This is a genomic window from Pseudomonas sp. lyk4-TYG-107, from assembly GCF_030209055.1.
GTDB classification, from domain to species: Bacteria; Pseudomonadota; Gammaproteobacteria; order Pseudomonadales; family Pseudomonadaceae; genus Aquipseudomonas; species Aquipseudomonas putida_A.
Genome location: NZ_JARVST010000033.1, coordinates 53876 through 109257 on the forward strand (window position 1 = coordinate 53876; position 55382 = coordinate 109257).

Genomic DNA, 55382 nt, shown 5'->3' on the forward strand with positions numbered 1-55382 from the left:
GCTTAGCTGGACGCTTGCGCGGTGGTACGCTTCTGCTCACATCAATCAGCATAAGGAAGTGAGCAATGGAATTTAAGAATATCGTTATCACGGTGGTAGACATCATCGCTTGGATAGGGATCATCATTGCCACGATATTTGGGTATTACGCCTCCCGTGGGAACTACGAATATATCGGTGCGTTCGCCGGGTTCGCTGCTGGGTGCGTTGCATCTGGTATCTGGTTCGCACTGTCTGCAATTCACCAGAACATCCAGACAATCCGTGACATCGCTGTAAAGCAGCAGAGGTCATAACCGTTGAGGTGCCACCACCCCATACCACCTTGATAGTGGCTCATTGGCATTGCCTCTCAGCGTTCTTCGAGGTACGTTGGCCACTCACTCTGTCTAAGGAAAGGCCACATGATTTACTGCTTGCTATCACTCGACTTGTCTAATGCTGATGATCAGCAGCGCAAAGACTTTAACAAAGACCTTGCCGAGAACCTTGAGTGGAAAAAATTGACCGGCGTGGACACCGTTTGGGCGCGAACCTTTACCTATAACGTCTTGACGAAGACCGTGATAAATGACATCACCGGTATTATTGATAGTCAGCTGATTACCGCTGCTAAAGATCAGGGTATCGAGTCGCTGAGCTACGTTGTTCAAGTCGGTAATAACGAGGTGGTTGCCTCCAAAATCGTGAAACCGAGAGTGGGGTATAGCTATTCAAGCACTCCCTACAACCCTTACTAAATCCCTGAAAACATAGATAAAACCTCAGAGACTGGTGGTCAGATTTTGCCCGCGCTGGCCCCCAGCCTATGGCGCAGCCCTGCATTTTCGGGCCTTCCCGTAATCCATGGATAAGCCCGATACGGTGAGAACGCCCCAATCCGAGGTTTCTTCGCCAAAACGGCAGTTTTGAGCTGGAATCACCGTTTTCTGCAAAATCACTCCCCCTAGCCCCAGCCTACCCAGAGCTACGCTACGATTCCTGCGCCACCCCTCAAGGATGATTGCCATGTCACACAATACAAGTGCCAACATCGCCACGGCTGATGCGCTCACGCTCTTGCTGAGCAACCAGCACGCTCTCGCCGCCGCGCTGGAAGAAATCAGCCAATGGGTTGCCAGCCAAGGAGGGAACGGTGCCGCTGACAACGCCTTAGCAGCGCTCGAAGGGTTGGATTTGCACGCCAAGGCCCTGACCGAAGCAATCAACACGGTACGAAATGGTTGATGTATTCAAATGAGTACACCCTTGCGACCACTTGTCGGTGAATACGAATACTGTATTCATTAGGGTTGCTATTGGATAATGGGTACATCCATACTCCTAGCCTCTAGAGGCAAATGAATACGGGGGTGTGCATTATGGCAAGCATCGGGTACATCAGGGTTTCATCGGTCGATCAGAACACTGGTCGCCAGCTAGACGGCGTTGCACTGGATGAAGTGTTCACTGACAGGGTGTCAGGCGCTACAACAGACCGGCCTGAATTGCAGGCGATGCTACGCCACATCCGTAAAGGCGATGTTCTCCACGTACACAGCATCGACCGTCTGGCTCGCTCACTCGAAGACCTGCTCTCACTGGTCAAGGGGATGATTGCCAAGGGCGTGGCGGTCTCGTTTCATAAGGAACAACTTCACTTCACTGGTGAAGCCAATCCCATGCAAGAGCTGATGCTCGGCCTATTGGGTAGTGTTGCTCAGTTCGAGCGTGCATTGATCCGTGAGCGTCAGGCAGAAGGCATTCAGAAGGCCAAGGCGGCAGGTGTCTACAAGGGGCGGGTGAAGACGGTAGATGACGAAGCCATACGCAAGGCAATGGCGGAAGAGGGTGCATCGTTCCGTAAGGTCGCAAAGGCCCTTGGTGTAAGCCTGAGCAGCGTGCAACGTGCCATGAAGAGCTAGTCTTGCTGAGACAGTCCATCGGCCCGCCTTGAGCGGGCTTTGTTGTTTCTAAAGTCCGTGCATAACCCGTACCGTTGCAAGCCTCTGGCAGCGTCTGAGAGCGCTACAGGACGTCAGGTTATTTCTACTTTTTCAGCGTTTGGATAAGCCCCTGTCGCACACCGCTTAACGGCGCTGGCAAGACCGAGCCGACGTTATTTTTCAGACGCAAACGCAGAAGCTGAGCAAGGGTGCTCAGTGAATTTTGGCGGGGGGGAGTGGTAGCGAAAAAATGATGGTCTGCGCTATAGGCGCTGTCTCATTCTTTGTGCTAGATTCAAACTGCTTGTGGCATTAGGCCACGAGGTGGATCACAAGTTGTCAAGCCACCCATGATTATTTATCAGCGGGATACACATGGCGAACAACAGCACGCGGAATCTCTTCATTGAGAACCTCCAGATGTAATCGTGATACTGACACTATACGTCAACTCTAGCAATACGCGGCCTAGTCTGAAAAGATGGATAATGTTTAGAGCATTAAGTTTAGCCGGTGGGGCGGTGTAGGGATTGCCGCCATCCTAGTCCCACCGGTTGGCTTATCAAGGTGAGAGCATGGACGAGTTGCCGTGGTACAAGCCTAGAAAATATCTCCATTTTGATCGTCCTGTTGGCCAGAAAGCCGCACTAGATTACGTTTCATCTCCCCGGAAAGTTGCAACTCATTCTTTTTATCCTTTTATCACGTACACCTCAGTGATTCTGAAGTATCGGTTAGATGATGATCGTGGTGTGTTTGTGAAGAATCCAAAGCCTAGACCAATTAGTTATTCCGCTCACTTGGATTCGCATATATATGCTTATTATTGCTTTCTTCTGAATCAGTTATATGAGAAAGAGTTGGTTCGGCGTGGTCTGCATACATCAATTTTGGCTTTTCGCTCAGTTGACGGGAAAAATAATATTCATTTTGCACATGATGCGTTCTGCGAAATCAAGGCAAAGGGGGAGTGCTGTGTACTCGCCTTTGATGTTGAAAAATTCTTTGATCGCCTTGATCACTCCCGGTTGAAGGGGGCTTGGGCGAAGCTTCTAGGAGTCGATAAACTTCCGGCTGATCATTTTGCAGTTTATAAGGCCATTACCAAAACCTCTAGCGTCGATAAAGTCGCCCTTTATAAAAAGCTTGGTGTGTCCATCCATAATCCACGCGTTGAGGATAAGCGCCTCTGTACGGCTAAGCAATTCCGTGACGAGGTGAGAGGTGGAGGGCTTCTCGCTAAAAATCCCGATTCGCGGGGCATTCCGCAAGGATCTCCAATAAGTGCCCTCTTATCTAATATCTATATGTTGGAATTTGATCTCGCGTTACTTTCCAAGTTGTCCCTGACAGAGTCTGTGTTCTATCGCTATTGTGATGACATACTCGTCATATGTGATTTGGAAAAGGAGAATGATATTTATGAGTTTGTGAATAAAGAGATAAAAAAACTTGGGTTGAACTTGCAAGAGAAGAAGACGGAGATTCGACAATTCACACTTGATGCTGCTGGTAATCTTCGTGCTGATAAGCCGGTGCATTATCTTGGTTTTTCGTTTGATGGCCAGCGTGAGCACATTCGCTCATCTTCTATAACTCGATATTATAAGAAGCTTCGCAAACGTATCTGGGTAAGTAAAAAGGCCATGGATCGCTGTAATGAACTTCGAGCTGGAAGAGGAGAGGTTCCGCGAGAGCTTTTTCTCCGAACTATCTACCGGGGTTATAGCTACCTTGGTCGTAGGAATTTCATTTCCTATGGGTTTAGGGCCGCGAATATTATGGACTCCCAATCCATTAGGAAGCAGTTGCGATCCCACTGGAAAAAACTCAACAAGTTGTTAGCTGATGCTAGGTCCAGTAGTCAATAAATACTTATCTCAAGTCCGAATAATGGGCAGCTTCGATATCGCGGCAAACTTCTGTTTCGGTGATGATCCATTCGAGTACACGTCGAACGTCACCGTTCCAGTTTCGTGGCCTACAAGCTCCTTGATTAGCCTGTCTGCGATGTCTGCTCGCACCAACTGAGTGATTACCGTTGCACGGATCGAATGGAACACGCGGGTTCGATCAAAGCCCATGGCTGTCTTCAATCTACCAAATGCTTTGCTCAGAGCATCCGAACGAATCCCGTATTTGTTGTTGCAGTCGGTAGGCACCAGATAGCCATCAGTGGAAGCTTCGGCGAGTCGATCCACGAGTGCCGTTAGCTTGGGATGCACTGGCACCTGTCGAATCCCCGCGACGGTTTTCGAATCCACGATATCGAACATCTTCACCCCGTCCACGGTAATCAGATGCTCTTTGCGAAGCTGACACAGTTCCTCGATTCGAGCGCCGGTATATCCACCCAGTAGGATCAAGTCTGGTAGCGCGCCGAGATTCTGTTCTTTCGCTGCTTTGTACAGGGTGCCGACTTCCTCAACGGTGAACGCCTTCCGTTTCGCGTCAAGTTTGGCCTTGCCCTTGAGCGTGGGTAAGGTGTGTTTTTCGAATGGGTTCACGTGCCCTTTGAAGGTCTGTCGCCACTGTGGCTCATGCTGCATCGCCCATTGCCAGAACTGACTACCAGCAAGCAGATACTGTTGCTTGGTCTTGCTGCTGAGTTTCATGCCCTGTAACCATGCAACCACCGAATCGAAATCGAGCTTGGCGCCGGTCGTTTGCAGATGCTCCGACAGATTCAACAGCTTCGACTCTTGTTGATTCACCGTCTTGGGTGCAACGTGATGCTCAAGCCTGTGGGTGCGGAATGAAGCAAGCCGGGCTTTCGTAATTGGCGAGCGAGCCTTGTAGCTGGCCGGATCTTTCACCAGTGTTTCCAGTTCTTGGCTCTGTTGCGCAGATAGCCGGTGTGAGCTGGAAATCTGATGCTCGATAAACTGCTTACCTAGAGCGGCTAAGTCATCTTCCAGTTTGATCATTCCCATGGGTTCACTTCGGCGACGTTCGATCAAACTCGTCAGCACAGCAACTAGCTTGGTATCTTCCATCGCTTTCCTGAGATCCTCAGGGTCTGGAGTCGGCATTGTCGTCCCGTCTTCGCCGATCCTTGCCCGTTTGGCTTGTTGCGTCCACTGATCAACCTGATCAATTGCCGCTGAGACGTCCTCCTGCCAACTCTCTGGGAGTGCTCGTCCTTCACGTGCAGCCTTGATCTGGGCTTTCCATGCGGCAAGGATTGGCAGGCGGCGATCAAGGGCTTCCTTATGCACCCCAGTCCTCAGCGATTGAGACAGTATCCGGCGACCTCCGAACGAGTCCCGAACATCCCTAGGGACGTCCAGCCTGACATGGTAGGTGCCGCCCTGAAGTTCGAGATTGTTGGCCTTCGGCATGGTGACTTGCTCCACTAATTCTACGTAAAGAGTCTACGTAAAATCGCCGGGAAAGCCAGTGAATACGGCGTTTGTTGGGGTTCGTGGTTGCAAATGGTGAGTCCCTATCTCTCCGCCATATATAGAAAAAGCCCCGTAGCTGAGAAGCTGCGGGGCTTTTTTGTTTCTGCTCGCTTGAGTAATCAGCAAATCCTGTCGCCGGAACCCGAGGTTGAAAACTCGATAATCGGATGTGACTCGATCGATGCCGGTTCGTACGTAACTCTCGGAGTCTACCTACAGCTCTATTTCCAATCACTCCTTATCCTGACCTATGTGCCCAATATTGACCGGATTCGGATAAAAAGACGCCGTTTTCAAGCTTGGAGGGTGGCGTTGTCCGCTTGTTCAAGGGGGCGCTTCATGGATCAGCGATATGAATCGCGATTGTCAATTTTTCCTGCGCGGTATCATGGTGTAATACTATGAACAACAAACAACTCGGTACGCTCGCAGCTATATTTTCACGACCCACACCCGCCACGTTGGAATGGGCGCGCATCGAGTCTCTGTTCAATGCGGTCGGGGCCAGAACCGTGGAAGGCAATGGTTCGCGAGTTCGGTTTGAATTAAGAGGTGTGGTTGCTACGTTCCACCGACCTCACCCGGATAAAGAAGCAAAGCCCTATCAGGTTCGTGATGCTCGGGCTTTCCTTGAACAAGCAGGAGTCACTCCATGAACGTGATGAATTACAACGGGTATGCAGCCCGAATTGAATACAGTGATGAAGATGGTCTTTTTGTTGGTCATATCGCTGGGATCAAGGACGTAGTAGGTTTTCATGGCGAATCTGTGAAAGAGCTTCGGTCAGCATTCGAAGAGGCTGTTACTGACTATCTGGAGACTTGCGCAAAACTGGGTCGTGCCCCGCAAAGGCCTTATTCGGGCAATCTCAGTCTGCGTTTGGCGCCAGCTCTTCATGCGACTGTTGCCGTAAAAGCGCAATTGGCTCAAAAAAGCATTAATCAGTGGGTTGCGGATGTTCTTGACCGAGAGGCCCATGCCTAGCTTGATTCTGAAGTGGAACTACAAGATCTTATGTACGTCGTTCCCGAGCAGAGCAAATAGCCCCGTAGCTGAGAAGCTACGGGGCTTTTTTGTATCTGCGAGTTTTACCGAGCACCCGCCTCAGCCACTCACGGCTGCGGATGCCCGAGCTTCTGTTTGATCAGGTCATACACTTCCTTGTGCGTCGAGTTGCGCAGGGTATTGTCCTTGCAAGCCGAGGCCAGGAAGGTTTTCACTTCGTCCTTGGCGTGCGGATAGAGGCTGGCGACGTAGTCGGCTTCGTGTGTTTGGGTGCAGTTGAAGTGCTTGTCGTCTTTCGCTTTGTCTCTAGCCATGGTGCGGCTCCTTTTTAGTTTGAACGTCATTTGGCGAAACAGGGCTGGATGGCCCCGTACGCTGAACAGCGTAGGGGCGCAAAAGTGCTTTGCCAGTGCTTCAGACGAAAAAGGAAGAGGCTGTAGGACGCGGCGCCATCAGATTTCCTTCACCGGCGTCTCCCCCTGCACACCCTTGATCAACTCGATCACGTGTAAACAATCGGCCTTGTTCACATACGACTCGCCACTGGCAATCGTCTCGTGGTTCCCCGCCCGCAGTCTCCAGCGCCATTGGCCTTTGCCGGTGCTCGGGGTGCCTCGGGATTGCCTGTAGATCTCGAAATACATTCAGTTCGCTCCTTGCGATGGTGTTTGCGACAACCTGTGTGGCGCATCGTCGCAAGCCTAGCGGAGCGAGTTTTTTTCGCTATCGGGTATTTGTTTCCAATCGTTGGCAGATGTTTCTGAAGAGTGCGGGCTAGAGCGCACGCATCGGCGTCTGGATTGGCCAGAATGTCGCCCTTTGCACCTTGCAAGGCTATCGACGCTACTGCTTAATACGGGACGGCTCATGGCGTTGAAAATGCTTCGACGACCGACAAACACTATAAAAAGAGCACTCCATTGACTGAGCATGGAACGGCACAGGCCACACGGGTCACGTTATCGCTGGTTGTCCCGGTTTTTAACGAGGAGGACAGTCTCGACGCGTTCATTCTGCGCATCGATGAAGTCTTCCAGCACCAAGCCTCAATTGCTTTGGAGCTGGTGTTCATCAATGACGGCAGCACTGATGCCACACTTGAGCGGCTGCTGGATCGTCAGCGGCACGACTCGCGGCTGCGCATCGTCGATCTGAGCCGTAACTTCGGCAAAGAGGCGGCGTTGTCTGCGGGATTGCAAATCGCCAACGGGCAGATTGTGGTGCCTATCGATGCCGATCTGCAGGACCCACCCGAAGTCATTCTGCAAATGATCGAGCGATGGCGCGAGGGCTATGAAGTGGTGCTCGGTCATCGCGTCAGCCGCCGCAGCGACACCTGGGCCAAGCAGACGTCGGCGCATTGGTTTTACCGCCTGCACAACAAGATCGCCGAGCAACCGCTGCCGGAAAACGTCGGCGATTTCCGCCTGATGGACCGTTGTGTAGTCGATGCCTTGCTGACTTTGCCCGAGTCCCGGCGCTTCATGAAGGGCCTGTTCGCCTGGGTCGGTTTTCGGACTACCCACGTTGATTACGAGCGGCCCGAGCGCGTGGCGGGGCAGAGCAAATTCAACGGCTGGCGGCTGTGGAATTTTGCCCTGGAAGGCATCACCAGTTTCAGTACCGAACCGTTGCGGATCTGGACTTACATCGGCGCCGCGGTGTCGCTGGTGTCCTTTGCCTTTGCCATTTTTATCGTGTTGCGCACGCTGATCCACGGCGTCGACATGCCCGGTTATGCCTCGCTGATGGTGGCCGTGACGTTCCTCGGTGGCCTGCAATTGATTGGCATCGGCGTACTCGGCGAGTACCTCGGCCGCACTTATATCGAATCCAAACGCCGGCCGGTTTTTCTGGTGCGTCGCGTCTACGACCCCAAGGACTGAAACATGGATCTCAAGGAAACCGATATCCTCGGCGACAGCATCGGTGAGCATTGGTATTACTGCTCCAAAGCGGCGGCGACTCGTCGTCTGCTCGGTGATGTACCGATCACGCGGATTCTCGACGTGGGCGCCGGCTCGGGTTTCTTCTCCCATCACCTGCTGACTCAAACCGATGCGCGCGAAGCGTGGTGCGTCGACATCAGTTACCCCGCCGATTCCGATGCGACCACCGCCGGCAAACCGGTGCATTACCGCCGCGATATCGACGCCATCGACGCCGATCTGGTGCTGCTCATGGATGTGCTGGAGCATGTCGACGATGACCTTGGTCTGCTCAAGGCTTACGTTGACAAGGTGCCGTCCGGCAGCCGTTTCCTGATGACCGTGCCGGCGTTCCAGTTCCTGTGGAGCGGTCACGACGACTTCCTCGAACACAAGCGCCGCTACACCCTGCCGCAGTTTGAAACCCTGGCCCGTGATGCCGGTTTGAGCGTGCAGCGCGGTGCCTACTATTTCGGCGCGGTGTTTCCGATCGCGGCGGCGTTGCGTTTGCTGCCCAAAGGGCCGCAGGCCGCAGCGCCGCAGTCTCAGCTCAAACGCCATCATCCCTTGGTCAACGGCGTGCTCAAGACGTTGTGCAGCCTCGAACTGCCGCTGATGAGCCACAACCGTCTGGCCGGGCTGAGCGTGTTCGTGCTGGCGCAAAAACCGTGACTTCAGTTGAAAGGAAAACGCTGATCCAGCGCGGTCTGCGCTTTGCCGTGACCGGTCTGTTCGTCACCGCGCTGCATGCGCTGGTGGCTGTACTGTTCATCAATTTCGTTGCGCCGCAACCGCCGCTGGCCAACGGAGTGGCGTTTGCCGTGGCGACGGTGGTGTCTTACGTGATCAACACCACCTGGAGTTTCTCCGCCCGACTGCACGGCAGAACATTGCTGCGATTTTTATCGGTATCGGCGTGCGGTTTTCTCTTGGCGATGTTTGTCGCCTGGGCCGCGCAGGTGGCCGGGTTGAATTATCTGTTGGGCATTGTCGCGGTGGCGCTGACGATTCCGGCATTCACGTTTGTCTTGCACAACTTCTGGACGTATCGATGAAGCTCTCCGCAACACATCGGGCGACTGCGCTGCTGCCCGTGCTCTTGGGAATTCTGGCGTTTTTCATTGTGGTCGGCCCACGTGCCTTGAACCCGATGAACATTGCATGGCTGGGCGACGGCGACCCCGCCACGCACTATCAGGGTTGGGTTTTTTTTCGTCATTCGCCCTGGACGTTTCCACTGGGGCTTAACCCGAGCTATGGGCTGGAGTTGGGTAACGGGATAATTTTCTCGGATTCCAATCCGTTGTTCGCCTTTATCTTCAAACCGTTCTCAGCCCTGTTGCCTGAACCCTTCCAGTATTTCGGGTTGTGGCTACTGACGTGTTTCATTCTGCAGAGCTGGTTTGCCTGGAAGCTGATTGGCCTGTTCAGTCGCGACGTGGCGTTGCGTTTGCTTGGTGCAGGAATGTTTTTGTTCATTCCGGCGATGATCGTCCGCATGAGCGTACATCTGTCCCTGGCTGGGCATTTTCTGTTGCTGGCAGGGTTATATCTGGCATTGCGCCCCTTTACGCCGAAACGCCGCCTCGCCTGGGGCGCGCTGCTGGCGGCGGCTGCGCTGGTGCACGCTTATTTGCTGGCGATGGTTGCGTTAATCTGGCTTGCCGACCTTGCCGCCAAAACCCTTCAGCGGCGCCAGACGCCGGGTAAGGCCTTGATCGAGTTGATCGGTCTGTTTCTGCTGGTCAGTGTCTGCTGCTGGCAGGCGGGTTATTTCAGCATAGGCGACAGCGGTCTGGCGTTGATGGGGTATGGCCTGTTCCGGGCGAATGCGCTGACCTTTTTCGATGCGGGTGTCTGGTCCTATACCTTGCAGGACATGCCGGGTGTACTGGGCGACGGCGACGGGTTCGCATTTCTGGGCCTGGGCGTGATCTGCCTGGGGATCTTTGCCTTGGTGCCTGTGCTGCAAGGGACGACTGACCTGGGAGCCAAGGCTCGCCGTTACCCGTTGGTTTTGCTCGCGCTGGCAGGGCTGGCGATATTCGCCGTTTCCAACAATATCGGCGTAGGGCCATTCGAATTCAGGATTCCGCTGCCGGATGCGGTGGTTGCCGTGGCCACGATTTTTCGTGGCTCGGGGCGAATGATCTGGCCGATCATGTACATGGCCATTTTTGCGATCCTCTATGTGGTGATTCGCGGGCACTCTTCGCGCGTGGCGTTGATGCTGCTGAGTGTGGCGCTGGTGGTTCAGGTGGCAGACACGCGCGCCGGTTGGGCGGTGTCGCGCGGTTTATTCATGGCCACGCCGTCGCCCACATGGAAGACGCCATTGGTCGACCCGTTCTGGGAGCAGGCGGCGAAGCGTTATCAGGCAGTGCGCTGGCTGCGACCGGAGAATTATCCGGAACAGTGGATGACCCTGGCCGACTACTCGGGTCGCCATCACTTGCCGACCAACGCGGTCTACCTTGGGCGCGTCAGTACGGTTGCCACTGAAGCCGCTCAAGCGGTGTCGGATCGAATGGTCAGTTCTGGAAACTATGCAGCCGATACCCTGTACGTGCTCAGTAACCGTACTGTGCTGGAAGCAGCTCTGACCGTGAATCGCGACACCGATGTGCTCGCCAGAATTGACGGGTTGAACGTGTTGGCGCCGGGCTGGAAGCGTTGCGCCGACTGCCTGCCGATATCGGCCCCGGACCCATTGACGCTGATCCCGCCACTCAAGTCGGGCGAGAGAGTCGTGTTCAATCCCAGCAGTCTGGCGACGTTTTTCCTCGGTAAAGGGTGGGCGAACAATGAACCGTGGGGCACCTGGTCCGAGGGGAATGAGTCGCAAATTGCCCTGCGGCCGACTGCTCGGGTGCACTCGTTCTTGCTGGAAACCACTGCGCTGCTGGCCCCTTCACACACCGAGCAAGCAGTGGAAATTTTCGTCAACGATGTACGCGTGCTGTCCACCCGGCTGGTCAAGCCTGAAGCGAATCGCCTGAATGTCGAGTTGCCGGTCGAAGTGCAGCAGCGTGTCGAGCAACAAGGTGTGCTGAATATTCGTTTCAAATACGCCAACGCTATCAGTCCGGGGGAGTTGGGCATGGGCAAGGACATGCGCAAGCTGGCGATCGGGATACAGGCGTTGACGGTGAATTGAGCCGGTGTTGTTCCTTTCGCCCATAGACGCTGTCCATGGGCCTTTCTAAACTGCCCGCAGACCGGGGAGTAGGGGCAATGGATGAATCGAAATGAATTACGCAAGGCCGACATCAATCTGATGGTGGTGTTCGAGACCTTGATGCTCGAACGCAACGTGACCCGTGCGGCGGAGAAGCTGTTTCTCGGCCAGCCGACCATCAGTTCGGCGCTCAATCGCTTGCGCGCGATGTTCAACGATCCGCTGTTCATTCGCGTCGGCCATCGCATGGAGCCGACTGCCCGGGCCGAAGAGCTGTTCAAGTACCTGTCGCCGGCCCTCGACTCGCTGTCGGTGGCGCTGAGCCTGACTCACGATTTCGACCCGGCCGTGAGCAACATGACGTTCCGGATCGGCCTGTCCGATGACGTCGAATTCGGCCTGCTGCCACCGTTGCTGCGGGCGCTGCGTCAGGAAGCACCCAGCGTAGTGTTCGTGGTGCAACACGTCGACTACTGGCGCATCCCCGACCTGCTGGCCGCCGGCGACATCACCGTCGGCATCAGTCAGACCCGGGGCCTGCCGGCAAATGCCAAGCGCAAACTGCTGCGGCATATCCAGCCAAGCATTCTGCGCGCCGACGCCTCGGATTCGCCGCTGACCCTCGATGAATACTGTTCGCGCCCACACGTACTGGTGTCGCACACCGCCAACATCAGCGGCTATGCCGATGAGTGGCTGGCGGAAATCGGCCGCACCCGGCATGTGGTGTTGTCGGTGCCGCAATACAGTGCGCTGCCGGCATTGCTGGCCGGCACCGACCTGATCGCCAGCCTGCCGGACTACACCGCCGAAGCCATGGCTGCCTCCGGGCTGTTGTTCAAGGAACCGTTTCCGTTCAAGACGCCGATGCTGGATCTGTCGATGGTCTGGCTCAGCCACGTCGACAGCGACCCGGCCGAGCGCTGGCTGCGGTCGCGGCTTGAGGCGTTCATGAGTGAGCGGCCACTGACCGCCCCCTGAATCCCACCACAAATCTCCCCTGTAGGAGTGAGCCTGCTCGCGATGAGGGTGTGTCAGTCGCATTGATGTTGTCTGACACGACTCCATCGCGAGCAGGCTCACTCCTACAAGGGTTTGCGTTCGTCTGGTCTGGCTGCTTTGCTCAATGGCAGTAACCTTGGCGGAGGCCTGTCCCGATGAGCATTTCCCGATCGTTGCTGCGTGGGCGCGGCAGTCTCGACAGTGGCAAGGTCGGCATGGTCGAGTTGTTTTTCGATCTGGTGTTCGTGTTTGCCGTGACTCAGCTCTCGCATTCGTTGCTCGCGCATTTGTCGATCCTGGGCGCGGTGCAGGTGGCGCTGTTGATGGTCGCGGTGTGGTGGGTGTGGATTTTCACTTCGTGGATCACTAACTGGCTCGACCCGGAAAAATTGCCGATCCGTCTCGGCCTGTTCGGGCTGATGGTCGCCGGTCTGTTGCTGTCGTCCTCGATCCCCAGGGCTTTCACCGCGCGCGGGCTGATGTTTGCCTCGGCGTTCGTGTTCATGCAGGTCGGGCGCACGTTGTTTGCGATCTGGGCGGTGCGTGGCGAGTCGCTGAGCATGACCCGCAACTTCCAGCGAATTCTGGCGTGGTTGATGTGCTCCGGCGTGTTCTGGATCGTCGGAGCCTTTCTTGACGGGCAACAACGTCTGCTGTGTTGGGCGCTGGCGCTGCTGATCGAGCTGATCTCGCCTTCGCTGTATTTCTGGGTGCCGGGGCTGGGGCGTTCGTCATTGAGTGACTGGAACGTCGAAGGCAATCACATGGCCGAGCGCTGCGCGCTGTTCGTGATCATCGCCCTGGGCGAATCGTTGCTGGTCACCGGTGCGACGTTCGCTGAACTGACGCTGAGCGCCACCGGAGTCATGGCGTTTCTGGTGGCGGTGCTGGGCAGCATCGGCATGTGGTGGGTGTACTTCGACAGCGGCGCCGAGCGCGCGCATCACCGCATCGCGCATTCGAGCGATCCCGGGCGCCAGGCGCGCATCGCCTACACCTACCTGCATGTGCTGATTGTTGCCGGGGTGATTGTCAGTGCGGTGGCCGACGAACTGGTGCTGGTGCATCCGGATCACGCCAGTGACGCCGGGATCCTGGTGATCGTGGGCGGGCCATGGCTGTTTCTGTTGGGCAATGCGCTGTTCAAGTGGGTCATGTCCGACCGACCGCTGCCGCCGTTGTCGCATCTGGCGGGGCTGGTGTTGCTCATGCTGGCGCTGGCATTGGCGTTGAATCACTGGTTTTCGGCGCTGGTGCTCGGGGCTCTGACCACGGCGATCGTGGTGCTGGTGGCGCTGTGGGAAAGCCTGGCATTGCGTCAGGCGTCGGCCTCGATAACCTCGGAAAAAGCCACAGGAGAGTAGGGCAGCGCTGTGGTATATGTACGACCTTTCTGCCGACTGACTGGAGCACCCCATGCCACACCTGCACATGGAATACACCGCCAACCTGCCGCAGTTGAACGCTGATGTGGCGTTGATCCGGCTCAACAACGCCCTGGTGGGTTCCGGTCAGTTCGCTGCGGAGTTTGATATCAAAAGCCGGGCGGTGAAGGTCGAGACCTTCAAGGTCGGTACCGGCATGGGTGAGCGTGCTTTCATCCATGTGAAGCTGGCGCTGCTCAGCGGTCGTTCGCCGCAGATCAAGAAGCAGCTCTCGGACAGCCTGCTGGCGGTGTTGCAGGATCTGTGCGAGTGGCCGGCCGGAGTTGAAGTGCAGTTGTGTGTGGAGTTGCTCGATATCGACCGCGATTCCTACACCAAGACCGCCATCGGCATGTAGGACTCAGGCCGCTTCCAGCTCACTGCACACCTTGATCACCTGCTCGCGCAGCCAGACGTTGGCGCTGTCCTGATCGGCGTTCTGGCTCCATTGCATGTCGAGGGTAAACCCCGGCAGGCCGTTCGGCGCCTCGCAGTGATTGAACACCGCGTCGTTGGTCAGCAGGCGCTGGATGCGCCGGGGCAGGGTGAGGATGAAGTCGGTGCCGGTGATCATCTTCAATGCCGCGCTGTAGCTGTTGGAACGCGCGACGATCTGCCGTTTCTGCGCCTGACGCGCCAGCCAGCCATCGACCATGTTGGTGGTGGAAGTCCACGGTGTCGGGAACACATGGCGCCGCTCGGTGAAGGCCTGCAGGCTCAGGCGCGGTTCCAGCGGCGTGGCGCGTTTGTCGAAGACACAGACCAGATCGTCCTCCAGCAGCATCCGCGATTTAAGGTCGGTGTGGCTGCGGTGGAAGTTGGGGCCGAAACAGATCACCAGGTCGAGGCTGCCGTCGCGCAGTTCGTCGGCGGGCACATCGGTCTCGAACTTGTGCATGTTGACCACCACCGGCAAATCGTCGAAGTCGAAACGCTTCAACAGCCGTGGCAGCACCAATTGCTCGAAGTATTCCGGGGCGCAGATATTGAAGGTCACCGCTTGCCGGGTCGGATCGAAGGCCGGGGCACCGGCGTGGCACAGGTTGATGCTTTCGAGGATCTTCTGCACATGGCCGTACATGGTGCCGGCCTTGTAGGTGGGACGCATGCCCGTGCGGGTGTTGATGAACAACTCGTCTTCGAAACTGGTGCGCAATTTTTTCAGGCAATAGCTGACAGTGGACTGGCTGACGCACAGCGTCTCCGAGACATCCGTGACGCTGCTTTGCTCATACACGGCGATAAACACCATGAGGTCCTGCATGTCGAGCTTTCGAAGCAAGTTACTGTTCAGCATCCGTTCCGTCCCGCTGTGCTCCTTGCGCTGAATCCGCGCAAACGTGTGCGCATGATCGTAGCGGAACGATGGTGCCAGGACAAAGCCCTGTAGGACGTTTCAATGTCGCCAGTGGGACAGAAACTTTTAGCAACACGACGTCGGCAAATAAACCGCAAAAAGATGGCAACAGGCCTCTAGCCCGGCGGCGGCATTCGACTTCAACGGATGTGTCGGGCGTACAGCCGAGGGTCGAAGCGCAGCACTATCAGCAGCATCACCACCATCACTGCGGTCAGCGACCACCAGGCCCATTCGAAGCTGCCGAGACGGTCGCGGATGATTCCGGCCAGCAGCGGCGAAAGCCCGGCGATCAAGTAGCCGATGCCTTGCACGAACGCGGTCAGGCTGCCGGCGCGCTGCGGGTTGTCGAGGTGATCGAGGGAGACAATAAGGCTCATCGGAAACAAGCCGCCAATCCCCAGCCCCAACAGGCACGGCCACAGCAGGCTGAGGTGTTGCGGGCTGAGGATCAATCCGCAGAAGCCGCCGATGATCAGCAACAGCAACGCTGCGAGGACGGCACGGCGATCACGGCTGCGGTTGGCGATGGCCGGCGTCAGCAGCCCGGAAATCACCTCCATGGCGGTCAGAAAACCCAGCAGCAGCCCGGCCTGCTGTTCGCTCCAGCCTTGCTCCACGTAGTACGGCGCCAGCCAGGCGAGTACGCAGGTGTAGGACGCCGTGCCGAGGCCGAAGAAGATGGCGAGCAGCCAGGCGCGGGAATTACGCGTGAAGGACTCTTTTCCTACAGGCGTGATCTGGAGGGATGACGGGATCGACTGTGTCCACCAGACCAGCAACGCGAGCAAGGACAGTGCCGCCCAGATCGCCAAGCCGATGCGCCAGCTGCCGGTCTGCCCCAGCACCAGCGGCGAAAATGAGGCGGCCAACGCGGCGCCGCCCATGATCGATGTGACATACAAGCCCATGCACAGCGCCACATGTTCGGGGAAGCGCGACTTGATCAGCACCGGCATCAGCGCCTGAATCAGGGCGATACCCATCCCGGCCAGCACCGCGCTGCCAATCAACTGCGGTGCCGAATCGAGCACCAGCCGCGACAGCGTCGCCAGGCCGATGATCAACAACGACAGGATCACGGTGGGTTGCTCGCCCAGGCGCCGGCTGATGCCGATACCGAAAAACATCGCCAGCCCCATTGCCATCACCGGCAGCATGGTCAGCAGCGATGCCACGCTGAAACTTAGCGGGATATCGCCACGAATTGCCGACAGCAACGGCCCGACGGCGGCCATGGATGGGCGCAGATTGAGTGCGACGAGAATGATCCCGAACATCAGCCAGGCAGCGGGGCGAGCGGGGGCGCGGACGTGTTCCATCGGCAGACTCTGGATTGCGGAGGCTGTCGATTAGGCGGCGCGCAGCACTTATCGGCAAATCAGATTTCCCGAGCATTATTTAAAAATTAAATATGGCTCTCCTACATGGGGAGGTTCGGATTCCTCTTGCTGACCACGCTGTAAGACTATTCTTTCTTTCTGGCAGGACATTTCGTTACAGCTCTGGCCCAGCGCAGGCGCGTAAAACGCCGGCGGCGATATATACTGCGCGCCATTCTTCAAGGGAGAGCCGTGTGGCCATCGATATTCACTGGATTCGCGACAACGAAAGCCTCGCGCAGTTTTGCGCCGAGTGGCAGCAACTGCCGTTCGTTGCCCTCGACACCGAATTCATGCGGGTCGACACCTTCTACCCGATTGCCGGTTTACTGCAGGTCGGCGACGGCAAACGCGCCTACCTGATCGATCCGCTGACCATCGACGCCTGGCAACCGCTGGCGGCGTTGCTGGAAAACCCGGCGGTGCTCAAAGTCCTGCACGCCTGCAGCGAAGACCTCGAAGTGTTGCTGCGCCTGACCGGCAGCCTGCCGGCGCCGTTGTTCGACACGCAACTGGCAGCGGCCTACCTGAACCTTGGGTTCTCGATGGGCTATTCGCGGCTGGTGCAGGAAGTGCTGGGCATTGAGTTGCCGAAGGGCGAAACCCGTTCCGACTGGTTGCAGCGTCCACTTTCCGACACACAAATCAGCTATGCCGCTGAAGACGCCGTGCATCTGGCGGAAGTTTTCGTACAGCTGCGGCCGAAGCTGTCCGACGACAAATTCGCCTGGGTGCTGGAGGACGGCGCCGAACTGGTCGCCAACCTGCGCCGCGAGACCGACCCGTACGAGGTCTACCGCGAAGCCAAACTGGCGTGGAAACTGTCCCGTGCGCAACTGGCGGTGCTGCGTGAACTGTGCGCCTGGCGTGAAAAAGAAGCGCGTGCCCGTGATCTGCCGCGCAACCGCATCGTCCGTGAGCACTCGCTGTGGCCGCTGGCCCGCACGCAGCCGGACAACCTCGCCGCGCTGGGCAAGATCGAAGACATGCACCCGCGTACCGTGCGTCAGGACGGCCAATTTCTGCTTGATCTGATCAAGCGCTCTGGCAGTGTGGGGCCTGATCAATGGCCGCCGGCGGTGCCGGAGCCATTGCCGGTCGAAGCGGCTGCGCTGATCAAGCAACTGCGCGCCCTCGGCCAGGTCGAAGCCGAACGCCTGGGCATCGCCCCGGAACTGATGCTGCGCAAGAAAACCCTCGAAGCGCTGGTCAAAAGCGGCTTCCCCGAGGGCCCTTATCAATTGCCTGAGTCGCTGCGTGGCTGGCGCCGCGAACTCATGGGCCAGAAGCTGCTCGACAGCCTGGCCACCGCCGGAGAACAGCCTTGAAACGTATTTGCTCCATTTACCAAAGCTCCAAGCGAAGCGGAATGTACCTTTATGTGCTCAAGAGCGATGCTCTGGAGCGTGTGCCGGAGCCCCTGATGCTGGCGTTCGGCAAGCCGAAACATGCCTTCGATCTGGTGCTGTCGCCTGAGCGCAAGCTGGCCACCGAGGACATCGTCGTGGTCCTGGAAAACCTCGACAAGCAGGGCTATCACCTGCAGATGCCACCGGCCGAGGACGAGTACATCGAACACCTGCCCGAAGAATTGCTGCGACGCAACGACCCGGTCTGATCTGCGAGGCCCTGTTCTGGGCCTCTTGCCACCCTGGAACTGATTTTACGGCGACGACCGCCACGAAGGAGCGCGACTCCTTCGGCGGTTGCCTGCACGGTTTGCGAAAGGTTTGAAGATGCGCGTTCTGATTGCTGAACACGACCACGCGGTGTACGCCCGGCTGCTGCGTCAGGCGGCCCCCGAGCTTGAAGTACTGACCAGTGGCGACTCCGCCGAACTGGCCCGGCAGGCGGCCGATTGCCCGGTGTGGCTGGGGCAGCCGGATCTGCTGGCGACCCTGCTGCGTCAGGGCCATGAGCCGCAATGGCTGCAATCGACCTGGGCCGGCATCACGCCGCTGCTCGCTGACGGCTTGCGCCGCGATTATCGCCTGACCCGCGCGGTGGGAATCTTCGGTCAGGTGATGGCCGAATACGTGCTGACCTACATGCTTGGCCACGAGCGTGAAGTGCTGGCGCGCCTGGTCAGCCAGGTCGAGCGCAAGTGGGACAACCGCACCGGCCAGAGTCTGGTCGGGCGCAAGGTGTTGATCGTTGGCACCGGCGATATCGGCCAGAGCGTGGCGCAGTTTCTGCTGCCGTTTGGCGTCGAGCTGTACGGCATCGCCAGCAGCGCGCGCGAGCAGGCGCCGTTCGTCGAAGTCGGCTCGATGGCGGATCTGCCGCGACTGGTCGGCGCGGTCGATTACGTGGTCAATCTGCTGCCGAATACCGAGCACACCCACGACATTTACGACGCGGCGCTGTTCAAGCAATTCAAGCCGACCGGGTTGTTCATCAACGTTGGGCGCGGCGTGGCGGTGGTTGATGCGGATCTGGTGGAAGCCCTGAAGGAAGGGCATCTGGCCGGTGCGGTGATCGACGTCTGCCGTCAGGAGCCATTGCCGCAACGCCATCCGTTCTGGACCGCCTGGGGCCTGCTGCTGACCGGGCACAGCTCGGCACCGACGTCGCCGGCGTTGATGGTGAAGTTGTTTGTCGAGAACCTGAAGGCGTATCAGGCGGGAGAAGCGTTGCGCGGGGAAGTGGATTTCAACCGCGGTTACTGAATGTTCGCCGAATAAACTGTGGGAGCGAGCCTGCTCGCGAAGGGGGAGTGTCAGCCAACATCATCGTTGTCTGACATACCGCTTTCGCGAGCAGGCTCGCTCCCACATTTATTTTTGTGCTGGCTTACAGGGTGAAGTCGCCTTCCGCCACCAGCTCGCTCAGCGGACGACGCGGGCTCGGCATTTCACGAGCTTGCAGGTATTCGGCCAAGGTCGCCTTGTCACCCAGCTTGCCGATAGCGACCGCCGCATGCAGCGCATAACCTTGCGGAATGTTCAGCTCCTTGCGGGTCAGCTCCTGATCGAAACCGGCCATGCCGTGGGTGTGCCAGCCGCTGATGCTCGCTTGCAGCGCCAGGTGGCCCCAGGCCGAACCGGTGTCGAAGGTGTGCCACAGCGCCGGGGACTCTTCGCTGGCGCCGGGTGCGGTGAAGGTGGTTTTCGAAATCACGATTACCAGCGCCGAAGCGTGCTGCGCCCAGCTACGGTTGAATTCATTGAGCAGACCCAGGAAACGCTCCCAGTTCGGTGTATCCCGGCGCGCATACAGAAAGCGCCACGGTTGCGAGTTGTAGGCCGACGGCGCCCAGCGTGCGGCTTCGAAAAAGCTCAGCAGGGTTTCTTCCGGGATCGCTTCGCCGGTGAAGGCGCGGGGCGACCAGCGATCGGTGAACTGCGGGTGAATGGCGTAATCGGCAACGCGAGGGTTGGCACTCATCGAAAGATTCCTTGCTGTGTTTGAGTCATGAATTCGTGGCAAAACCCTACTGGGCGGCGATTCGGCTGACAAGCGGGATTTACCGACAGTCGCCAGCGCTTGGCCCGCAAGGCCTTGGGCACTAGACTGGCGGCCTTTTCACCACCTGATGCTGATGCTTGAGCCATGGCCGCCAAAGTCGAACCGTTCTGGAAACGCAAAACCCTCGAGCAACTGGATCACGAGGAATGGGAATCGCTGTGCGACGGCTGCGGTCTGTGCTGCCTGCAGAAACTCGAAGATGAAGAAGACAACAGCGTCTATTACACGCGCATCGCCTGCAAGCTGCTGGACCTGAAAACCTGCCAGTGCAGCGACTACCCGAATCGCATCACGTTTGTCCCGGACTGCATTCAGCTCACTCCGGGCCAGGCCGAAGAATTCAAATGGCTGCCGCCGACCTGCGGTTATCGTCTGGTCAGCGAAGGCAAGGATCTGCCGTTGTGGCACCACCTGGTGTGCGGCGATCGTGACGCCGTGCACCACGAGCGAATATCCCAGTCCGGGCGCATGCTCGCCGAGGGCAGCGTGCCAGAGGACGACTGGGAAGATCACCTGATATTCCGGGCTGGTTAAGCACCAAGGGTTCCAGGATTCAACAAGGAGTGTGTATGGCTTGGGGATTGCTGCGGGCATCGCTGATTGGCCTGCTGGCGCTAAGCGCACCAGTGTGGGCGGCAAAGAAAGTCGATCTGGATTACCACGTACGCCTGTTGCCGCAAAGCGATCAGGCCGAAGTGCGCCTGACCCTGGCCAAAGGCGAAGCGGTGCGCAGTCTTGACTTCGACCTCGGCGACGGCAGCCACTACAGCGACTTCAAGGCCGACGGCCAGTGGCTGCTGACCCCGGGCAAGTTGGCCCGTGGCGTGTGGCGGCCCGCGAGCGAAAAGGCCAGCCTGACTTACCGCGTACGCATCAGCCACGGTCGCAAGAACGGCACGTTCGACACGCGCATGACCCCGAGTTGGGCGTTGATGCGCGGCGACGAATTGGTGCCCCCTGCAACGCTCGATCAACAGGACGGCACCGAACTGGTCGCGCGCCTGCAATTCGAATTGCCTGAAGGCTGGAAAAGCGTCGAAACCGCCTGGCCACGCATCGGCAAGAACAAATTCCGCATCGACAACCCCTCACTCCTGTTCGACCGCCCGACCGGCTGGATGCTCGCCGGTCACCTTGGCAGCCGCCGCACCCGCCTGGGCGAAACCGAAGTCACCGTGGCCTCACCGCAAGGGCAGGGCATGCGTCGCATGGATGTGCTGACGCTGCTGACGTTCGTCTGGCCGCAGGTGCAAGCGGTCTATCCCCGACATCCGAAAAAACTGCTGATCGTCGGTGCCAACGACCCGATGTGGCGCGGCAGCCTCGGTGCGCATGAATCGATTTACCTGAACACGCGTTTGCCGCTGGTCAGCGAGAGCGGCAGCAGTGCGCTGGTGCGCGAGCTGGCGCAGGTGTTCGGGCGGATCAATGACGAGCAGCGCAGCGACTGGATCAGCGAAGGCTTTGCCGAGTACTACGCGATCGAACTGGTGCGGCGTGCCGGGGGCATGAGCGATGAACGCTATCAGGCGTTGCAGACGAAATTGACCAAGGACAGTCAGAAAGTCACGACCCTGCGCGGCGAACAGATCAGCCCGGCGCAGCTTGCAAAAGCGGTGATTGTCTTGCAGGAACTGGATCGCGAGATTCGCTTGAAGACGCGCAACAAGCGTTCGCTGGATGATGTGTTGCGCGGGGCGATGCATCTGGGGACGGTGAGTACGAAGGAGTTTGTGCAACTGGCCGAGAGTGTTCTGGGCGAGTCTTCCAAAGTCCTCGATAGCGCATTACTTCAGTAATACCGCCTTCGCGAGCAAGCCCGCTCCCACTTTTGATCGCATTCCAGCTTTCAATGTGGGAGCGGGCTTGCTCGCGAAGAGGCCAGAAGCCTCACCGAAAATTCAGGCTCAAACCCCTGCCTTCGGCGACTTCACCGAGTCATTGCCGGTCACCGTCGCGGTGCTGGTCGCCGCCTCGGCGTTGGCCTTGAGCTGGCTCAGTTCTTCACCGGCGCGCTCGATCTTCGCCCGGACGTTGTTCATGTCCTGACGGCTTTTCTCCAGCAAGCTTTTCACCGAGCTGTGCCCAGTGATGCCACGGGCCATCGCCACGCCGCCAATCGCCACCTGAATCAGACCGAACACGCCGCCACGGCGCAGGCCTTTGCCGACCATGATCACGCCACCGGCCAGCGAGCCGATGCGCTCCCAGCCCTGGACGTTCTGCTCGGTCGGGCTCTGGAACGGGGTGGAATCGATACGTTGGACGCGTTTAAGTTCGGTCATGATCTGTCTCCCAGGCAATGTGCAATAGATAGATAAGCTGACTGCCGCAGCGGCCGGCTCGTTCCATCGGATGTGCGACGTTTCAGCGGAATTTCGGCCCGGAGCGGGTATTCAGGCCCTTGGCCATGCGGTCGTAGAGCACGACGTTGACCGTGGCTGCGAGGTTCATGCAGCCGGTGGTCGGGATGTACACGACGTCTTCGCACCAGTCGCGGATCTCTTTATCCAGCGAGCCGTCTTCCGGGCCGAAGATGTACAGCGCACGATCTGGATGGGTGTATTCCGGCAGCGGGCGGGCGCCCTCGACCAGTTCCACGGCGACCGGGACGCAGTTGAGCGGGAGGATCTTTTTCAGGTCGTCGATGCCGATCAGCGGGATGTCGTAGTGCACGCGCTTGGTGTCGGTGACGAAATCGGCGGCGCGTTCATAACGCTTGCCGGTGTAGAACACCGACGCCACGCCGTAACAGCCTGCGGCGCGCATCACCGAACCGACATTCTCCGGTGACTTGGGGTTGTACAAACCAATGCAGCTGTAACGTTTGTCTGCCACGAGCGGGGTGCCTTCGGGAAAAAGAGGGCGATTATACGGGGATTGGGGGAGGGCGGGCAGATTCGAGATCTGTTGTGTCTGGCCGGCCGCCTTCGCGAGCAGGCTCGCTCCCACATTGATTTTGTGTACACCACCGATCAAATGTGGGAGCGAGCCTGCTCGCGAAAGGGCCGGTTCAGGCGCTGAAGATCTTCAGTCTTCTTTTTTCATCAACCCGGCGAGGGCAGCAAACGGATTATGCGTGGCCTTGGCGATTTTTGGCGTGCTCAGCGAGCCGTCGCCGAAATATTGCTGGTCGGTGTAGCGCGAGTGTTCGTTGTCGTGGCAGTACAGGCACAACAGCTCCCAGTTCGAGCCGTCCTGCGGGTTGTTGTCGTGGTTGTGGTCGCGGTGGTGCACGGTCAGTTCGCTCAGGCGCTTGCCGGAAAACTCGCGGGCGCAGCGGCCGCAGACGTGCGGGTACATCTTCAGGGCCTTGTCGCGGTAGCCCATTTCCTTGTCGCGCTGGTTGTCGGCAAGGATGCGATCGAGCTTCGACGTGTTGGTCGGGGTGGACGAACTCATGGGTTCACCTTTGTAAAAAGACTAATGACGGTTATGTGCAGAGTTTAGCTCAGCCCTTGAGCTTCTCGGCAATCCAGATCGTGTGGCGCGTGCCCTTGTTGCCGTGGGCGAAGACCTGGACTTCTTCGGCCTTGAATCCGGCCTTCTTCAATTTGTCGGAAAACTGCCAGTCAGCGCTGGCCGACCACACCGCCAGCACGCCCTTGGGCCGCAGGGCCTTGGCGCAGGCGTTCAGACCGGCGGCCGAGTACAGCCAGCTGTTAGCCTTCTGGGTCAGGCCTTCGGGGCCGTTGTCGACGTCGAGCATGATCGCGTCGAAGCCGTTCGGCTCGCTTTGCAGGACCTTGGCCACGTCGTCCTGACGGATCACTGTGCGCGTGTCGAGCAATGGTCGTCCAGACTTTTCACCGAGCGGCCCGCGATTCCACTCGACCACGCCGGGCACCAGTTCGGCGACCACCACTTCGGCACCCTTGCCCAGATGCTTGAGCGCCGAGGCGAGGGTGAAACCCATGCCCAGACCGCCGATCAGCACCCGTGAATTCGGCCGGCCGGCGACCTTGCGGCAAGGGATTTCGGCCAGCGCATCTTCCGAACCGTGCATGCGCGTGTTCATCAATTGCCCGCCGTCGCCACCCTGGATCTTGATGACGAAATCCTCGCCATACTCGAACAGGCACAGGGCGCCACCGTTGTCAGGGATCGGCGTGGTGTCGAGCAGAACGAAACGTTTCATGGAAATCTCTACAAGGGGGAAGGCAAGCAGGCCCGTTGGGAGTAGCCTGAGCGCAGACTAAAGGCCAAACGGAGCCCTTGATGAAGCGCACCATTCTAACGGTCATTGCCCTGGCCGCGCTCTCGATTACTGCAGTGCAGGCGCAGCAGACCATTCCGGTCAGCCCGACGCCGCAACCCGGCTCGCCGGGAACCGCCACACCGACGCCGTATCCGCAAATCACCCCGATCAGCGCACCGAAGGCCGGCGCCGGCAGTGGCAGCCCGCCGCTGGTGCCGATCGAAATGCCCAGCCCGCCGAGCAAGGATCAACCGGTGCCGGGCATCGAACCGGGCAGCACCAAGACCAAATCTCCCGGCGGTTAAACCTGTTGCGCCGCCAGTTGGCCGTCGGCCATGCGCAGACGTTTGGAGAGGGACACGGCGAGGGCGCGGATGATCTTGGCGGCGATCTTCGGCGCGTCGTTGAGCATTTTTTCCAGCGAGTCCTTGCCCAGGTTGAGCAGTTGGCAATTGCTCGCCGCGATGCAGGTGGCCGAGCGGCGTTCGCCATCGAGCACCGCCATTTCCCCGAACGCCCGACCGCTGCGCAGGGTGGCCATGGTGATGACCTGGCCGTCGGGGCCAGTCTTTTGCACGGCGACCTGGCCGGTGTGGAGGATGCACATGAAACTGCCGGCATCACCCTCACGGAAAATCGCTTCGCCCTCCGCCACGGTGCTGATGCTGAAGTAGCCCGAGGCCGCGGCGAAGTCCGCCAGTTGCAATTGATCGAACAGGCCACAATCCATCAGCCAGTCGCGAATTTCGTTGTTCAGTAAGGTCGGTTCTGACATGTCGTTGCGGTCTTTATTGTTTTCACGGTTTTCAGGCACTACACGGACCCCTGTGGGAGCGGGCTTGCTCGCGAATGCGGTGGTTCAGTCAATATCAGTGTCGACTGACCCACCGCATTCGCGAGCAAGCCCGCTCCCACAATGGGATCTGTGGTGTATCGACCACCGGGGTCTGGAGTTAAGACCCAAGTGACCGACGGAGTTCCTCAGGCCAGGCCCAAAACCTTGAACACAAATGCATATTCGAGCGCTACGTCACGTAATCCCTGATAACGCCCGCTCATGCCGCCATGCCCGGCGTCGAGTTCGGTCTTGAGCAGCAGCAGGTTGTCGTCGGTCTTGGTCGCGCGCAGTTTCGCCACCCACTTGGCCGCTTCCCAGTACTGCACGCGGCTGTCGTTGTAGCCGGCGATGACCAGGGTTGCCGGGTAATCCTGCGCGGTGACATTTTCGTACGGCGCGTACGCCTTGATCCGCTCGTAGACCTCCGGCTCGTCAGGGTTGCCCCACTCGTCGTACTCGGTGACGGTCAACGGCAAGTCCGGGTCGAGCATGGTATTGAGCACGTCGACGAACGGCACTTCGGCAATCGCCACGCCGAACAGGTCCGGGCGCTGATTGAGCACCGCGCCAATCAACAAGCCGCCAGCGCTGCCGCCACTGATCGCCAGTTTCTCGGCGGTGGTGATGCCGTTGAGGATCAGGAATTCGGCGCAGGCAATGAAGTCGCTGAAGGTGTTGTGCTTGTGTTCCTGCTTGCCGGCGCGATACCAGGCTTCGCCCAGCTCACCGCCGCCACGCACGTGAGCGATGGCAAAGGCCATGCCGCGATCCAGCAGGCTCAGGCGGGCATGGGAGAACCACGGATCGAGGCTGGAACCGTAAGCGCCATAACCATATAGGTACAGCGGCACCGGTTTGCCGACCATCTCGCGTTTCATCACCAGACTGATCGGCACTTGCGTGCCGTCCGGCGCGGTGGCCCACAGGCGTTGGCTGACGTAGGCGTCGGCGTCGAACGGGCCGAGCACCGGGGTTTCTTTCAGGACGGTTTGCTCGCCGCTGGCCAGCAGCAATTGGCGCACCTGCGCCGGACGATTCAGCGCCTCGTAACGCAAACGGATGCGGTCGCTTTCGAACTCCAGGCTGTTCTGCACATAGAGGCTGTAGGCCGCGTCCGGCAATTGCACGCGATACGGCGTCTGGCCTTGCGGATGAACTTCGATGATCGGCAGACCGCCTTCGCGCAGGCTCAGGGTCATGGCCGCGGTGTTCAGTGTCACGCCGTCGAGCATCACCGTGTCGCTGTGCGGGATCAGGTTCTGCCAGTCGGCTTCGCTCGGTACCACACCGGTGTCCGGCGCCTGATACAGGGCGAAATTGATGCCGTCACGGTTGGTGCGGATGAACCAGGTCCATACGCCATCCAGTGCGCCGTGGTCGACGTCGTATTCGTGATCCTCGACCCGTGGCGCCAGGCAAGTGAAGGGCAGGTGCGGCTGATGCGCGTCCAGCGCCCAGACTTCGCTGGTGGTCTTGCTGCCCAGGGTCAGCAGCAATTGCTGCTCGGAACTGGAGCGATAGCAATGCAGGAAGAAACGCCCGTCCGGCTCGTGGAATACCTCTTCGGCGGCGGTGCCATCGAGGCGATAGCGAAACAGCTTGTGCGGGCGATGGGTATCGTCGAGCTCGCCGAAGAACAGGGTCAGGCTGTCGTTGGCCCAGGTCATGCTGCCGTCGCAGTCCTGGAATTCCAGTTCACTGACCTTATCATTGGCCAGTTCCTTGACGAACAGCGTGTAGATCTCGTCGCCCGAGGCGTCGACGCTGTAGGCCAGACGCTGGTGATCCGGGCTGATGCTGAACGCGCCGAGCGAGAAGAAGCCGCCATTGGCCAGCACGTTCGGGTCGAGCAGCAGTTGCTCGCGGCTTTCGTCGAGGATCAGGCTGTCGTCGGCCGGACGCGGGCAACGGTAATGCCGGGCGTACTCGTCACCCGCCGTGGTGCGCGTGTAATACAGATACGGGCCCCAGGGCGAGGGCAGGGACAGGTCGGTTTCGAGGATCCGGCCCTTGATCTCTTCGAACAGGCTCTCGCGCAGGCCGGCCTGATCGGCGGTTTGCGCTTCCTGATAGGCATTTTCGGCCTTGAGGTAGTCGAGCACCGCGTCGGTGTCGCGTTCCTGCAGCCAGGCATACGGGTCGGCACCGGCAGCCTTGCGGGCGATCGGGGCGCGGATGACGTGGGCGGATTCGGGCATGGAAGGCTCTCGGACAGTATTCGGAATAATGGTGTTCGCGGTTGTTGAAACCGCCTCAGCCCCTGTGAGAGCGAGCCTGCTCGCGAAAGCGTTCTGTCAGATGACATTTGTTTCACTGACCCGGCGCTTTCGCGAGCAGGCTCGCTCCCACAGGGTATGCTGCGGGCCGTCTGGCATTGGGACAAGCCTGACGGGCGAAAAGTCGTTACTATAAGCGCCTCTTTGCCTGCCTTGCCATGGACACCATGACCGAGAACGACTATCTGATCGCCTGGGGCCTCTACGCCTTTGCCGCTGTGGGCTGCCTGTTGGTATGGATGCGCCTGACCCGCTGGATGTGGCGCTGGCTGCGCGAGCCGCTGCGGGTGCTGATGGCAGTGTTGCTGTTCAGCCCGACCATCATTGACCCGGTGAAAGCCAAGGTTGCGCCGTCGATCGCCATTACCGCGCTGGACCTGGCCTTCAAGGTCGGCAACAACGCCTGGCGGGCGATTTCCGATCTGTTCATGTACGGCATGATTGCGTTCGGCATCTACCTGATTTTCGTGCTGATCCGCTTCCCGATCGAACGCGCCTCACGCGCCCGACGCGAGCAGGCCGAGGCCGCCAAAGCGGCGGCGCGTGCCGATGATCGCGACGACGATCAGCCGTTCGGCGCTGCCGGTGATGACCGTTACGGTCGCCCGCCACTGCCGAACAATCCGCAGCGCATGCGCGTCGAGCCGCGCCTGTAATCACGAGAGTCAGCACATGTGTGAACTACTGGGCATGAGTGCCAACGTGCCGACCGATATCGTGTTCAGCTTCACCGGCCTGATGCAGCGCGGCGGGCGTACCGGCCCGCACCGCGACGGCTGGGGCATCGCCTTCTATGAAGGCCGCGGCTTGCGTCTGTTTCAGGATCCGGCCGCGAGCAGCGAATCGGAGGTCGCCAACCTGGTCCAGCGCTATCCGATCAAGAGCGAGGTGGTCATCGGCCACATTCGTCAGGCCAACGTCGGCAAGGTCTGCCTGTCCAACACCCACCCGTTCGTCCGCGAACTGTGGGGGCGCAACTGGTGTTTCGCGCACAACGGCCAGCTCGCCGATTTCACCCCGATCAAGAGTTTCTACCGCCCGGTGGGCGATACCGACAGCGAAGCGGCGTTCTGCGATTTGCTCAACCGCGTGCGTGCAGCATTCCCGGAACCGGTCGATATAGAAGTGCTGCTGCCGGATCTGGTCGCTGCATGTGCCGAATACCGCAGCAAAGGCGTGTTCAACTGCCTGCTCAGCGACGGCGACTGGCTGTTCTGCTATTGCTCGACCAAACTGGCACAGATCACCCGGCGCGCACCGTTCGGCCCGGCGCGGCTCAAGGATGTCGATGTGATCGTCGATTTCCAGGCGGAAACCACGCCCAACGACGTGGTCACGGTGATCGCCACCGAGCCTTTGACCGAAAACGAAACCTGGACCCGTTACCAACCGGGCCAATGGAGCCTGTGGCGACGCGGCGAATGCGTCAGCCAGGGCACGACCGAATAAAGGATCTTTCCTCGATGTTGCTCAGTTATCTACGGCTGGTGTTGTTTGCGGCGGGCCTGTTGATCGGTGTCCAGGTGCCGGGTTTCATCAACGATTACGCCAAACGCGTCGAAGCCCATCTGATCGAAGCGCAGACCGGTCTGCGCGGTTTTCAGGGCACCGCCGAGCAGTTCTTCAAGGGCGACTTGCAGGCGCTGGTCGCGCATTACCGCGCCAGTGACGACCCGGTGTTTCGCAGCGATGCCGACAGCCTGAGCACTTTGCTCAACCGGCAGTTGGCGCTGGATAAACAGTTCCAGGCGATGCAGGGGCCGTGGTACATCCGCTTCCTGCAAGTGGTGCTGGCCGCCGACCCGGACATTCGCAAGGAAACCTGGAATGGCTACAGCTACCAGATCCTGCTGACCCCGGAAGCGATGATCTGGGGCATGAGCGGCGCGTTGCTGCTGTCGTTCGGCATCGAGTGCCTGATTCGTCTGATTGACTGGGTGGTGCTCGGCGGCCGGCGTTTGCGCCAGAGTCGGCCGATCGAAGACCGCGACGTGCGCGGCTTGTAAGGCTGGCCAAACCCCGTGGCGAGGGGATTTATCCCCGATGGGGCGCGAAGCGGCCCTCAATGGTGTGTCAGATCAACCTGATTGCTAAGGTTTCAGGACTGCTGCGCAGCCCATCGGGGATAAATCCCCTCACCACAGGTGTGATTACTGAGTGAGGGTGATGTACTTTTCACCGACCTTGCGCGCATACCCCGCCAGCACCTGCTGACACAACGTCACCATCTCCTCGACCCACTCCACGCCAACTCGCCACGACACCACCACCTGCAGATTCGGCGGTCGCTGGTCGATGTCGAGCAAGGTCAGTTCACCCCGCGCCAGTTCCTCGGCCACCAGCACCGGTGGCAGCACGCCAATCCCAAAACCATCACGCAACAGCCGGGTAATCGCCGACACCGAATTCACGCAGTTCAGCCGCGGCGCCAACACACCGTTGGCCTGCATCAAAGCCAGCAGATCCTGATGCGGTCGGGAGTTTTTCGAGTAGGTGATGATCCGTTCCTGCGCCAGTTCGCCGAGGTCAGCGTACTCGCGGTTGTAGATCGAATTGCTCGCAACGATCCAGCCCAGCGGATGGCTGGCCAGCTCGAGGCTGCGCACGCTTTCGTGGCGCACCAGATCGGTTTGCAGAACGATGTCGAGAAAGCCTTTTTGCAGCTGGTCGCAGAGGTTAAGCGAAGTATCCGCCACCAGCTCGATTTCTACCCGTGGATACAGATCGGTCATCTGCGCCACCAAGGGGCTGAGCCAGGTGTGGATCACCGTGTCCATCACGCCGATGCGCACCCGTCCGACCTTGCTCGAACGGGTCTCGATCGATTGCTTGAGCGCCGACATCGTATCGAGCATCTGCTCGGCATAGTCCAGCACTTTCAGGCCTTCGGGTGTCAGGCTGACACCGCGTGAATCGCGCAGAAACAGCTTCACCCCCAGCTCGCCTTCGAGCACCGCGATACGGCTGGAAATCGACGCCTGGGTGGTGAACAGCTTGTCGGCGGTCAGGCGAAAACTCTTCAGCCGGGCGACCCAGACAAAGGTCTCGAGAAACTTCAGGTTCATGGCAACGGCTCGGGTGACAAATTTTTCTTATGCCTAAGGCGGGTTTTTATTCGTTGGACGCAGCAGGGCCGGGCGACGAAAAATCGGCGCATCCGGTTCCCACGATAGGCGTCGTCGGAACTTCGAACAAGACCAATAAAAGCCTGCGGAGACTTGCCATGCGTGCGCCCGACACCCTCGACCTCCCCAAGAGCACGGCCCGCCCCGGCCCGTTCGACTGGTATCGCAATATCAATCAGCAAGAGCGTCGCACCTTCTGGAGCTGCAAGATCGGCTATGGCCTGGATGGCATGGACACGCAGATGCTCAGCTTCGTGGTACCGACCCTGATCGCCATGTGGGGCATCACCACCGGACAGGCCGGGCTGATTCATACCAGCACCCTGATCGCTTCGGCCATTGGTGGCTGGGTGGCGGGGATTCTTTCCGACCGCATCGGCCGCGTGCGCACCCTGCAACTGACGGTGCTGTGGTTCGCCTTCTTCACGTTCCTCTGCGGTTTTGCGCAGAACTACGAACAGCTGCTGATCGCCCGCACCCTGATGGGCTTCGGTTTCGGTGGCGAATGGACGGCCGGCGCGGTATTGATCGGTGAAGTGATCCGCGCCAAGGATCGCGGCAAGGCGGTGGGCATGGTGCAGAGCGGTTGGGCCTTGGGCTGGGGGCTGACGGCGATTCTGTATGCGCTGCTGTTCTCGGTGTTGCCGCCGGAAGACGCGTGGCGTGCGCTGTTCATTCTCGGCATCGTCCCGGCGATTTTCGTGATCTTCGTGCGGCGGCTGGTGAAAGACCCGGAGATCTATCGCGAAGCCAAGGCTGCACAAACTCCGCAGAATCCGGCGAAGTTCTACGAGATCTTCGCCCCGGGCATGCTGTTCACCACGTTCCGTGCGTCACTACTGACTACCGGCGCGCTCGGCGGTTACTACGCGATCACCTCGTGGCTGCCGACCTTCCTGAAGAACGAGCGCGGCTTGAGTGTGCTCGGCACTGGCGGGTATCTGGCGATGGTGATTGTCGGCTCCTACGTCGGCTATGTGATCAGTGCTTATCTGACTGATCTGTTGGGACGTAAAAAGAACTTCATCCTGTTCGCGGTCGGCTCGTTCACCATCGTTCTGCTGTACACGCAAATGCCGGTCAGCAACGGCGTGATGCTGTGGCTGGGCTTTCCGCTGGGCTTCTTCGCCTCGGGGATTTTCAGCGGCATGGGTGCGTTTCTCACCGAGCTGTTTCCGACGCGGATTCGCGGCTCGGGGCAGGGCTTCTGCTACAACATCGGTCGGGCGCTGGCGGCATTGTTTCCGCTGTTGATTGGTTTGCTCAGCCAGAAAGTCCCGTTGAGTGTGGGTATCGGTGCGTTCGCTGCGGTGTCCTACGGCGTGGTGATCCTCGCCGCATTGAGCCTGCCGGAGACCCGAGGCAAGCAACTGGATGCGCAGTAACTGATAACCTGCCGAGCAAGCGTCCTACAGATAAAAAGACCAGAAGCTACAGGAGTGTTCACCGTGAGCCGCCTGCTATTGAATTGCGACATCGGCGAGAGTTTCGGCAGCTGGACCATGGGTCTGGACGCCGAGGTCATGCCCTTCATCGACTGCGCCAACGTGGCCTGCGGCTTCCATGCCGGTGACCCGAGCATCATGCGCAAGACCGTCAGCCTGGCCCTGAGCCACGGCGTGCAGATCGGCGCGCACCCGGCCTATCAGGATCTGGTCGGTTTCGGCCGGCGTTCCATGGCCTATTTCGCCGAGGAACTGCAAGACATCCTGCATTACCAGATCGGCGCGCTCGACGGCATTTGCCGCGCGCAGGGCGGGCGAGTCAGTTACGTCAAACCCCACGGCGCGATGTACAACGACATGATGGCCAACCCGGCACAGTTGCGGGCGGTGATTCAGGCCGTGGCGGCTTACGATCGCAGCTTGCCGTTGATGCTGATGGCCACCCGCGACAATTCGGCGGCGCAGCAGCTCGGTGACGAATACGGCGTGACCCTGTGGTTCGAAGCCTTCGCTGATCGTGCCTACGACAGTGCAGGTCGACTGGTCTCGCGGCAACTGCCGGGTGCGGTGCATCACGAAGCAGAAAAAATCATCGAACAGGCCCTGACCATCGCCCGTGGCGGCGACCTCGTCGCCAGTGACGGCAGCGCGCTGCACCTGCAGGCCAACACCTTGTGCGTGCATGGCGACAACGCCAGTTCAGTGGCCGCCGTGCAGCGCATTCGCGAGGCCCTGAATCAGCAGAGCGCGCCATGAACCCACGGATTGAAGTGGTGGCCCTGGACTGCCTGATGCTGCGCCTGTTCGATGAAATCGCCGAAACCAACATGCCGTGGATGCTCGCCGCCAGTGAGCGTTTGCGCGCGGTGTTCGGTGCACAGTTGATCGATCTGGTGCCGTCCTACACCACGTTGATGGTGCATTACGACCTGACATTATTGAATCCGGGCCACGCGCGTGAACTGATCGCTGAAGCCTTGATTGACCTGTCGCCGAATGCGCGCACCGGCGGCCAGTGCCATGTGCTGCCGGTCTGGTATGACCTGAGTGTCGGCCCCGAACTGAGCCTGCTGGCGCAGCGCAGCGGGTTGGCGGTGGAGGAGGTGATTCGTCGTCACAGCGCTCGCGAATACCAGGTGTTTGCCCTCGGCTTTGCACCGGGATTCGCCTTCATGGGGCTGGTGGAGGAGGTACTGGCAGCGCCCCGTCTGGACACCCCACGCAAGAAAGTCGCGGCTGGCAGCGTCGGTATTGCCGAGCGGCAGACCGCGGCTTATCCGGTGGTGTCACCCGGCGGCTGGAATCTGATCGGTCGCACCCCGGCGCAACTGTTCGACCGCCATCGCGACGGCTACAGCCTGATGCAACCCGGCGACACCGTGCGTTTCGAAGCGGTGAGCCACGCCGAGTTCATCAACCTGGGCGGCGATGACACGCCACTGGAGGCGCTGGCATGAGCCGACTGACGATTGAAGCCAGTACGCCACTGTGTTTGTTACAGGACGCTGGGCGTTTTGGCGTGCGCCATTTGGGCGTGACCCAGGGCGGCGCAGCGGACTGGTGCTCGATGAGTTGGGGCAATTGGTTGCTCGGCAATGCGCTGAATCTGCCGGTGATCGAAATCACCCTCGGCGGGTTTGCCGTGGTGGCGCTGGACGATTGCTTGCTGGCGCTGGCCGGGGCGGATCTTGGTGCGCAGATCGATGGGCAGCCGCTGGCGCCGTGGCGCAGTTTCAAACTGGGCAAAGGCCAGACATTGAAGTTCACCCAGCCGCTGCTCGGTGCCCGGGCTTACTTGGCGGCGCCCGGTGGTTTCGAGGCGCCGCAGGTGCTGGGCAGCAGTGCCACGGTAGTGCGTGAAGAACTCGGTGGCCTTGATGGCATGGGGTCGCCGTTGGCCAAGGGCGCGACATTGAGTTATCGCGGGGAGGTTCTGCAAGTGCGTGAAGTACCGCACGCGTATCGACCTGACCTGCGCCTGAATACGCCTTTGGATCTGGTGCTCGGTGCACAGATCGGTCAGTTCAGCGGGCAGAGTCTGTTCGATGTGTTCAACAGTCCGTGGACACTCGACAGTCGCGCTGATCGCATGGGCATTCGGCTGCTGGGCAAGGCGTTGCAGTATCAGGGCCGGCCGATGATTTCAGAGGGTATTCCGCTGGGCGCGGTGCAGGTGCCGCCGGATGGGCAGCCGATTGTCTTGCTCAATGATCGGCAGACGATTGGTGGCTATCCGCGATTGGGAGCGTTGACACCTTTGGCGCTGGCGCGGTTGGCGCAGTGTCTGCCGGGGGCGCAGGTGCGGTTGCGGCCGGTGGTGCAGGAAGTGGCGCACCGCGAGCATGTCGAGTATTTGCGGCGTTTCATAATTAGCTAAGGGCTTCGCGAGCAGGCTCACTCCCACATTGGAATGCATTTCACCTGTGGGAGCGAGCCTGCTCGCGAAGAGGGCATCACTGACAACAAAGATTACTTGGACAGAAATCGCATCCCTTCCTCAAGCCCACGCAACGTCAGCGGATACATCTGATCCTCGATCAAATCGCGCACGATATTGGTCGACGAGGTGTAGCCCCAGGTGTCCTTCGGATACGGATTGATCCAGATGAGCTTCTTGTACTTCTCCATGAAGCGCTGCATCCACAGGTAGCCCGGCTCTTCGTTCCAGTGCTCGACGCTGCCGCCGGCCTGGGTGATTTCGTAGGGCGCCATGGCGGCGTCACCGATGAAGATCACTTTGTAGTCGGCGCCGTATTTGTGCAGCAGATCCTGGGTCGAGAAACGCTCGGACGTGCGGCGCATGTTGTTCTTCCACACCGACTCATAAATGAAGTTGTGGAAGTAGAAGTACTCCAGATGCTTGAACTCGGTCTTGCAGGCCGAAAACAGTTCCTCGCAGATCTTCACGTGCGCGTCCATCGAGCCGCCGATGTCGAACAGCAGCAACAGCTTCACCGTGTTGCGCCGCTCCGGACGCATCTGGATATTCAGCAGGCCGGCGTCCTTGGCGGTGTGGTCGATGGTGCCGTCGATGTCCAGCTCTTCAGCCGCACCCTGACGGGCAAATTTGCGCAGACGACGCAGGGCGACCTTGATGTTGCGCGTACCCAGCTCCACCGAATCGTCGAGGTTCTTGTACTCGCGCTGATCCCAGACCTTGACCGCTTTGCCCTGACGCTTGCCGGCATCGCCGACGCGGATGCCTTCCGGGTTGAAGCCGCCGGAGCCGAACGGACTGGTGCCGCCGGTGCCGATCCATTTGTTGCCGCCGGCGTGGCGTTCCTTCTGTTCTTCCAGACGTTTCTTGAATTCTTCGATCAGCTTGTCCAGACCGCCGAGGGACTGGATCTGCGCGCGTTCCTCATCAGTCAGCGAACGCTCGAATTCCTTGCGCAACCAGTCTTCGGGAATCAGCGCCTGCAAGTGATCGTCGAGTTTTTCCAGGCCGTTGAAGTAGGCGCCAAACGCGCGGTCGAACTTATCGAAATGCCGTTCGTCCTTGACCAGAATCGCCCGCGACAAGTAATAGAACTCGTCCATGTCGGCGAAGGTCACGCGCTGTTTCAGCGCGTTGATCAGGTCGAGCAGCTCGCGCACCGACACTGGCACCTTGGCTGCACGCATTTCATTGAACAGGTTGAGCAACATGGCATCAGCCTCTTAGCGAGAACCGCGACGGCTCATGAACGCCAGGCGCTCAAGCAACTGCACATCCTGTTCGTTCTTCACCAGCGCACCGGCCAATGGCGGAATGGCCTTGGTCGGATCGCGCTCGCGCAGCACTGCTTCGCCAATGTTGTCGGCCATCAGCAGCTTCAGCCAGTCGACCAATTCGGAGGTCGACGGCTTCTTCTTCAGGCCCGGCACCTTGCGCACGTCGAAGAACACGTCCAGCGCTTCGCTGACCAGATCCTTCTTGATGTCCGGGTAGTGCACGTCGACGATTTTCTGCAGAGTGTTACGGTCGGGGAAGGCGATGTAGTGGAAGAAGCAACGGCGCAGGAAGGCGTCCGGCAGCTCTTTCTCGTTGTTCGAGGTAATGATGATGATCGGGCGTTTCTTGGCCTTGATGGTCTCGTCGATCTCGTAAACGTAGAACTCCATCTTGTCGAGTTCTTGCAGCAAGTCGTTGGGGAACTCGATGTCGGCCTTGTCGATTTCGTCGATCAGCAGAATCACCCGTTCTTCGGACTCGAAAGCCTCCCACAGCTTGCCCTTCTTCAGGTAGTTGCGCACGTCGTGGACTTTTTCGTTGCCCAGTTGCGAGTCGCGCAGACGGCTGACCGCATCGTACTCGTACAGACCCTGATGGGCCTTGGTGGTGGACTTGATGTGCCAGGTGATCAGCTTGGCGCCGAACGATTCGGCCAGTTGCTCGGCGAGCATGGTCTTGCCGGTGCCCGGTTCGCCCTTGACCAGCAGCGGCCGCTCCAGGGTGATGGCGGCATTGACCGCCAGCTTCAGGTCATCGGTGGCGACGTAGGCCTGGGTGCCTTCGAACTTCATCTGCTAATCCTCGAACGGTAACGCCGACCTGCACGGGCAGGGCGGGGGCGAAAAAATCGGATGCCCCGACTATAACGCGCACCCCGGTCGACTGTGAACGCAGACGGCTTATTCAGTCTCTGAATGGGGCGTCACATGTTGACTCGGTTTCGGCTGATGGCCAGCATTCAGGCCTTGCCCATTTAACGATAGCCTTCAGGATGTTTACAAAATCTGTGGCGAGGGAGCTTGCTCCCGCTGGGCTGCGAAGCAGCCCAATCATCTGATGGAGGACTTGCACTGATGTTACGGATGAAACGCCCCCGCCTGTCGGCGGTTCGTGTCTGGTCTGATTTTTGTCTGGAACTGACCTTTATCGATGATCAGCGATGGGTGGTCGATTTGAGTCAAGATCTTCAAGACGCTCCAGGGCTCCAGCCGTTGCTGGATCCTGAGATATTCGCCTCTGTAATCCTGGGCGATCACGGCTGGAGTGTGGAATGGCCGGAGCCGGATATACAGATCGGCGCTGATACACTCTATTTGGAAATGCTGGCGCAGCGCTCTAGCCCGCATCCGGCTTAGGCCGCTCATACCGCGCATTGAAAGCCTGAATGAAGCCATTACGCAAAATCTGCAAAAACGCTTCGAACGCACTGATGTTTTGCTGATGCACGTTGCCACTGAGTTCGACCTTGGTGGCGAACTGATTCTTGGCCTGGTTCTTCAGCACGGTTTCCGTGCCGCCGACGATGGCCTCCCAGACTGAGCGGAAGATGCTCTTGTCCTTGTTCTCCACGTCCTGCTGCCAGTTGAACACTTCGACGTCGCGCAGCAGCGGTTTGATGTAGCCAGTGACCTGGGCTTTTTTCGCCTGGGCTTCGATGACCACGTCGCCGTGGCCGGCGTTGAAGTCGAACTTGCCGTAGGCCGAGGCGAAGTCGTTCATGCTCTTGAGTTCGATGTCGCGGGCGCGCAGGCGGAACTGGAAGTCCTCAAAATTGCTCAGCGGATCGAAAGTGGCCGTGGTTTCCAGTGGTGCGTGGCCGAGCAGCTTGGCTTTGCCTTCGAAGCGGGCGTCGCGCTTGCCCTGTTTGTCGACCACGTTGGTCAGGTTGTAGATGCTCGCCTCGACGTTACTGGCGTTCATGTTGACCGGCGGTTTGGAGTTGAAATTGCGGAAAGTGATCTTGCCGTCGTGGATCTGCACCTCGTCGAGAGTGATCGGCAGCAACTTGCCCAGTTGCGCCCGCCAGTCGGTGCCTTTACCAGTCTGCGAGTTCTGCTTGTTGGGGCCGCCATCGACGAAGTTGACCTCGGGATTGAAGAATTGCACCTGCGCCACCACGGCATGGTCGTACCACAGCGAATGCCAGCTGACCGCCAGATCGATCACGGGCGCGTTGACGAACGGCACCGGCACCTTGCCGTCGACCTTGACGATCTTCAGGCCGTTGATCCGGTAGGCGCCGCGCCACAGGGCCAGATCGACGTCGGTGACCTGGCCGCGGTAGTCACCCATGTCGGCCAGTTTGCCGTTCAGGTAATCGCGCACCACGTAGGGCAGGGCGATGTGCAGGGCGATCAGCAGCACAACCACGACGGCAAAAATCCCTATTGGCCAGCTATAACGACGCTTCATGGCAACAATTCCCGAACGATGTAAGCGATTGACTGTGGCGCGGCGCAGACGTTCGACCCGACTGGACTGCGCCCGGCAACAGGCATACCTTGAAAGGCTGAATTCAACGCTGCATAAGGACCCAGCCATGAGCCGTATTTTCGCTGACAACGCCCATTCCATCGGCAACACGCCGCTGGTGCAGATCAACCGCATCGCGCCGCGCGGCGTGACCATTCTGGCCAAGATCGAGGGGCGCAACCCCGGTTATTCGGTCAAGTGCCGGATCGGCGCGAACATGATCTGGGACGCCGAAAGCAGCGGCAAACTCAAGCCGGGCATGACCATCGTCGAACCGACGTCGGGCAATACCGGCATCGGTCTGGCCTTCGTCGCCGCCGCCCGTGGTTACAAATTGATGCTGACCATGCCGGCATCAATGAGCATCGAGCGGCGCAAGGTGCTCAAGGCCCTCGGCGCAGAGCTGGTCCTGACTGAACCGGCCAAGGGCATGAAAGGCGCGATCGAGAAGGCAGCCGAAATTGTTGCCAGCGACACCGGCAAATACTTCATGCCGTCGCAGTTCGATAACCCGGCCAACCCGGCGATCCACGAAAAAACCACCGGCCCGGAAATCTGGAACGACACCGATGGCGCCGTCGATGTGCTGGTCGCTGGCGTCGGGACCGGCGGAACCATCACTGGCGTTTCGCGGTATATCAAGAATACCCAGGGCAAACCGATTCTGTCGGTGGCAGTGGAGCCGGTGTCTTCGCCGGTCATCAGCCAGGCGCTGGCGGGTGAAGAGATCAAGCCGAGCCCACACAAGATTCAGGGGATTGGCGCGGGTTTCGTGCCGAAGAACCTCGATCTGTCGATGGTCGACCGGGTGGAGCAGGTCACTGACGACGAGTCCAAGGCCATGGCGCTGCGCCTGATGCAGGAAGAAGGGATTTTGTGCGGTATCTCTTGCGGCGCGGCCATGGCCGTGGCAGTGCGTTTAGCCGAGAAGCCTGAAATGCAGGGCAAGACCATCGTGGTGATTTTGCCGGACTCCGGTGAACGCTATCTGTCGAGCATGCTGTTCAGCGATCTGTTCACCGAGCAGGAGAATCAGCAGTAGTCGAATTGACTCAGATCAGCCAGGGTTCAGGATCGTTATGCTAATAAATGCTTTGTTGCGCAATTCTTAACACTGAATCTTGGGTTCAGCGGGTTTTTCCCGAGGCCGGTAGTGTTTATCATGGCCGGCTGCCATGCCGGCTATAGGGCATTGCGCAGCGTTGTCTTTATTCAAGGAGTCGTTGATGACCTTTTCGTTAGCCGCCAAGGTATTGGTGCTGCTGCTGTTTGTGGGCAGCATCCTCTATGTGCATTTGCGCGGCAAGGCGCGTTTGCCGGTTCTGCGCCAGTTCGTCAACCACTCGGCGCTGTTCGCCCCGTACAACGCGCTGATGTACCTGTTCTCCGGCGTTCCCTCCAAGCCATATCTGGATCGCAGCAAGTTTCCGGAGCTGGATGTGTTGCGCGATAACTGGGAAACCATTCGCGACGAGGCCATGCACCTGTTCGACGAGGGCTACATCCGCGCCGCCGAAAAGAACAATGACGCCGGTTTCGGCTCGTTCTTCAAGAAGGGCTGGAAACGTTTCTACCTCAAGTGGTACGACAAACCGCTGCCGTCGGCCGAAACTCTGTGCCCGAAGACCGTGGCGCTGGTCAGTGCGATCCCTAACGTCAAAGGCGCGATGTTCGCGCTGTTGCCAGGTGGCAGCCATCTGAACCCGCACCGTGACCCGTTTGCCGGCTCGCTGCGTTATCACCTGGGCCTGTCGACACCGAACTCCGACGATTGCCGGATCTTCGTTGATGGTCAGGTCTACGCCTGGCGCGACGGTGAAGACGTGATGTTCGATGAGACCTACGTGCACTGGGTCAAGAACGAGACCGAACAAACCCGCGTCATCCTGTTCTGCGATGTCGAACGCCCGCTGAGCAACCGCCTGATGACCCGCATCAATCGCGCCATCAGCGCCTGGCTGGGACGTGCCACCGCCCCGCAGAACCTTGACGACGAACGTGTCGGCGGCATCAATCAGGCCTACGCCTGGAGCAAGAACTTCAGCGACCGGTTCAGCGGCGTGGTCAAACAGTGGAAACGCCGCAATCCCAAGGCCTACCGCATCCTGCGTCCGGTATTGGCGGTGGTGGTGCTGACTCTGCTGGGGTATTGGCTGTTTGGTTGAGGCCGGATGTTGAAATGAAAAAACCGCTCCTTGTGAGCGGTTTTTTATTGTCTGTGAGTCAGCGGCGCCCGGCGAGAACGTTGGGTTCGTCTTCAATGCCTGTAATCAGTAACTGCAGAAAGCGCTGCTGATTGGCTGATAGCCTGGATGACACAATCTTTTCTTCTGTTTTGATTGATCTTTTCTTAGCGGGGGATTTCTTGACTGATTTGCGCATGCTCCCTCCCTCATTGATCATTACTTGAACTGTTTTCACGATACTTTACTCTCCACTGCGAGGACAAGACGACCTTCCAAATCAAATTTGAAGCCGAGCTTTGTATAAACAGGAATTGCTCCCTGCATTGGCTCCTGGACTTCAATGAACTTGCTGCCGACTATTTGGGCGAACTCATCGATGACCATCATTGCCAAGGTCCCGATACGATTTTTCAGCGGGTGAGAATCTCCGGGTCGCCCTTCCAATCGTACGATTCGAATACGTTGGCGGCTTTTGTTCGGATTGACGAAGCACAGTCCGCAGAGCTGTTCTTCGAACCAGATCGCGATATCCAGGGACAGGGGTTCTCGTGATTTCCATGCGGCAACCTCTCGCCAGCAAAAAAGTGGATTCTCCCAGAGCTCGAACGCGCTCAGTGCTATGGCGTCGATGGGTTCGAAGCGTACTTTCGACAAGTCTTGTCGCGCTGGTAGCTGCAATAGAGCTTTGGCGATGCTTGCCTGTTTCCTGGCCTGCGATTTGTACAACTGATACCGCAAATTCGTCCGTTCCCTTGGCATGTGATCCCGAGCATTCCCTGTCTCCCCATCAATGGGCCTATCCGTTGCTCATCAGCCTATGCGCCTGCCATCGAGCTGTCCCTGCTGGCCCTTTGTCCAAATCATTGCAATCCATGTCCCACGCTGGTTATAGTCGGCGCTCGTGAATCATCTGATTCACTCTCCAAACCCTTCAAAAAAGATCAGCCCCAATGCCTGCATTCCTCATCAACGCGGTAGTCGATTCAGCGGTCAACGCTGGCGTCGTGCCGTGCGGGAATCAGCAGCCTGGGCAGATCAGTCATTACCCTCCACCTGTCAGTAGCACGCCGGTGTGCGCCGTCGTATCACCGCCGGGCGTTGGCGTTTCGGGCTGATCGGCATTCTTTGCTGACCCCTGCGCCCGCCAGAAAAACCTACTGAATTTCAGTCTCGGCTGAGTTGGCTATTTGCCTGACTACAGGTGGTATTCATGTTTGTCCTTTCGAAAAAATCCGCGCTCGCGGCGACGTCCACGAGCCTGTTCGTTCTGCTGTGGAGCAGCGGGGCGATCTTCTCCAAATGGGGGCTGGCCCATGCCTCGCCCTTTGCCTTTCTGCTGATTCGCTTTGTGATCGCACTGTGCGGGCTGGTGCTGTTGACGCCGCTGCTCAAGTTGAAGCTGCCCAAGGGCGGTCGGCCGATGCTGTTTGCGATTGCAACGGGCGTGGTGTTGTTGGGCGCGTATCAGATTTTCTATCTGCTGGCACTCAACACCAAAGTCACGCCGGGGGTGATGGCGACCATCATGGGCGTGCAGCCGATCCTGACCGTGGTGCTGATGGAGCGCCAGCGCTCGGCGAGCCGGATGTTCGGTCTGGCGCTGGGCCTGGCCGGGTTGATTATGGTGGTTTATCAGGGTATCGGACTGGCGGGGATGTCCTGGGCAGGGATGCTGTTCGGTCTGTTGGCGCTGGCGAGCATGACAGTGGGCTCGATCATGCAGAAACGCATCACCGACAATCCCCTCGGCACATTGCCGGTGCAGTATTTGGCCGGGCTGTTGTTGTGCGGGATATTTGTGCCATTTCAGCCGTTCCACTTTGAACAGAGCACGGGTTTCATCGTGCCGGTGTTGTGGATGGGACTGGTGGTGTCGGTGCTGGCGACACTGTTGCTCTATCGCCTGATCGCCCGGGGCAATCTGGTGAATGTCACCAGTCTGTTCTATCTGGTGCCGGCGGTGACGGCGGTGATGGATTACCTGATTTTCGGCAATCGTCTGGCGGCGTTGAGTGTGCTGGGGATGCTGTTGATCATCGTCGGGCTGGCGTTTGTGTTCCGTAAAACTGCTTGAAAACCTTCAGGCCGACCCGGGCATTTTCAGTGTCTGGGCCGGCCTCTTCGCGAGCAAGCCCGCTCCCACAATTGGAATGCATTCCTTCTGTGGGAGCGGGCTTGCTCGCGAAGACTGACTTGTTAACGCCGCAAAATCAGCGGACTGTTGCGGCAGCGGGCTTCACCACCGCCGGCTTCAACACCAGCCACAACGCCAGCGCAATCAACACCCCGCCATACAGGTGCGCCATCGACAACGGCTCATCCAGCAGCAACGCGCCCCACAATACGCCGAACGCCGGAATCATGAAGGTCACGGTCATCGATTTGACCGGGCCGATGGAGCTGAGCAGGCGGAAATAGATGATGTAGGCGAACGCCGTGCAGCCCAGACCCAGGCCCAGCAGCGACAGCCAGACATTCCACCCACCCCAGCTTGCCGGAGGGGCGGTGATCACGCTGTAGCCGAACAGTGGCAACAGAAACAGCGAGGCGCCGAGCATGCTGCCCACGGCCGAGAGACGACTGTCGAGTCCGCCGCTGTGATCCAGCCAGCGCCGCGTGAGGAACCCGGCGAAGCCGTAGCAAGTGGTAGCGAGCAGGCAGGCGAGGGCGCCCATCAGCAATTGCAGATCGAACGCGACCGGACCTGCGCGCGTCAGCACACCGACACCGAACAAGCCGAGAAACACCCCGGTCAGTTTCGCGACAGTGAGTTTTTCACTGAAAAACAGCCCGCCAATCAACACGCCCATCAACGGCGTGGTGGCGTTGAAGATTGCCGAGTAACCGGCCGGCAACACTTGCGCCGCCACCGAATACAACGTCGCCGGAATCCCCGAGTTGATAACGCCCAGCAACATCACGGTTTTCAGTTTGCCCTTGAAATCCCAGCTGATGCGCATCAGCCCGAGAATCACCAGCAGACCGACGGCAGCAATCGACACCCGAAAGAACGCGGTCGGAATGGTGCCGATCACCGGCGCAATAATGCGCATGAACAGGAAGCTCGCGCCCCAGATGGCTGCCAGCGACAGCATGCGGAAAATATCGACAGCGCTCACGATGGCACTCCTTCCTTGATCGGGACGAGAGTGTTGCCGAGCGCCCTGTCGATGGCAACCGTCAATCGGGCATTTAATTTTTCATTCAGAGCACGAAGCGCGTCACCAAGCCGTTGAGGTCGATCGCCAGGCGCGACAGTTCCTGACTGGCAGCGGAGGTCTGGGTAGCGCCGGCGGCGGTCTGGGTCGAGAGATCGCGGATGGTCACCAGATTCTGATCAACCTCGCGCGCCACCAGCGCTTGCTGCTCGGCCGCGCTGGCGATCACCAGGTTGCGCTGGTTGATCTGCGAGATCGACGCGGTGATTTTCTCCAGTGCCTGACCGGCACTGTTCGCCCGGCGCAACGTGTGGCTGGCCTGCTCGGCACTGCTTTGCAAGGCGCCGACGGTGGCGCCGGTGCCTTGCTGGATGCTGCTGATCATCAGCTCGATTTCTTCGGTGGAGTTCTGCGTGCGTTGCGCCAGCGAACGCACTTCATCGGCGACCACCGCAAAACCGCGTCCGGCCTCACCCGCGCGCGCCGCTTCGATGGCGGCGTTGAGCGCCAGCAGGTTGGTTTGCCCGGCGATGCCGCGAATCACATCGAGCACCTTGCTGATGTCCTGAGCCTGAGTGGCGAGGCCTTCGGCCTGCTCCGACGCACCGAGCACTGCGCTGACCAGTTCCTGAATCGAGTTGATGGTCTCGCTGACCTGCACATGCCCGTGTTTGCTGTCCTCGTTCGAGGCTTCGGAGGCCTCGGCGCTGGATACCGCGTTGGCCGCAACTTCATCCACCGCCGTGCTCATCTCGGTGACGGCGGTGGCGGCCTGTTCGATTTGATCGTTCTGCTGTTGCAGGCCACGGGTGCTTTGCTCCATCACCGAGCTCATTTCTTCGGCGGCGGAGGCCAGTTGCTGCGCCGATTCGCTTATGCCACGGATGGTCGAGCGCAGGTTGTTCTGCATCTCGGCGAGGGCGCTGAGCAACTGCGCCGCCTCATCGCTACCGTGATCGGCAATCTGGCCGCTGAGGTCGCCGGCGGCAATTTTTTGCGCGACGGACAGGGCCTGATTGATCGGTGCGGTGATGCTGCGGGTCAGCAGCCAGGCCAGCAGCAGGGTGGCGATCAGGGCGACAACGATGATCGTCGCGACAATCCACAGCGCCTGCTGGTAAACCCCGGCAGCAGCCTCGGCGGCGCTGTCGGCGCCTTGCTGGTTGAAGCTGATCATCTGCTCCAGCGCTTTGTCGAGGGTTCGGCCCTGTGGCGCCAGTTCATTGTTCAGACGGGCATAGGCCTGTTCACTTTGCCCGGCGTCGATCTGAGCGATGATCTGGTCCAGGATGCTCATGTACTTGGCGACGTCGCTATTCAAACCGTCGAGCATCGCCCGTTCCGCATCGCTGGCCAGCAGAGCGGTGTGGTCCTTCAGGCGCTTCGACAATTCTTCGCGCTGCACCTTGATGATGCCTTTGCTTGTGTCGCGTACCGCCGGCTGGGTGCTGGTGATCAGGCGCAGGGATTCGAGGCGGATGTTGGCGATGTTCGCCGCCGCATCGTGAATGCTCTCGATGCTGGGCATCCACGATTCCTCGATCACCGTTGCGCTCTCACGCAGATTTTTCATCTGGCCCAGGCCGAACAGGCCGACCACCACCAGCAGGGCGGCCAATACGGCAAAACTCAAACTGGCGCGCAAACCGATGCGCAGATTGCGGATAGACATCAATGTGCTCCTTGATCTATGAGGAAGAGGTCGTCCTCGTGGGCCGAGGATCTTGTTGTGAGGCGGGTACTGGCGGGCTGTATATCAAAGTGCCACTATTTTGGTAAGACCAATCTGTGAGCAGTTCTTCTCTTTCATCGACAGGTGGGAACGCAGCGGTAAAACCGCGAGCCAGAGCGGTGGGGCATGGATTGGATCCGAATCCCAGGGAATTCGCGGGCTTGCGCGGGGCGGCAGACGAGACTGAGAGGGCGGTTAATTGACCGAACGGTCGACTCAAAAAACTTTGATAAAAACTGTGTCGCTGTACAACCCTGCCGCGCTTTTGGCAGAAATTGCACTTCTCCTGCGCACGCATCCGTGGCTAAGCTCAGGCACAGATTTCCACTTGCACGCCGAGGTCTCCTCTATGCCGCAGCAATGGCCAGCCACCGACATCGCCCGCATGATCCTCGATGGCTTTGACGATTACCGCGAGCACTTCCGGCGGATCACCGACGGTGCGCGCGAGCGCTTCGAGCAGGCGCGCTGGCAGGAGACGCAGACCGCGTCGGCGGCGCGGATCAATCTCTACGAAGAAAAGGTCGGCGAAACCATCGCCCGCCTGCGCGAGCATTTCGACGACGAGACGCTGATGAATGTCAGCAGTTGGCCGCTGGTGAAGAGTGCTTACATCAGTGTCATTGACCTGCGTTTCGACGATGAATTGTCCGAGACCTGGTACAACTCGATCTTCTGCGGGCTGTTCAGTCACGACCTGATCAGCGACGGCTGCATGTTCATCCACACCACCCGGCCGAGCCTACGCCGCGCCCGGGCTGCGCAAACCCGCACCTACAAGCCGCAAGGGCAGTTGTCGTCGATGCTCGCGAGCATCTTTGCCGACTATCGCTTCAGCGAGGATTACGCCGATCTGCCCGGTGACCTGCAGCGCCTCGAAGCACAGTTGCGCGAGAATTTGCCGGACTGGGTGTGCAAGGACCCGGAGCTGAGCGTCGAGCTGTTTTCCTCGGTGTTGTACCGCAACAAGGGCGCGTATCTGGTCGGGCGTATCTACACCCGCGACGAGCAGTGGCCGCTGGTGATTCCATTGCTGCACCGCGAGGGTCGGGGGATTCAGATCGATGCGCTGATCACCGACGAAGCCGATGTGTCGATCATCTTCTCCTTCACCCGTTCCTATTTCATGGTCGATGTGCCGGTGCCGGCGGAGTTCATCGGCTTCCTGCGGCGCATTCTGCCGGGTAAGCACATCGCCGAGCTGTACACCTCGATCGGTTTCTACAAGCACGGCAAATCCGAGTTCTACCGGGCGCTGATCAATCACCTGGCCAACACCGACGACCAGTTCATCATGGCCCCCGGCGTGCGCGGCATGGTCATGAGCGTGTTCACCCTGCCGGGCTTCAACACCGTGTTCAAGATCATCAAGGACCGTTTCTCGCCGTCGAAAAACGTCGACCGGGCGACGGTGATCGAAAAATATCGTCTGGTGAAAAGTGTCGACCGGGTCGGGCGCATGGCCGATACCCAGGAGTTCGCCGACTTCCGTTTTCCGCTGAGCAAGTTTGATCCGGCGTGCCTGGAAGAACTGCTGGAAGTCGCGCCGTCTACGGTTTCGGTCGAAGGCGATACGGTGCTGATCCGCCACTGCTGGACCGAACGCCGGATGACCCCGCTCAACCTCTATCTGGAAAACGCCAATGAAGCGCAGGTGCGCGAGGCGCTGGAGGACTACGGCCTGGCGATCAAGCAACTGGCGGCGGCCAACATCTTTCCCGGCGACATGTTGCTGAAGAACTTCGGCGTCACTCGTCACGGCCGAGTGGTGTTCTACGACTACGACGAGATCTGCTTCCTGACCGAAGCCAACTTCCGCCACATCCCCGCGCCGCGCACCCCCGAGGACGAAATGGCTTCCGAACCGTGGTACTCGATCGGGCCGCTGGATGTGTTCCCGGAAGAGTTTCCGCCGTTTCTGTTTGCCGATGCCGGGCAGCGCAAACTGTTCGATCAACTGCATGGCGAGTTGTACAACGCCGATTACTGGAAGGGTTTGCAAGAGGCGATTCGCGCCGGCAAAGTCATCGACGTATTCCCCTACCGCCGCAAAGGCCTCGACAACGAATAACTCCCCCCTGTAGGAGCTGCCGAAGGCTGCGATCTTTTGATTTTGCTTTTAAAAAAACAACATCAAAAGATCGCAGCCTTCGGCAGCTCCTACAGGGGAAGCAGGTCAATCGAGGGCAAATCTGCGACAATCGCCCCCCTGCATAAACAGACGACCGAATTGCGTACCCGATGACCGACGAATTGCCCTCCATCGACAAACTGCTGAAAAACCTCGATCACGCCATGCTCGCCGACCGTCACCGGCTGCGGCGGCAGTTACTCGAGCTGCGCAAGAAACCCGACGAGGCCAAACTGGCCCAGTGGGTGGCGCGCATGCAGGCGTCCTGTGATCAGGTGCTGGCGCGCCGTGCCAGCCTGCCAGTGATTCGTTACGACGACAGCCTGCCGATCGCCGCCAAGCGCGACGAAATCAAGGCAGCGCTGGAGAAGCATCAAGTGCTGATCATCGCTGGCGAAACCGGCTCGGGTAAAACCACCCAGTTGCCGAAAATCTGTCTGGAAATCGGTCGCGGCCAGCATGGCTTGATCGGCCACACCCAGCCACGCCGAATCGCTGCGCGCAGTGTCGCCAGCCGGGTGGCCGAAGAACTCGGCACACCGCTCGGTTCGCTGGTTGGCTATCAGGTGCGCTTCGAGGATCAAAGCGATTCCAACACCCTGATCAAACTGATGACCGACGGCATCCTGCTGGCGGAAACCCAGAACGACCGCTACCTCGAGCGCTACGACACGATCATCGTCGACGAAGCCCACGAACGCAGCCTGAACATCGACTTCCTGCTCGGTTACCTGAAAACCCTGCTGCCGCGTCGCCCGGATCTGAAGGTCATCATCACTTCGGCGACCATCGATCTGGAGCGCTTCTCCAAACATTTCGACGATGCGCCGATTGTCGAGGTGTCCGGTCGCACCTTCCCGGTGGACACCTGGTATCGCCCGCTGACCCTGGAGCAAGACGAAGAGGGCAACCGTGTCGAAGACGACCTGACCGTGGATCAGGCGATCCTCGCCACCCTCGACGAAATTGCCGCCTACGAGCGCAGCGAACGCCGCAGTCCCGGCGATGTGCTGGTGTTCCTGCCCGGCGAGCGCGAGATCCGCGATGCCGCCGACATGCTGCGCAAGGCCCAGCTCAAACACACGGAAATCCTGCCGCTGTACGCGCGCCTGTCGCCGGCCGAACAGCAGCGGATTTTCCAGTCGCACCCGGGGCGCCGCGTAGTGCTGGCGACCAACGTTGCCGAGACCTCGCTGACCGTGCCGGGCATCCGTTACGTGATCGACAGCGGCACCGCGCGCATCAGTCGCTACAGCTATCGCGCCAAAGTTCAGCGCCTGCCGATCGAAGCGATTTCCCAGGCCAGCGCCAATCAGCGTAAAGGTCGTTGCGGGCGGGTTGAACCGGGGATCTGCGTGCGTCTGTACAGCGAGGAAGATTTCCTCGGCCGCCCGGAGTTCACCGATCCGGAGATTCTGCGTACCAACCTTGCCGCTGTTATCTTGCAGATGTTGCATCTGCGCCTCGGCGAAATCACTGCGTTCCCGTTCATCGAACCGCCGGACGGCAAGGCGATCAGCGACGGTTTCAACCTGCTGCAAGAACTCTCGGCGGTGGACCGCAACAGTCAGCTGACCCCGCTCGGGCGCCAGCTGGCGCGCCTGCCGGTAGACCCGCGCATGGGCCGCATGCTGCTGGAAGCGGCAAAACTCGGCAGCCTGCAGGAAGTGCTGATCGTCGCCAGCGCCATGTCGATTCAAGACCCGCGCGAGCGTCCGCCGGAGCGTCAGCAAGCAGCCGATCAGGCCCACGCACAATGGAAAGACACCGACTCCGACTTCGCCGGGCTGGTCAATCTGTGGCGCGGTTTTGAAGAGCAACGCCAGGCGCTGACCGCCAGTCCGCTGCGCAACTGGTGCCGGAAGAATTTCCTCAATTATCTGCGTCTGCGCGAGTGGCGTGACTCTCATCGCCAGTTGAGCCTGATCTGCCGCGACATGCAGCTGAGCCTCAACAAGGAACCGGCGGATTACCCGAAACTGCACAAAGCCGTGCTGGTCGGCCTGCTCAGCCAGATCGGCCAGAAAACCGAGGACGGTGATTACCTCGGTGCCCGTCAGCGGCGCTTCTGGATTCACCCGTCGTCGGGCATCGGCAAGAAGCGTCCGCAGTGGCTGATGACCGCCGAACTGGTGGAAACCACCAAACTCTACGCGCGCATGGTCGCCAAAATCGATGCCGACTGGATCGAGCCGCTGGCCGGGCACCTGATCAAGAAAAACCATTTCGAACCGCACTGGGAGAAGAAGCGCGGCCAGGTCGTGGCCTACGAGCAGATCACCCTGTTCGGGCTGATCGTGGTCGGTCGCCGCCCGGTGCATTACGGCCCGGTGGATCCGCTGGTCTCGCGCGAGCTGTTTATTCGTGAAGGGCTGGTGCGCGGCGAGATTCAGTCGAAAGCCAAGTGCCTGACCGCCAACAAGCAGTTGCTCGAACAGCTCGACGAGCTGGAAGCCAAGGCCCGTCGCCGCGACATTCTCGCTGACGAAGAAACCCTGTACGCGTTCTACGATGCGCGCTTGCCGGCGGAGATTCATCAGACCGCGACGTTCGACAGCTGGTATCGGGTCAACAGCCAGAAAGACCCGCAATTGCTGATCATGCGCGAAGAAGACGTGCTGGCCCGCGAGGCCAGTGAGGTCACCGCGCGCGACTACCCGGACACGCTGCACATCGGTGATCTGGAACTGGCGCTCAGTTATCACTTCGAACCCAATCACCCACGCGACGGCGTGACCCTGCGCGTGCCGGCACCGCTGCTGCCGATGCTGCCACCGGAACGTCTGGAATGGCTGGTGCCGGGGCTGATCGAGGCCAAGTGCATTGCGCTGGTGCGCAATCTGCCGAAAGCCTTGCGCAAGAACTTCGTGCCGGTGCCGGATTTCATCAAGGCGGCGTTGCAGCGCATGACCTTCGCTGAAGGCTCATTGCCGCAAGCGCTCGGTCGCGAGTTGCTGCGCATGACCGGTGCGCGCGTCAGCGATGAAGCATGGGCGGAAGCCGCGCAGCAGGTCGAAAGCCATCTGCGGATGAACCTGGAAATCGTCGACGGCCAGGGCAAGTTCCTCGGCGAGGGCCGCGACCTGGCCGAGCTGACCGCGCGTTTTGCCGAAGCCAGCCAGGCGGCTTTGGCCGTGCCGCAGAGTGCGAAAAGTCAGCAACCGGTGGAGGCCAAGGTCTTCGCCCCGGTGGCGGAAAAGACTCAGCAGAAGATCGCCGGACTGTCGATGACGGTCTATCCGGCGCTGGTGGAAGAGGGTGGCAAGGTCAAGGAAGGGCGGTTCTCGACCCCGGCCGAAGCTGAGTTCCAGCATCGCCGCGCCCTGCAGCGGCTGCTGCTGCAGCAACTGGCGGAGCCGGCGAAGTTCCTGCGCAGCAAACTGCCGGGTATCACCGAGTTGGGCCTGCTCTATCGCGAGCTGGGCCGAGTGGATGCGCTGGTCGAAGACATTCTGCTGGCCAGCCTCGATAGCTGCATTCTGGAAGGCGAAGACCCGTTGCCCCGTGACGGCGCCGGGCTCGCCGCATTGGCCGAACGCAAACGCGGCAGCTGGACCGAACACGCCGAGCGCGTCGCGCGGCTGACGCTGGAGATTCTCAAGCTGTGGCACGGCCTGCAAAAACGCTTCAAGGGCAAGATCGATCTGGCTCAGGCTGTAGCGCTGAATGACATCAAGCAGCAAATCAGCAATCTGGTGTATCCGGGTTTCGTCCGGGAAACACCGATGCAATGGCTCAAGGAGTTGCCGCGTTATCTGAAGGCGGTCGAGCAGCGTTTCGAGAAGCTCGGCGCGCAGGTGCAGAAGGATCGAGTCTGGAGCGGTGAACTGGCCGGCCTCTGGGCGCAATACCAGACCCGCGCCGCCAAGCATGCCCAGGAAGGCAAACGCGATCCGCAGCTTGAACTGTACCGCTGGTGGCTGGAGGAATACCGAGTGTCGCTGTTCGCCCAGCAGTTGGGGACGAAAGCGCCGATCTCGGACAAACGGCTGAGCAAGCAGTGGAGTCAGGTCGAGGCCTGATCCCAAACCTGTGGGCATTTGTGGTGAGGGGATTTATCCCCGATGGGTGGCGAAGCCGCCCCAAAAGCGACCATCTCAGCCCATCAGTTTTGATGAGGGTGATGGTTTGGCGACTGCTTCGCAGCCGATCGGGGATAAATCCCCTCACCACAAAGATAGAGATATGCCCCACATCGGGATTTGGGTTGTGCTTGAGAAAGGCGCCAAAACCTTGGGTTTATGGCAAACTTCGCGACCATAAACGCCGTTTTCGCGACCCAGAGCCTTCGGTGAGGTCGTGATCGGAATAAAGCGATGCCAGGTCAGCGTCCCGCAGACGGGAACAGACCCTTTGTGTGTTGGTACGTCGGTGCCAGCGCTTTCTGCCTGAACAGATTAGAGAAACGACCATGCATAACGTCGTCATCAGCGGCACCGGCCTGTACACCCCGGCCAACAGCATCTCCAACGAAGAGCTGGTGCAGTCTTTCAATACCTATGTTGCGCAGTTCAACGCCGACAACGCCGACGCCATCGCCAGCGGTGAAGTCCAGGCGCTGACCGAATCCAGTGCTGCATTCATCGAAAAAGCCTCGGGCATCAAGAGCCGCTTTGTCATGGACAAGGACGGCATCCTTGATCCTGCGCGCATGGCCCCGCGCCTGCCGGAGCGTTCCAACGACGAATGGTCGGTGCTGTGCCAGATGGCCATCGGCGCCGCTGAACAGGCGCTGCAACGTGCCGGCAAGACCGCCGCCGACATCGACGGCGTGATCGTTGCCTGCTCCAATCTGCAACGCGCCTACCCGGCCATCGCCATCGAAGTCCAGGAAGCACTGGGCATTCAGGGTTTCGGTTTCGACATGAACGTCGCCTGCTCCTCGGCGACCTTCGGCATTCAGGCCGCGGCCAACAGCGTGCAACTGGGCCAGGCCCGGGCGATCCTGATGGTCAACCCGGAAGTCTGCACCGGTCACCTGAACTTCCGCGACCGCGACAGCCACTTCATCTTCGGTGACGCGGCGACGGCGGTGATCATCGAGCGCGCTGACCTGGCGACGTCCAAGTACCAGTTCGACGTGGTCAGCACCAAACTGCTGACCAAGTTCTCCAACAACATCCGCAACAACTTCGGCTTCCTCAACCGCGCCGCGGAAGAGGGCATCGGCGCCCGCGACAAGCTGTTCGTGCAGGAAGGCCGCAAGGTGTTCAAGGACGTCTGCCCGATGGTCGCCGAGCTGATCGGTGAGCACCTGGAAGAGAACAAACTCAACGTCGGCGACGTCAAGCGCTTCTGGCTGCACCAGGCCAACCTGAGCATGAACCACCTGATCGTGCGCAAGCTGCTGGGCCGTGAAGCCACTGAAGAAGAAGCGCCGGTGATTCTCGACACCTACGCCAACACCAGCTCTGCCGGCTCGGTGATTGCCTTCCACAAATATCAGGACGATCTGGCCGCCGGTTCGCTGGCGGTGCTGAGCTCGTTCGGCGCCGGTTACTCGATCGGCAGCGTGATTCTGCGCAAGCGCTGAGTGCGCCTGAAAAGATCGCAGCCTGCGGCAGCTCCTTGTAGGAGCTGCCGCAGGCTGCGATCTTTTGCTTTCGACCATCTGAAAACGAGGCGTGCATGGCCGCAACGGACGACACCCAACTGCTCGAACGTCTGCTCGCGGGTGAGCAAAAGGCTTTCAAGGAGCTGGTCAGCACCTACCAGAGCGCCATGCGCGCCGTGGCGTATGCCATCGTCGGCCAGCGCCATGTCGAAGAAGTGGTGCAGGACGCCTGGCTTTCGGTGGTGCGCCACATCGGCAGCTTCGAGGGTCGTTCCAGTCTCAAGACCTGGCTGCTGACCATCACCGCCAACTCGGCCAAGAGCCGCTACAAACAAAACCGCCGCGAAGTGTTGATGGATGATCTGCCGTCACCCCACGGCACCATCGATGACGACCGTTTTTCGCCCGGTGACGGCCATTGGCTGGTGGCGCCATTCGCCTGGCATCAGGACACCCCGGAAGCCTTGCTCACCGAAAGCGAGTTGCGTGACTGCCTGGAGCACACCTTGCTCAGTCTGTCGGAACTGCAAAGCAGCGTGTTGCTGCTGCGCGAGCGCCAAGGCCTGGAGCTGGAAGAGATCTGTAATCTTCTGGAGATCTCGCTCTCCAATGTCCGTGTGCTGCTGCATCGGGCGCGGCTGAAAGTCTTCGCCACGGTGGAGCATTTTGAGGAGACCGGCGAATGCTGACCTGCAAGGAACAAGTGGCACGCTCCAGCGATTATCTCGATGGCCAATTGAGCTTTCGCGAGAAACTGCTGGTGCGCCATCACCTGATGTTCTGCCCCAACTGTCGGCGGTTCATTCGTCAGATGCGTTTGATGCAGGCCACGTTGAAGGCGATGCCGGAGAGGCCGCAAGAGGGTGTGGATGCGCTGGCTGAGCGTCTGGCCGAGCAACGCCGTAAGGAAAAATAGAATCTCACTTGTAGGAGCTGCCGAAGGCTGCGATCTTTTGATCCTCAAAAACAAGATCAAAAGATCGCAGCCTCCGGCAGCTCCTACAGTGTTTTTGCATCCTGCAGAAATAGCCCGACGCAGACGAAACGAACGGATGATGGGGATCGTTCCGCCCGCATCAGGCTATAGGGTGACGCTTTTTAGAACTTGGCTTCGGCATCCAGCTGCAGAGTGTTGGTGTCTGCGTCACGCTGGGTACGGCTGGAGAAGTCGGCCTTGGTCAGGAAGTACGTGGCGCCGATGGCGAAGTTCTTGTCGATGTCGTAACCGACCTTGAACTTGTGCCCACGGGAACCGGTGGTGCCGTTGGCGAAGTCGGAGTCGGTGAACGCGCCGACCACGGCGTCACGCTGTACGTCACGATAGTTGTAATCCAGGTTCAGACCGAAGACTTTCGACTTGGCGCCGACCAGCCACGCGGTATCGGCGTCGGTCACGGCATCGTTGTTCTTCACGTATTGACCGTAGAACGACAGCGGCATCGGCAGACCGCCAATGTCGATCTGGCTGAAACCTTCGTACAGGCGGAACTCGTTGTTGGCCGAGTTGCCGTTGACCGACAGCGCGCACGGTGTGGATGTCCCGGTGCAGCGGCTGTCTTCGTCGTTCTGGTAGGCGTAGACGCTGCCGCCCAGGGTCAGTTTCAGGTTGTCGGTGATCGCGAAACGGCTGCCCAACTGCCCGGCAGTCAGACGCAGGTCGTGACGGAATTGCACGCCTTCGCCGTCGACGTTGTCTTTGAGGGTGTAGTTACCCAGGCTGCCGAACAGTTCGGCGCTGCTGCCCAGTGGATATTTGTAGGTGACGGCCAGACCTTCCGGGTTGATGTCGCTGTCCCAGATCACGTCGCCCATGCTGACCCACGGTTGCAGCATCTTGCCGCCGATCACGTGCAGGTTCTTGATGGCATCGGGGTGGTAGTCGATGTAGCCGAGGTCGAGCCAGATCTGCTTCTTGTCGAAGTAGTTGTCCATGTCCTGGTTGGTCGAACGGGCATCGTCGCCGCCGCCGGTGGCGATACGAATACCGGTGTCGACTTGCGGGTTGATCTCGGTGTAGGCACCCAGACGTGCGCGGATACGCTGGCGATCCTTGTCACGGCCGCCGTTGTTGGATTCGCCGTCGATCTTGACGGTCTCCTGACGAATACGCACGTCACCCTTGAACTGAGTCTTGGCGGCCCAGGCGAGTTTCTGGTCGAAGGAGCTCAGCTCGTTGGTTTTCTTCGCGGTTGCCGCGATTTGCTCGTTGGTCTCTTGCTGCGCCTGCTGCGCGATTTGCTGAGCCTTCTGATCCTTGGCCAGTTCAGTTTGCAGTTCGATGTACTGCGCCTGGGAAATGGAACCGTTGGCCTTGAGCATGTCGAGCAGTTTGGCGTCGACTGCAGCACTGGCCGGAACGCTTATGGCCAGCAACAGGCCACCGCACAAGGCCGCCGCAGTTTTCGTGGAAGCAAGACGCATAGCAATCTCCGAAGATGAGAGGGATGGCAGAACCATCCGGGGCACACCGACGCGTAC

58 protein-coding genes (1 of these 58 cut by a window edge) are annotated in these 55382 nt (G+C 59.4%); 37 read left to right on the plus strand and 21 right to left on the minus strand.

Annotation, left to right across the window (positions count from 1 at the left end; genetic code table 11):
* The 6 genes from QRN61_RS25330 to drt2 all read left to right on the plus strand — a co-directional run.
* Nucleotides 1-6, plus strand: the 3' portion of a protein-coding gene (locus QRN61_RS25330; protein ID WP_285376039.1) for a hypothetical protein. It extends 1116 nt beyond the left edge of the window; 6 of the gene's 1122 nt are visible here — the last part of the coding sequence; the start codon falls outside the window, past its left edge; its stop codon occupies nt 4-6.
* A gap of 59 nt (nt 7-65) precedes the next feature.
* Nucleotides 66-296 carry a hypothetical protein gene (locus QRN61_RS25335; protein ID WP_115988019.1) on the plus strand — a complete coding sequence of 77 codons (231 nt, stop codon included), beginning with the start codon at nt 66-68 and terminating at the stop codon, nt 294-296.
* A gap of 108 nt (nt 297-404) precedes the next feature.
* Entirely contained in the window at nt 405-740 is a 336-nt protein-coding gene (locus tag QRN61_RS25340; protein ID WP_115988018.1) for a hypothetical protein, read from the plus strand.
* A gap of 268 nt (nt 741-1008) precedes the next feature.
* Nucleotides 1009-1227 (plus strand): hypothetical protein, encoded by a 219-nt coding sequence (locus QRN61_RS25345; protein WP_285376042.1) that lies wholly within the window; start codon nt 1009-1011, stop codon nt 1225-1227.
* A gap of 134 nt (nt 1228-1361) precedes the next feature.
* Complete coding sequence (locus QRN61_RS25350; RefSeq protein ID WP_285376043.1) at nt 1362-1904, plus strand: recombinase family protein; 543 nt, start codon at nt 1362-1364, stop codon at nt 1902-1904.
* A gap of 596 nt (nt 1905-2500) precedes the next feature.
* Entirely contained in the window at nt 2501-3796 is a 1296-nt protein-coding gene (gene drt2 / locus QRN61_RS25355) for an antiviral reverse transcriptase Drt2 (RefSeq protein WP_285376044.1), read from the plus strand.
* A 9-nt stretch (nt 3797-3805) separates the two neighbouring features.
* Here drt2 and QRN61_RS25360 read toward each other — a convergent pair whose 3' ends face one another.
* Complete coding sequence (locus tag QRN61_RS25360) at nt 3806-5266, minus strand: site-specific integrase (protein ID WP_285376046.1); 1461 nt, start codon at nt 5264-5266, stop codon at nt 3806-3808.
* A gap of 464 nt (nt 5267-5730) precedes the next feature.
* On the opposite strand from QRN61_RS25360, the gene QRN61_RS25365 reads away from it, so the two are divergent.
* Both QRN61_RS25365 and QRN61_RS25370 read left to right on the plus strand, forming a co-directional pair.
* The gene (locus QRN61_RS25365; protein WP_081730304.1) at nt 5731-5985 is read left to right on the plus strand and encodes a type II toxin-antitoxin system HicA family toxin; all 255 of its coding nucleotides are present in this window, start codon (nt 5731-5733) and stop codon (nt 5983-5985) included.
* Complete coding sequence (locus tag QRN61_RS25370; RefSeq protein ID WP_027614504.1) at nt 5982-6314, plus strand: type II toxin-antitoxin system HicB family antitoxin; 333 nt, start codon at nt 5982-5984, stop codon at nt 6312-6314. Before QRN61_RS25365 ends, QRN61_RS25370 begins: the two co-directional genes overlap by 4 nt.
* Before the next feature lie 128 nt (nt 6315-6442).
* On the opposite strand, the gene QRN61_RS25375 is transcribed toward QRN61_RS25370, so the two are convergent.
* Together QRN61_RS25375 and QRN61_RS25380 are read right to left on the minus strand one after the other, a co-directional pair.
* Nucleotides 6443-6649: a hypothetical protein gene (locus QRN61_RS25375; protein WP_027614505.1), complete on the minus strand. Its 207-nt coding sequence runs from the start codon at nt 6647-6649 to the stop codon at nt 6443-6445.
* A gap of 138 nt (nt 6650-6787) precedes the next feature.
* The gene (locus tag QRN61_RS25380; RefSeq protein ID WP_007963291.1) at nt 6788-6979 is read right to left on the minus strand and encodes a YegP family protein; all 192 of its coding nucleotides are present in this window, start codon (nt 6977-6979) and stop codon (nt 6788-6790) included.
* 276 nt (nt 6980-7255) lie between these two features.
* Here QRN61_RS25380 and QRN61_RS25385 point away from each other — a divergent pair, with 276 nt between their 5' ends.
* From QRN61_RS25385 to QRN61_RS25415, 7 genes are all read left to right on the plus strand, one after another.
* On the plus strand, nt 7256-8221 hold the full coding sequence (locus tag QRN61_RS25385; RefSeq protein ID WP_027614506.1) for a glycosyltransferase family 2 protein: 966 nt from the start codon (nt 7256-7258) through the stop codon (nt 8219-8221).
* A gap of 3 nt (nt 8222-8224) precedes the next feature.
* The gene (locus tag QRN61_RS25390) at nt 8225-8935 is read left to right on the plus strand and encodes a class I SAM-dependent methyltransferase (RefSeq protein WP_027614507.1); all 711 of its coding nucleotides are present in this window, start codon (nt 8225-8227) and stop codon (nt 8933-8935) included.
* A complete protein-coding gene (locus QRN61_RS25395; protein WP_027614508.1) occupies nt 8932-9318 on the plus strand; it encodes a GtrA family protein in 387 nt (128 codons plus the stop codon). Before QRN61_RS25390 ends, QRN61_RS25395 begins: the two co-directional genes overlap by 4 nt.
* Nucleotides 9315-11420, plus strand: a complete 2106-nt coding sequence (locus QRN61_RS25400; RefSeq protein WP_285376050.1) for a DUF6311 domain-containing protein — start codon at nt 9315-9317, stop codon at nt 11418-11420. Before QRN61_RS25395 ends, QRN61_RS25400 begins: the two co-directional genes overlap by 4 nt.
* 81 nt (nt 11421-11501) lie before the next feature.
* A complete protein-coding gene (locus QRN61_RS25405) occupies nt 11502-12422 on the plus strand; it encodes a LysR substrate-binding domain-containing protein (RefSeq protein ID WP_027614510.1) in 921 nt (306 codons plus the stop codon).
* 176 nt (nt 12423-12598) lie between these two features.
* Entirely contained in the window at nt 12599-13807 is a 1209-nt protein-coding gene (locus tag QRN61_RS25410) for a low temperature requirement protein A (protein WP_285376051.1), read from the plus strand.
* A gap of 52 nt (nt 13808-13859) precedes the next feature.
* On the plus strand, nt 13860-14225 hold the full coding sequence (locus tag QRN61_RS25415; protein ID WP_027614512.1) for a 5-carboxymethyl-2-hydroxymuconate Delta-isomerase: 366 nt from the start codon (nt 13860-13862) through the stop codon (nt 14223-14225).
* Between the two features lie 3 nt (nt 14226-14228).
* On the opposite strand, the gene QRN61_RS25420 is transcribed toward QRN61_RS25415, so the two are convergent.
* Nucleotides 14229-15164, minus strand: coding sequence for a LysR family transcriptional regulator (locus QRN61_RS25420; RefSeq protein WP_027614513.1), 936 nt, complete (start codon nt 15162-15164; stop codon nt 14229-14231).
* Nucleotides 15165-15364: 200 nt separating this feature from the next.
* Nucleotides 15365-16546, minus strand: coding sequence for a cyanate transporter (locus QRN61_RS25425; RefSeq protein ID WP_096796606.1), 1182 nt, complete (start codon nt 16544-16546; stop codon nt 15365-15367).
* Nucleotides 16547-16800: 254 nt separating this feature from the next.
* Here QRN61_RS25425 and rnd point away from each other — a divergent pair, with 254 nt between their 5' ends.
* The 3 genes from rnd to QRN61_RS25440 all read left to right on the plus strand — a co-directional run bounded on the left by rnd (nt 16801) and on the right by QRN61_RS25440 (nt 19275).
* Nucleotides 16801-17934: a ribonuclease D gene (rnd, locus tag QRN61_RS25430; protein ID WP_027614515.1), complete on the plus strand. Its 1134-nt coding sequence runs from the start codon at nt 16801-16803 to the stop codon at nt 17932-17934.
* Entirely contained in the window at nt 17931-18224 is a 294-nt protein-coding gene (locus QRN61_RS25435) for a YcgL domain-containing protein (protein ID WP_027614516.1), read from the plus strand. The genes rnd and QRN61_RS25435 overlap by 4 nt, the downstream gene beginning before the upstream one ends.
* A gap of 118 nt (nt 18225-18342) precedes the next feature.
* Entirely contained in the window at nt 18343-19275 is a 933-nt protein-coding gene (locus QRN61_RS25440) for a D-2-hydroxyacid dehydrogenase (protein WP_285376055.1), read from the plus strand.
* Nucleotides 19276-19399: 124 nt separating this feature from the next.
* Here the strand turns inward: QRN61_RS25440 and QRN61_RS25445 are convergent, their stop codons facing one another.
* Nucleotides 19400-19993, minus strand: coding sequence for a nitroreductase family protein (locus QRN61_RS25445; RefSeq protein ID WP_285376056.1), 594 nt, complete (start codon nt 19991-19993; stop codon nt 19400-19402).
* 165 nt (nt 19994-20158) lie between these two features.
* Between QRN61_RS25445 and QRN61_RS25450 the strand changes: the two genes are divergently transcribed.
* Nucleotides 20159-20608, plus strand: coding sequence for a YcgN family cysteine cluster protein (locus tag QRN61_RS25450; protein WP_096796608.1), 450 nt, complete (start codon nt 20159-20161; stop codon nt 20606-20608).
* A gap of 35 nt (nt 20609-20643) precedes the next feature.
* Nucleotides 20644-21873: a hypothetical protein gene (locus QRN61_RS25455; protein ID WP_285376057.1), complete on the plus strand. Its 1230-nt coding sequence runs from the start codon at nt 20644-20646 to the stop codon at nt 21871-21873.
* Between the two features lie 108 nt (nt 21874-21981).
* Here QRN61_RS25455 and QRN61_RS25460 read toward each other — a convergent pair whose 3' ends face one another.
* From QRN61_RS25460 to QRN61_RS25475, 4 genes are all read right to left on the minus strand, one after another.
* Nucleotides 21982-22359: a YgaP family membrane protein gene (locus QRN61_RS25460; RefSeq protein ID WP_041070334.1), complete on the minus strand. Its 378-nt coding sequence runs from the start codon at nt 22357-22359 to the stop codon at nt 21982-21984.
* An 82-nt stretch (nt 22360-22441) separates the two neighbouring features.
* A complete protein-coding gene (locus tag QRN61_RS25465; protein ID WP_007911337.1) occupies nt 22442-22912 on the minus strand; it encodes an RNA methyltransferase in 471 nt (156 codons plus the stop codon).
* 192 nt (nt 22913-23104) lie between these two features.
* Complete coding sequence (locus QRN61_RS25470) at nt 23105-23476, minus strand: YajD family HNH nuclease (protein ID WP_003222612.1); 372 nt, start codon at nt 23474-23476, stop codon at nt 23105-23107.
* 49 nt (nt 23477-23525) lie between these two features.
* Nucleotides 23526-24212 carry a spermidine synthase gene (locus QRN61_RS25475; RefSeq protein ID WP_285376062.1) on the minus strand — a complete coding sequence of 229 codons (687 nt, stop codon included), beginning with the start codon at nt 24210-24212 and terminating at the stop codon, nt 23526-23528.
* 80 nt (nt 24213-24292) lie between these two features.
* On the opposite strand from QRN61_RS25475, the gene QRN61_RS25480 reads away from it, so the two are divergent.
* The gene (locus tag QRN61_RS25480; protein ID WP_024164429.1) at nt 24293-24577 is read left to right on the plus strand and encodes a hypothetical protein; all 285 of its coding nucleotides are present in this window, start codon (nt 24293-24295) and stop codon (nt 24575-24577) included.
* Here QRN61_RS25480 and QRN61_RS25485 read toward each other — a convergent pair.
* On the minus strand, nt 24574-25047 hold the full coding sequence (locus QRN61_RS25485; protein WP_007969596.1) for a cyclic nucleotide-binding domain-containing protein: 474 nt from the start codon (nt 25045-25047) through the stop codon (nt 24574-24576). The genes QRN61_RS25480 and QRN61_RS25485 overlap by 4 nt on opposite strands.
* Before the next feature lie 206 nt (nt 25048-25253).
* Nucleotides 25254-27308, minus strand: a complete 2055-nt coding sequence (locus tag QRN61_RS25490; protein WP_285376064.1) for a S9 family peptidase — start codon at nt 27306-27308, stop codon at nt 25254-25256.
* Nucleotides 27309-27544: 236 nt separating this feature from the next.
* Between QRN61_RS25490 and QRN61_RS25495 the strand changes: the two genes are divergently transcribed.
* From QRN61_RS25495 to QRN61_RS25505, 3 genes are read left to right on the plus strand one after another with little or no spacing between them, the layout of a single operon-like run.
* A complete protein-coding gene (locus QRN61_RS25495) occupies nt 27545-28042 on the plus strand; it encodes an MFS transporter (protein ID WP_086791999.1) in 498 nt (165 codons plus the stop codon).
* A 16-nt stretch (nt 28043-28058) separates the two neighbouring features.
* On the plus strand, nt 28059-28835 hold the full coding sequence (locus tag QRN61_RS25500; RefSeq protein WP_007969599.1) for a class II glutamine amidotransferase: 777 nt from the start codon (nt 28059-28061) through the stop codon (nt 28833-28835).
* Nucleotides 28836-28849: 14 nt separating this feature from the next.
* Nucleotides 28850-29392 (plus strand): DUF2937 family protein, encoded by a 543-nt coding sequence (locus QRN61_RS25505; protein ID WP_096796613.1) that lies wholly within the window; start codon nt 28850-28852, stop codon nt 29390-29392.
* Nucleotides 29393-29536: 144 nt separating this feature from the next.
* On the opposite strand, the gene QRN61_RS25510 is transcribed toward QRN61_RS25505, so the two are convergent.
* Nucleotides 29537-30451, minus strand: coding sequence for a LysR family transcriptional regulator (locus tag QRN61_RS25510; protein WP_103369778.1), 915 nt, complete (start codon nt 30449-30451; stop codon nt 29537-29539).
* A gap of 158 nt (nt 30452-30609) precedes the next feature.
* On the opposite strand from QRN61_RS25510, the gene QRN61_RS25515 reads away from it, so the two are divergent.
* The 4 genes from QRN61_RS25515 (at nt 30610) to QRN61_RS25530 (ending at nt 34333) form a co-directional block, all read left to right on the plus strand.
* The gene (locus QRN61_RS25515; RefSeq protein ID WP_007969604.1) at nt 30610-31896 is read left to right on the plus strand and encodes an MFS transporter; all 1287 of its coding nucleotides are present in this window, start codon (nt 30610-30612) and stop codon (nt 31894-31896) included.
* A gap of 63 nt (nt 31897-31959) precedes the next feature.
* Nucleotides 31960-32712 carry a 5-oxoprolinase subunit PxpA gene (locus tag QRN61_RS25520; protein WP_285376066.1) on the plus strand — a complete coding sequence of 251 codons (753 nt, stop codon included), beginning with the start codon at nt 31960-31962 and terminating at the stop codon, nt 32710-32712.
* Nucleotides 32709-33413: a 5-oxoprolinase subunit B family protein gene (locus tag QRN61_RS25525; protein ID WP_285376067.1), complete on the plus strand. Its 705-nt coding sequence runs from the start codon at nt 32709-32711 to the stop codon at nt 33411-33413. The genes QRN61_RS25520 and QRN61_RS25525 overlap by 4 nt, the downstream gene beginning before the upstream one ends.
* The gene (locus QRN61_RS25530; protein WP_285376069.1) at nt 33410-34333 is read left to right on the plus strand and encodes a 5-oxoprolinase subunit C family protein; all 924 of its coding nucleotides are present in this window, start codon (nt 33410-33412) and stop codon (nt 34331-34333) included. Before QRN61_RS25525 ends, QRN61_RS25530 begins: the two co-directional genes overlap by 4 nt.
* 92 nt (nt 34334-34425) lie before the next feature.
* Here QRN61_RS25530 and QRN61_RS25535 read toward each other — a convergent pair whose 3' ends face one another.
* Nucleotides 34426-35604: a vWA domain-containing protein gene (locus tag QRN61_RS25535; protein WP_027614532.1), complete on the minus strand. Its 1179-nt coding sequence runs from the start codon at nt 35602-35604 to the stop codon at nt 34426-34428.
* A 12-nt stretch (nt 35605-35616) separates the two neighbouring features.
* Nucleotides 35617-36462: an AAA family ATPase gene (locus tag QRN61_RS25540; RefSeq protein ID WP_098967703.1), complete on the minus strand. Its 846-nt coding sequence runs from the start codon at nt 36460-36462 to the stop codon at nt 35617-35619.
* Nucleotides 36463-36753: 291 nt separating this feature from the next.
* Between QRN61_RS25540 and QRN61_RS25545 the strand changes: the two genes are divergently transcribed.
* On the plus strand, nt 36754-37026 hold the full coding sequence (locus QRN61_RS25545; protein WP_257012765.1) for a DUF2442 domain-containing protein: 273 nt from the start codon (nt 36754-36756) through the stop codon (nt 37024-37026).
* Here the strand turns inward: QRN61_RS25545 and QRN61_RS25550 are convergent.
* Complete coding sequence (locus QRN61_RS25550; RefSeq protein ID WP_103369773.1) at nt 37007-38083, minus strand: DUF748 domain-containing protein; 1077 nt, start codon at nt 38081-38083, stop codon at nt 37007-37009. The two genes, QRN61_RS25545 and QRN61_RS25550, sit on opposite strands and share 20 nt — an antisense overlap.
* A gap of 127 nt (nt 38084-38210) precedes the next feature.
* Between QRN61_RS25550 and cysK the strand changes: the two genes are divergently transcribed.
* Both cysK and QRN61_RS25560 read left to right on the plus strand, forming a co-directional pair.
* A complete protein-coding gene (gene cysK, locus QRN61_RS25555; protein WP_041070300.1) occupies nt 38211-39185 on the plus strand; it encodes a cysteine synthase A in 975 nt (324 codons plus the stop codon).
* Nucleotides 39186-39369: 184 nt separating this feature from the next.
* Entirely contained in the window at nt 39370-40308 is a 939-nt protein-coding gene (locus QRN61_RS25560; RefSeq protein ID WP_027614536.1) for an aspartyl/asparaginyl beta-hydroxylase domain-containing protein, read from the plus strand.
* Between the two features lie 58 nt (nt 40309-40366).
* Here the strand turns inward: QRN61_RS25560 and QRN61_RS25565 are convergent, their stop codons facing one another.
* Both QRN61_RS25565 and QRN61_RS25570 read right to left on the minus strand, forming a co-directional pair.
* Nucleotides 40367-40525: a hypothetical protein gene (locus tag QRN61_RS25565; protein ID WP_177325678.1), complete on the minus strand. Its 159-nt coding sequence runs from the start codon at nt 40523-40525 to the stop codon at nt 40367-40369.
* A 35-nt stretch (nt 40526-40560) separates the two neighbouring features.
* The gene (locus tag QRN61_RS25570; protein ID WP_027614537.1) at nt 40561-41088 is read right to left on the minus strand and encodes an N-acetyltransferase; all 528 of its coding nucleotides are present in this window, start codon (nt 41086-41088) and stop codon (nt 40561-40563) included.
* Between the two features lie 451 nt (nt 41089-41539).
* Between QRN61_RS25570 and QRN61_RS25575 the strand changes: the two genes are divergently transcribed.
* Complete coding sequence (locus tag QRN61_RS25575; RefSeq protein WP_115988003.1) at nt 41540-42403, plus strand: DMT family transporter; 864 nt, start codon at nt 41540-41542, stop codon at nt 42401-42403.
* A gap of 136 nt (nt 42404-42539) precedes the next feature.
* Here QRN61_RS25575 and QRN61_RS25580 read toward each other — a convergent pair whose 3' ends face one another.
* Both QRN61_RS25580 and QRN61_RS25585 read right to left on the minus strand, forming a co-directional pair.
* Entirely contained in the window at nt 42540-43448 is a 909-nt protein-coding gene (locus QRN61_RS25580) for a DMT family transporter (protein WP_115988002.1), read from the minus strand.
* Between the two features lie 85 nt (nt 43449-43533).
* Nucleotides 43534-45159, minus strand: a complete 1626-nt coding sequence (locus QRN61_RS25585) for a methyl-accepting chemotaxis protein (RefSeq protein WP_285376073.1) — start codon at nt 45157-45159, stop codon at nt 43534-43536.
* A 409-nt stretch (nt 45160-45568) separates the two neighbouring features.
* Here QRN61_RS25585 and aceK point away from each other — a divergent pair, with 409 nt between their 5' ends.
* The 5 genes from aceK (at nt 45569) to QRN61_RS25610 (ending at nt 53820) form a co-directional block, all read left to right on the plus strand.
* On the plus strand, nt 45569-47290 hold the full coding sequence (gene aceK, locus QRN61_RS25590; RefSeq protein ID WP_285376076.1) for a bifunctional isocitrate dehydrogenase kinase/phosphatase: 1722 nt from the start codon (nt 45569-45571) through the stop codon (nt 47288-47290).
* A 170-nt stretch (nt 47291-47460) separates the two neighbouring features.
* Nucleotides 47461-51372, plus strand: coding sequence for an ATP-dependent RNA helicase HrpA (gene hrpA / locus QRN61_RS25595; protein WP_285376077.1), 3912 nt, complete (start codon nt 47461-47463; stop codon nt 51370-51372).
* 389 nt (nt 51373-51761) lie between these two features.
* Nucleotides 51762-52883 (plus strand): beta-ketoacyl-ACP synthase III, encoded by a 1122-nt coding sequence (locus QRN61_RS25600; protein WP_027614543.1) that lies wholly within the window; start codon nt 51762-51764, stop codon nt 52881-52883.
* 95 nt (nt 52884-52978) lie between these two features.
* The gene (locus tag QRN61_RS25605; RefSeq protein ID WP_003222662.1) at nt 52979-53593 is read left to right on the plus strand and encodes an RNA polymerase sigma factor; all 615 of its coding nucleotides are present in this window, start codon (nt 52979-52981) and stop codon (nt 53591-53593) included.
* The gene (locus tag QRN61_RS25610) at nt 53587-53820 is read left to right on the plus strand and encodes an anti-sigma factor family protein (protein ID WP_027614544.1); all 234 of its coding nucleotides are present in this window, start codon (nt 53587-53589) and stop codon (nt 53818-53820) included. Before QRN61_RS25605 ends, QRN61_RS25610 begins: the two co-directional genes overlap by 7 nt.
* A 182-nt stretch (nt 53821-54002) precedes the next feature.
* Here the strand turns inward: QRN61_RS25610 and QRN61_RS25615 are convergent, their stop codons facing one another.
* On the minus strand, nt 54003-55325 hold the full coding sequence (locus tag QRN61_RS25615; RefSeq protein WP_285376079.1) for a putative porin: 1323 nt from the start codon (nt 55323-55325) through the stop codon (nt 54003-54005).
* Nucleotides 55326-55382 lie beyond the last annotated feature (57 nt).

Bases quoted from the DNA above. Each gene is read 5' to 3' on its own strand.
- QRN61_RS25610 (WP_027614544.1), top strand. From the start codon at position 53,587: ATGCTGACCTGCAAGGAACAAGTGGCACGCTCCAGCGATTATCTCGAT.
- QRN61_RS25340 (WP_115988018.1), top strand. From the start codon at position 405: ATGATTTACTGCTTGCTATCACTCGACTTGTCTAATGCTGATGATCAG.
- QRN61_RS25505 (WP_096796613.1), top strand. From the start codon at position 28,850: ATGTTGCTCAGTTATCTACGGCTGGTGTTGTTTGCGGCGGGCCTGTTG.
- aceK (WP_285376076.1), top strand. From the start codon at position 45,569: ATGCCGCAGCAATGGCCAGCCACCGACATCGCCCGCATGATCCTCGAT.
- cysK (WP_041070300.1), top strand. From the start codon at position 38,211: ATGAGCCGTATTTTCGCTGACAACGCCCATTCCATCGGCAACACGCCG.
- QRN61_RS25470 (WP_003222612.1), bottom strand. From the start codon at position 23,476: ATGAGTTCGTCCACCCCGACCAACACGTCGAAGCTCGATCGCATCCTT.
- QRN61_RS25445 (WP_285376056.1), bottom strand. From the start codon at position 19,993: ATGAGTGCCAACCCTCGCGTTGCCGATTACGCCATTCACCCGCAGTTC.
- QRN61_RS25380 (WP_007963291.1), bottom strand. From the start codon at position 6,979: ATGTATTTCGAGATCTACAGGCAATCCCGAGGCACCCCGAGCACCGGC.
- QRN61_RS25460 (WP_041070334.1), bottom strand. From the start codon at position 22,359: ATGACCGAACTTAAACGCGTCCAACGTATCGATTCCACCCCGTTCCAG.
- drt2 (WP_285376044.1), top strand. From the start codon at position 2,501: ATGGACGAGTTGCCGTGGTACAAGCCTAGAAAATATCTCCATTTTGAT.
- QRN61_RS25545 (WP_257012765.1), top strand. From the start codon at position 36,754: ATGAAACGCCCCCGCCTGTCGGCGGTTCGTGTCTGGTCTGATTTTTGT.
- QRN61_RS25510 (WP_103369778.1), bottom strand. From the start codon at position 30,451: ATGAACCTGAAGTTTCTCGAGACCTTTGTCTGGGTCGCCCGGCTGAAG.
- QRN61_RS25565 (WP_177325678.1), bottom strand. From the start codon at position 40,525: ATGCGCAAATCAGTCAAGAAATCCCCCGCTAAGAAAAGATCAATCAAA.
- QRN61_RS25455 (WP_285376057.1), top strand. From the start codon at position 20,644: ATGGCTTGGGGATTGCTGCGGGCATCGCTGATTGGCCTGCTGGCGCTA.
- QRN61_RS25530 (WP_285376069.1), top strand. From the start codon at position 33,410: ATGAGCCGACTGACGATTGAAGCCAGTACGCCACTGTGTTTGTTACAG.
- QRN61_RS25415 (WP_027614512.1), top strand. From the start codon at position 13,860: ATGCCACACCTGCACATGGAATACACCGCCAACCTGCCGCAGTTGAAC.
- QRN61_RS25440 (WP_285376055.1), top strand. From the start codon at position 18,343: ATGCGCGTTCTGATTGCTGAACACGACCACGCGGTGTACGCCCGGCTG.
- QRN61_RS25585 (WP_285376073.1), bottom strand. From the start codon at position 45,159: ATGTCTATCCGCAATCTGCGCATCGGTTTGCGCGCCAGTTTGAGTTTT.
- QRN61_RS25365 (WP_081730304.1), top strand. From the start codon at position 5,731: ATGAACAACAAACAACTCGGTACGCTCGCAGCTATATTTTCACGACCC.
- QRN61_RS25600 (WP_027614543.1), top strand. From the start codon at position 51,762: ATGCATAACGTCGTCATCAGCGGCACCGGCCTGTACACCCCGGCCAAC.
- QRN61_RS25615 (WP_285376079.1), bottom strand. From the start codon at position 55,325: ATGCGTCTTGCTTCCACGAAAACTGCGGCGGCCTTGTGCGGTGGCCTG.
- QRN61_RS25350 (WP_285376043.1), top strand. From the start codon at position 1,362: ATGGCAAGCATCGGGTACATCAGGGTTTCATCGGTCGATCAGAACACT.
- QRN61_RS25335 (WP_115988019.1), top strand. From the start codon at position 66: ATGGAATTTAAGAATATCGTTATCACGGTGGTAGACATCATCGCTTGG.
- QRN61_RS25475 (WP_285376062.1), bottom strand. From the start codon at position 24,212: ATGAAACGTTTCGTTCTGCTCGACACCACGCCGATCCCTGACAACGGT.
- QRN61_RS25495 (WP_086791999.1), top strand. From the start codon at position 27,545: ATGGACACCATGACCGAGAACGACTATCTGATCGCCTGGGGCCTCTAC.
- QRN61_RS25540 (WP_098967703.1), bottom strand. From the start codon at position 36,462: ATGAAGTTCGAAGGCACCCAGGCCTACGTCGCCACCGATGACCTGAAG.
- QRN61_RS25450 (WP_096796608.1), top strand. From the start codon at position 20,159: ATGGCCGCCAAAGTCGAACCGTTCTGGAAACGCAAAACCCTCGAGCAA.
- QRN61_RS25410 (WP_285376051.1), top strand. From the start codon at position 12,599: ATGAGCATTTCCCGATCGTTGCTGCGTGGGCGCGGCAGTCTCGACAGT.
- QRN61_RS25390 (WP_027614507.1), top strand. From the start codon at position 8,225: ATGGATCTCAAGGAAACCGATATCCTCGGCGACAGCATCGGTGAGCAT.
- QRN61_RS25490 (WP_285376064.1), bottom strand. From the start codon at position 27,308: ATGCCCGAATCCGCCCACGTCATCCGCGCCCCGATCGCCCGCAAGGCT.
- QRN61_RS25500 (WP_007969599.1), top strand. From the start codon at position 28,059: ATGTGTGAACTACTGGGCATGAGTGCCAACGTGCCGACCGATATCGTG.
- QRN61_RS25560 (WP_027614536.1), top strand. From the start codon at position 39,370: ATGACCTTTTCGTTAGCCGCCAAGGTATTGGTGCTGCTGCTGTTTGTG.
- QRN61_RS25550 (WP_103369773.1), bottom strand. From the start codon at position 38,083: ATGAAGCGTCGTTATAGCTGGCCAATAGGGATTTTTGCCGTCGTGGTT.
- QRN61_RS25420 (WP_027614513.1), bottom strand. From the start codon at position 15,164: ATGCTGAACAGTAACTTGCTTCGAAAGCTCGACATGCAGGACCTCATG.
- QRN61_RS25525 (WP_285376067.1), top strand. From the start codon at position 32,709: ATGAACCCACGGATTGAAGTGGTGGCCCTGGACTGCCTGATGCTGCGC.
- QRN61_RS25345 (WP_285376042.1), top strand. From the start codon at position 1,009: ATGTCACACAATACAAGTGCCAACATCGCCACGGCTGATGCGCTCACG.
- QRN61_RS25370 (WP_027614504.1), top strand. From the start codon at position 5,982: ATGAACGTGATGAATTACAACGGGTATGCAGCCCGAATTGAATACAGT.
- QRN61_RS25485 (WP_007969596.1), bottom strand. From the start codon at position 25,047: ATGTCAGAACCGACCTTACTGAACAACGAAATTCGCGACTGGCTGATG.
- QRN61_RS25425 (WP_096796606.1), bottom strand. From the start codon at position 16,546: ATGGAACACGTCCGCGCCCCCGCTCGCCCCGCTGCCTGGCTGATGTTC.
- QRN61_RS25570 (WP_027614537.1), bottom strand. From the start codon at position 41,088: ATGCCAAGGGAACGGACGAATTTGCGGTATCAGTTGTACAAATCGCAG.
- QRN61_RS25575 (WP_115988003.1), top strand. From the start codon at position 41,540: ATGTTTGTCCTTTCGAAAAAATCCGCGCTCGCGGCGACGTCCACGAGC.
- QRN61_RS25360 (WP_285376046.1), bottom strand. From the start codon at position 5,266: ATGCCGAAGGCCAACAATCTCGAACTTCAGGGCGGCACCTACCATGTC.
- QRN61_RS25400 (WP_285376050.1), top strand. From the start codon at position 9,315: ATGAAGCTCTCCGCAACACATCGGGCGACTGCGCTGCTGCCCGTGCTC.
- QRN61_RS25375 (WP_027614505.1), bottom strand. From the start codon at position 6,649: ATGGCTAGAGACAAAGCGAAAGACGACAAGCACTTCAACTGCACCCAA.
- QRN61_RS25405 (WP_027614510.1), top strand. From the start codon at position 11,502: ATGAATCGAAATGAATTACGCAAGGCCGACATCAATCTGATGGTGGTG.
- QRN61_RS25480 (WP_024164429.1), top strand. From the start codon at position 24,293: ATGAAGCGCACCATTCTAACGGTCATTGCCCTGGCCGCGCTCTCGATT.
- QRN61_RS25535 (WP_027614532.1), bottom strand. From the start codon at position 35,604: ATGTTGCTCAACCTGTTCAATGAAATGCGTGCAGCCAAGGTGCCAGTG.
- QRN61_RS25605 (WP_003222662.1), top strand. From the start codon at position 52,979: ATGGCCGCAACGGACGACACCCAACTGCTCGAACGTCTGCTCGCGGGT.
- QRN61_RS25515 (WP_007969604.1), top strand. From the start codon at position 30,610: ATGCGTGCGCCCGACACCCTCGACCTCCCCAAGAGCACGGCCCGCCCC.
- hrpA (WP_285376077.1), top strand. From the start codon at position 47,461: ATGACCGACGAATTGCCCTCCATCGACAAACTGCTGAAAAACCTCGAT.